Origin of the sequence: Microbispora sp. NBC_01389 (assembly GCF_045040095.1) — a bacterium.
GTDB lineage: Bacteria > Actinomycetota > Actinomycetes > Streptosporangiales > Streptosporangiaceae > Microbispora.
Genome location: NZ_CP109552.1, coordinates 4,263,676 through 4,321,346, shown reverse-complemented (window position 1 = coordinate 4,321,346; position 57,671 = coordinate 4,263,676). Strand labels below are relative to the sequence as shown.

Genomic DNA, 57,671 nt, shown 5'->3' with positions numbered 1-57,671 from the left:
GATCGGCTCGGGCGGCCCGCGGACGAGCAGCACGGCCGCGACCGGCTCGCCTGGCCGCGCCGGAGTCAGCCTCCCGCGTACCCGGACCCGCTGACTCGGCAGCAGTGAGCGCCACCCGGCGGCGGGGCCGAGCAGCACGACGGGGACGTCCACGACGTACCGCTCCCGAGGGGCCGACACGAGCAGGATCCTCGCCCGCACCACGGCCGTGTCGCGGCGGGTCACGCCACCCGGGTGCGGCCGGATGCGCGGGTCGTCGGTGATCTCCGCCTCCACGGAGACCGCCGCCTCACGCCGGGCCAGGTCCGGCACCGGCCCTGCCTTCACCTCGTGCACCCTCAACGCCACCACGGTCGCGGTCACCGCCACGGACGCGAGCACGGCGAGACCGGCCCGCGCGGCGGTGCCCGGCCCTCCCCCTCGCCGCCGTCGCCGGGACGCCGCCGTCCGGAGGGCGGCGGCCGCGACTGCGGAGGTCAGCGCCACGGCCACTCCGGCGACGACGGGGCAGGTCAGCAGCACGAGCGCCGCGAGCCAGGAGGCCAGCGCCGGAGCCACCAGAGCCGCCGGACCCACCAGAGCCGCCGGACCCGCGCCGGGACGGCGGAAAGGCTGGGCCGGCATCAGACCGTGACCTTGTCGCGCAGTTCGGCGAACTTCCTCTCCCCGATGCCGGGGACGTCCTTCAACTGCTCGACGCTCTGGAAGCCGCCGCGAGCGTCGCGGTAGTCGACGATGCGTTGCGCGATCACACCCCCGACGCCGGGCAGCGCGTCGAGTTGCGCGGCGGTGGCGGTGTTGAGGTTGACGACCGCGCCTCCCGGCGTCCCCATCCCTCCCGGCGGCGCGTCCGGACCGGCCGCCTCGCCAGACTGGGCGGGGCTCCCCACGGTGATCTGCTCGCCGTCCACCACATGCCGGGCGAGGTTGACGCCGCCCGGGCTCGCTCCCCTGCGGACGCCCCCCGCCGCCTGGATCGCGTCCGCCGCCCGCGCGCCCGTGGGAAGGACGAACACCCCTGGCCTGCGGACCTTGCCGGTCACGTAGACCACGAGCCGGGCCGCCGGACCGGACGACGGACCGCCCGTTTCACCGGCCCCCGGCGTGTAGGCCGTCGCGCCCTGCCCGTCGGCCTTCTCCCCGTCCGGACCCCGAGCCGGACCCGGGACAGAGCCCGGGCCCGTTCCCGGGTTCGGAGTCGCCGCGGGACCCGCGCCCGGGACGGGTTCCAGGCCGGCGGCGGCCGGGAGCGGCGGGGCGACGGGTTCGGCCACCGCCCGCGACCGCCACACGACCACCCCGGTGACGACGGCGGCGAGCAGACCGACGGCCACCAGCACCCGCAGGCCCGGCACCCCCGGATCCATCCGCGCGAGAGCCCGGCCGGGCATCGTGCGGGGCCACGCTTCGGGAGCGGACGCCGGCAGTGGTGGAGGGTTCTCGTACGGCGTGGATCGCGCGAACGACTCACCGTCCCCCTCTTCCGGCGGCAGGACCGTCCCCCGATGATCGTGGTCATCACGCTCGCGGGCCTCCTCCGTCCGATGAGGGGCGCCGAACGACGGCGGCGGGCCCGGCGGAGAGGGCGGGGACGGAGGGGACGGCACCGATCGCAGGCGGGCGGACGGCGGGACCGGGTCCGCCGGCCGCAGCAGCACACGCAGACGGGACTCACCGACGGCGACGTCGCGTGCGGTTCCGCGAGACTCCTTGCTCAGCACGCCATGGACGGTAGACACGCGGCGCACGCCCGGCGGCTCCCGAACGCGGTTCTGTGGACAACCATCGGACCCGCCGATCGGTCACCCGCGCGTACGGCGTGGATCAGTCCGCGGCGCCGGGGGCGATGGTGACGCCGAGCACTCCGGGCCCGGTGTGGGCGCCGAGGACCGGGCCGATTTCGAGCACCCACATCCGTACGAGCCGGGGCAGCCGAGCCGTGAGGCCCTTCATGAGCGTCTCGGCCCGCTCGGGCGCCATCAGGTGCTGCACCGCGATGTCGACCGGCCGTTCGCCGGCCTCCTCCACCACCAGATCCTCCAGGCGGGCGAGAGCGCGGCTCGCGGTGCGGACCTTCTCCAGCACGGTGATCTCACCGTCGGCCAGGCGCAGCAGCGGCTTGATCGACAACGCCGAGCCCAGGAGGTTGGCCACGCGGCCGATGCGCCCGCCGCGACGGAGATATTCGAGCGTGTCGACGTAGAAGACCGTGTCGGAGGCGGCGGCCGTGCGGCTCGCCATCGCGGCCACCTCGGCGGCCGGGGCTCCGGCTCCGGCCGCCCGCGCGGCGGCGAGAACCGCGAACCCCAGTCCCATCGCGATCGACCGGCTGTCGACCACCTGGACCGGTACGGGCGCCCCACGGGCGGCGAGGCGGGCGGAGTCGACGGTGCCGGACAGCGCACCGGACAGGTGGACGGAGACGATCTCGGTGGCGCCGCCGGCGGCCGCCCGTTCGTACGCCTCGGCGAACCGCTCGGGAGACGGGCGGGAGGTGACGACCGGCGAGCGGCCCTCCAGGGCGTGGGCGAGGAGCCCGGCGTCGAACGGGGTCACGTCGTCGATCTCGTGACCCGCGAGGATCACCTTGACCGGTACGACGGTCACGTTCCATCTGCCGGTCGCCTCGGCGCCGAGATACGCCGTGGAGTCGGTGACGACCGCGACGGATGGTGACATATCGCGAGATTACCCGGCGGTGATCGCCCGGGAACCCCCGCGTGAACCACGCGGCACGGGCCTCACTGCGCGGCGCCTCACCGTACGGGCCTCACTGTACGGGGACGCCGCCCCGCCAGACGCGCCGCGGCTTCAGGCCGAACGACCAGGCGAAGGCGCCCTCGTGGTCGGCGTCCCACTGCACGATGTCGGCGAGGCGGCCGGGGGCGAGGATGCCGCGGTCCGGTGCGCCGAGGACCTGGGCGCCGCCCAGTGTGGCCGCCCGCAGGGCGTCGCCGACGCTCATCCCGAACGCCGCCACGGCCAGGCTGATCACCAGGGACATGGAGGTGATGCCGCAGTGGCCGGGGTTGTGGTCACTGCCGAGCGCCACGGACACGCCCTGGGCCATCATCCGGCGCACCGGCGGGAGATGCCCCACCTGGAGCGCCGCGCCCGGGCACACGACCGCGGGCACGCCGTACCTCGCCATGAGGGCGATGTCCTCGTCGGAGGCATGGTGGAGCAGGTCGGCGGAGGCGCAGCCCATCTCGGCGGCGAGCTGGACGGCGCCGCGGCGGTTGTACGCGCCCGCGTGGACGCGCGGCAGGAGCCCGACGTTGCGGCCGGAGGCCAGCACCCAGCGGGCCTCCTCGGCGGTGAAGTGGCCGTCGTCGCAGTAGACGTCGACGCTGTCGGCCCCGGCTCCGGCGGCGTCCGCGCACCAGGAGGCGACCGCCTCGACGTAGTCGCGCTGGCGGCCGAAGTATTCCGGCGGCACCACGTGGGCGGCCAGGAACGTGACGTGGACCCGCGGCATCATCGGCTCTTTCTCGAGCTCGCGCAGGAGCCGTACGTCGGCGAGCTCGCCGTCGCGGGTCAGGTGGTAGCCGGTCTTGGCCTCGACGGTCGTGGTGCCGCTGAGCAGCCACTCGCGCAGCCGCTCCCGCACGCCGTTGCACAGGGTCCAGGGGTCGGTTCCGCGGGTCACGGTGACGGTCGAGCCGATGCCGCCGCCCGCCGCCGCGATGGCCGAGGAGCTGGAGCCGCCGGAGCGCATCGCCATCTCGGCGTACCGGTTGCCGGCGTACACGGGGTGGGTGTGCGCGTCGATGAGGCCGGGCGTGACGAGCGCTCCGCCGAGGTTCTCCACGTGGTCGACGTCGACGATGTCGTCGACGACCCCCGGGACGCTCTGCGGGAGGTCCGCGGCGCGGCCCACCCAGGCGATGCGGTCGTTGTGCACCAGGATCGCGGCGTTGCTGCACACATCGTGCCCGGTCCACAGCCGGCCGATGTTGGTGAGAAGGCGAACGGTCATCCGACCACCCGCCGGTCACCCCTGGACGTCGAGCGGCCCCAGCCGGTGGGCTCCGGGCCCGCCGTGTCCGCTTCGTATTCGGACGTCATTGGGGGTCTCCTGCCTCATCGCGCACGGGGTTGTTGTGCGATGACACTACCGCCGGGGTGTCGAACCAGGGCGATTCAGTTCAGTTACGTTATTTCACAGGTGGGTTCGATGTACAGGGTTAACGAGAAGAACCCACGTCAGCCTCGCGGGCACCGCGACATAGCAGAAGTTTCACGCGCCGCGGTGAGGTTCGGATGCCCGGCTCCGACCTGTTGTCCACGAGCGCCTGGGGAAGGGTGACCACGCTGCCTGGAAACATATTCCACCCGCACCATAAGGTCCCATTGGGCTTTCCTTATCATAGCAAGGGGATGCCTTGACGGGCCACCGACACGCCGGAGGCGGCCCGTCAGGAAGGGGCGCGGATCAGGCGGCCCGGATCTAGGCGATCCGGGCCGGATCAGACGGTTTCGACGGGCTTCGCCGCTCTGTCGAGCTCCGCGTACAGGTCGGCGAGGACCCGCGCGTGCAGGACCGTGCCGTCGCCGGTGTGCTCCAGCGACAGCACCTCGCCCTCGCTGTGCGCCCGCGCGATGAGATCGCCCCTGTCGTACGGAACCAGCATCCTGACCTCGTGGTCGAGGCGGGGAAGCTCGCGCTCGATCATCTCCATCAGCTCGCCGATCCCGGCCCCCGTGCGGGCGGAGACGACGATGCTGTGCCGTTCCTTCACGGTCAGCCGGGTCAGCACGACCGGGTCGGCGGCGTCGGCCTTGTTGACGACGATGATCTCCGGGATGTCCCGGGCGCCCTCGATCTCCGCCAGCACCTCGCGGACGGCCGCGATCTGCGACTCGGGGTCGGGATGCGATCCGTCCACCACGTGCAGGATCAGGTCGGCGTCGGCCACCTCCTCCAGCGTCGAGCGGAACGCCTCGACGAGCTGGTGGGGCAGGTGCCGCACGAACCCGACGGTGTCGGCCAGCGTGAACAGCCGGCCCTCGGGCGTGTGCGCCTTCCGCACGGTGGGGTCGAGGGTCGCGAACAGGGCGTCCTCGACCAGCACGCCCGCGCCGGTCAGCCGGTTGAGCAGCGACGACTTGCCGGCGTTGGTGTATCCGGCGATCGCCACACCGGGCACCTCGCGGGCCTGCCTGCGGTGCCGCATGGTCTGCCGCGCGGTGGACATCTCCTTGATCTGCCGCCGCAGCTTGGCCGTGCGCTCGCGGATGCGCCGCCGGTCCAGCTCGATCTTGGTCTCGCCGGGGCCGCGGCCGCCGATGCCGACGCCGCCGGCGGCCCGGCCGCCGACCTGACGAGACAGGTTGCCGCCCCAGCCGCGCAGGCGCGGCAGCAGGTACTGCAGCTGCGCCAGCTCGACCTGGGCCTTGCCCTCGCGGCTCTTGGCGTGCTGCGCGAAGATGTCGAGGATGAGCGCGGTCCGGTCGATGACCTTGACCTTGACGACCTCTTCGAGCTGGCGCAGCTGACCGGGGGTCAGCTCGCCGTCGCAGATCACGGTGTCGGCCCCGCTGGCGGCCACGATGTCACGCAGCTCGATCGCCTTGCCGGAACCGATGTAAGTGGCGGGGTCGGGCCGGTCGCGGCGCTGGATCAGACCCTCCAGCACCTGGGATCCGGCGGTCTCGGCGAGAAGCTTCAGCTCCTGCAGCGAGTTCTCCGCGTCCGCGGCGGTGCCGCCCGCCCAGACGCCCACCAGCACGACGCGCTCCAGACGGAGCTGGCGGTATTCGACTTCGGTGATGTCTTCGAGCTCTGTCGACAGACCCACAACGCGGCGGAGTGCCTGGCGCTCTTCCAGGTCGTAGTCGCCCACGGCGAGGTCTTCGGGCTCGTATCGCATATATGTCATCTCTACTAGACAGAACAGTCGGACGCCCCGATGCCTTCCCGCACGGGCGTCTTATGTCGATGGTGACACGAGGCCGGGGAGTGACGCACTCCCTTATGCCCGGAGCCGGTCCAGGAGTCGCGCGCTCTGCCCGGCCCAGTAGTCCAGTCCCAGGCGGAGGTGGGTCTCGTGGGCCCGGCGGGCGTGGTCCAGGGCCCGTGCCCGGTCGCCCGTCGCCACCGACAGCATCGCCAGGGCCTGGTGGATGGAGCCCCAGCCGGCCGTGCCGTGTCCGTGCATGGCCAGCCGGTCCGCGTACGGCGCCAGCCTGTCGTACAGGCCCGAGGGATCGGGAACGCCGAGCTGAGCCGCCACGTACGACCAGATGACGGCGGCGAACTCCCCCGACCAGTCGTCGGGGATCGTCGTGCCCCATCGGGCGATCAGGCTCCTGGCCAGCTCGCGATCGCCGACGTCGAGCGCCGCGAGCACGGCTATGGGACGTAGCGGGTCGTTCTGCGGCTGCGACGCCGCCGTGATGACCTCGTCGAGGATTTCGGCGACCCTGCCCTGTCCCCGCCGGCAGGTGTAGAGCATGGTCGGCCGCACGACGCCGAGGCCCCACATGCTGCTGTCGCCGAAGACCTCGCCGAGCTCGCCGACGAGGTCTTCGACCTCGTCCCAGCGGCCCTCCAGGGTCAGCCGCGCGGCCTCGGCGATGCGGACCATGGCCGTCAGCTCAGAGCTTCTGACCTCCTGCAGCAGATGCCCGGCGCGGGCCAGATCCCGGTCCCACTCGGCCAGCTCCCCCGCTCTGAACAGGCACGACATCCGGCGTACCCGGGCCACGACCTCGGCCGCGGCGGGCAGGCCGGGCACCGCGAGCATCTCCTCGGCGGCGCGGCGGCGCTCGTCCTCCCGCTCCGGCACCCAGGACGCGATCATGTAGTTGTTGAGCACCTGGAGGAGCAGGGCGGGGTCGCCTATCCTCCGGGCGATCTCCAGGGCCTCCACCACCATCGCCTCGCCCTCCGCCCGGCGCGGCCCGTAGTTGAGCTCGATGCCGAGGGTGCCGAGCAGTGCCGCCCGGTGGGCGTCGTCCAGCGGACCCGCCAGCAGTTTTTCGAGCAGGGCGACCGTGTGGTCGTCGACCACGCCGTACGATCGCCAGTTCCAGACGCTGAGGGTGCCGAACACCGCCACGGCCTCCACCAGAGCTTCCCGGTCGCCGGTGTCCTCCGCCAGCGCGATGGCCTCCTCGAGTGCCGCCTGTGCCCGCAGGGCGTCCCCGACGACGCGCAGCGACCGGCCCAGCTCGACCAGCAGGCGGCACCGCCGGGCCGGGTCGCGCCTGCCGAGGGCGAGCAGCGCCTTCTCCCACAGCCCCACCGCCTCGTCGTACGCGCGCTGCGCGGTGGCCTGCCTGGCCGCCCGGGCGGCGTAGCCGACGGCCTTGTCCGCGCCGCCGACCCGCGCGGCCATGGCGAAGTGGTGGGCGAGGACGGGCAGGCGGGCCGTCCCGTCGCCCGCGGGCAGCGTCGGCGGCAGGGACTCCAGGGCCTCCGCCACGTGCAGGTGGAGCCGGGCCTTGTCGAGGCGGCCGAGCCCGGCGTAGAGCGCGTCGCGCACCAGCGCGTGCGAGAAGCGGTAGTCGAAGCCGTCCGGCGCCTCGGCCAGGATGCCGACGGCGACGGCGGGCTCCAGCAGCGACATCACCTCCTCGGCGGGGGTCCGCGTGAGCGCCTCCAGCACGTCGAGGCTGACGTCGCGGCCCAGGACGGCGGCGCGGCGCAGCAGTTCCGTGGTGGGCCCGGGCAGCCGCGCGACGCGCCGCCCGATGACCTCCATGACGCCTTCGGGCACGCCAAGCGAGGCGGCGTCGAGCCGGTGCTCGCTGCCGAGCAGCCGCAGCAGCTCGCCGAGATAGAAGGGATTGCCGCCGGTGCGCCGGTAGAGCAGGCCGGCGAGCGCGGGGTCGGTCACGTCGTGCCGCCGCAGGAACGTCACGACGTCCTCCGGGGTGAACGGCCTGAGGGTGAGGCGTTCGGCGCCGGGCTCACGGGTGAGGGCGGCGAGTGCGTCACGCAACCGCTCGGGCTCCCTGCCCGGCTCGGGCCGTACGGTGGCCAGCACCAGCACGGGCCTGCGGTGCAGCTCGGCGGCGAGGAAGCCGAGCAGCCGAAGCGACGCCGCGTCGGCCGCGTGGAGGTCGTCCAGCACCACCAGCGTCGGCGTGCCGGACCGCGCGAGTGCGGCCAGCACGCCCTCGTACAGCTCGAAGAGCGCGGCCTCGGGGTCGGCGGGGGCGTCGGCGCTCTCGCCCGCGAGGAGCCGCGCCGCGGCCCGGCCCCGCTCCCCCAGCTCGCGCAGCGCCTGCAGCCACGGCCAGAACGGCGGGGCGGCCTCGGCCTCCACGCAACGGCCCCAGACGACCGCGACGCCGCGCGCCTCGGCCTCCTCGGCGGCGAGCTGGGCGAGCCTGGTCTTGCCGATCCCCGCCTCACCGGTCACCAGCAGCACGCCGCCGCGGCCCCGCCGTACGGCGCCGAGCCGCTCGCCGAGACGGGCGAGCTCCTGCTCGCGGGCGATGAACGCCCCGTACGGCGACGCCGCGGGCGGCCGCTCCGGCTGGGAGGACACGTGCCCCGGCGGCGCCTGCGGGAAAGACCCCTGCGCGGACGATCCCTGCGCGGAGGACTGCGAGGACGACGCCTGCTGGAATGGCGCCTGCGGGGACGGGCCGGCGGCGACCGGCCGTGTCACGGCGGGCGCCTCCGGGGGCGCGGGCGCGTCCAGGGCCGCCGACTGCTCCAGCACGGCCTGCTCAAGCCGCCGCAGCTCCGGGCCGGGCTGGAGGCCCATCTCCTCGTCGAGCAGCGCGCGCACCCGGCGCAGCGCGCCGAGCGCGTCGGTCTGCCGGCCCGACCGGTAGAGGGCGAGGACCAGCAGGCTCCACAGCCGCTCGCGGTACGGGTACGCCTCGACCAGCCGCTCCAGGTCGGCCACGCAGGACGCGCCGTCGCCCATGGCGAGCCTGGCGTCGAACCGGTCCTCGACCGCCGCCGCCCGCAGTTCGCCCAGGCGCGCGATGACGGGCTGGGCGAACTCGTAGGCCGCGAACTCGGCGAGCGGCTCGCCCCGCCAGGTCTCCAGCGCCCGGTCGAGCAGCCCGAGCGCGGCGGCGTGCTCGCGCCGGCCGAGCGCCCTGCGGCCGTCCTCCACCCAGGAGACGAAGCGCGCCAGGTCGACCTGGATCGGCGCGACCGACAGCAGGTAGCCGGGCTCGCGGGTGAGCAGCACGGCCGGGGGCGTGCGCGGCCTGCGTCCCGGCTCCAGCGCCTTGCGCAGGTTCGAGACGTACGACTGGAGCGTCGCGGTGGCGCTGGAGGGCGGCTCACCGGCCCACAGCTCGTCGATCAGCCGGTCGAGGGAGACGATCCTGCCGGGGTCCAGGGCGAGGACGGCGAGCACCGCCCGCTGCTTGCGCGGGCCGAGGTCGAGGACCCGGCCGTCACCATCGATCACCTCGAAGGGGCCCAGCAGCCGGAAGGACAGCGAGTTCATGACAACGTGCTCCGATCGCTCTCCTGTGATCGCTGCGGGTAAGCGTAGAGCCGGGACGAGCCCCACCGGAACGGTCCATCCGCGACATCGTCGGGCGCGGCGCTTGGGGGCGACTTGGACGGTCTTCAAGCGGCGCTCATACCCGCCCCAATCCCCGTGTTCGACGGTGGTTCCGCACGGTGGTTCCGCACGGGGACCCATGATGTGGAGGGGTAGACATGAACCAGATCGAGGCGCTCGGCGCCGATCTCCGCCGGGTGGTGCGCGGCCGGGTGCTGACGCGCGGCGACGAGGGCTTCGACAGCGCCCGCCGCCCCTGGGACCTGGCCGTCGACCAGCGGGTGGCGGCGGTCGTCGAGGCGCGGGACGCCCAGGACGTCGCGGCGGTGGTCGGCTATGCGGGGCTCGCCGGGCTGCGCGTCGCCACCCAGCCGAACGGGCACGCCCCCGCCGCCTTCGACGACGCGATCCTGCTGCGTACGGGGAACCTGCGGGGGCTTTCCGTACGGCCCGGGGAGCGGGTGGCGCGGGTGGAGGCCGGTGTCTCGTGGGGCGAGGTGCTGACGGCGGCCGGAGCACACGGGCTGACGCCGCTGGCGGGCAGCACGGGGGTCGTCAGCGCCACCGGCTTCACCCTGGGCGGCGGCCTGAGCTGGTTCGGGCGCAGGTACGGCTTCGCCGCCGACAGCGTGCGGGCGTTCGAGGTCGTGGACGCCTCCGGCGAGCAGGCGACCGTCACGGCCGGCAGCGACCCGGAGCTGTTCTGGGCCCTGCGCGGCGGCGGCGGCGACTTCGCCGTGGTGACCGCGATGGAGCTCGACCTGCACCCGGCGCCCGTGCTGTACGGCGGGCGGATCCTGTGGCCGGCGAGGCGGGCCGCGGAGGTGCTGGCCGCCTTCCGCGCCGTCACGGCGGAGGCGCCCGAGGAACTGACCGTCTGGTTCCACCTGCTGCAGTTCCCGCCGCTGCCCGAGCTGCCCGAGCCGCTGCGCGGCCTGTCCGCGGTGACGGTCGACGTCACCTACCTCGGCGACCCGGACGAGGCGCGGGCCCTGCTGCACCGCTTCGACCGGATTCCCGACCCGATCTTCGACACGCGCGGCCGGATGCCGGTGGCGAACCTCGCGGACATCTGCGCGGAACCGACCGATCCGACGCCCGCCCTGCTGCGCTCCGAACTGCTCCACGGGCTCGACGACGCCGTCGCGGCGGCGATGCTGGCCGCCGCCGGGCCGGGCACGATCGCACCGCTCGCCTACGTGCAGATCCGCCACCTCGGCGGGGCGCTCGCCCGGGTGGACGAGAAGGGCGGGGCCTGCGGCCACATCGCGGAGCCGTACCTGCTGACCGCACTCGGCGTGCCGGCGGCGCCCGGCATGGAGGAGGGGATCCGGGAGCGGCAGTCGGCCGTCGCGGCGGCGGTGGCGGGGGTCGCGAGCGGCCGCAAGCCCTTCACCTTCCTCGGTCACGGGGAGCCGGCCGCGTCCGCGTTCCCCGCCGAGATCCTGGCCCGGCTGCGCGAGGTCAAGCGCCGCCGCGACCCGGACGGCGTGCTCGCCGGCAACCACCCGGTCCTCGGGTGACGGGGGCTCGGGCGACGCGGGCTCGGGTGACGGGGGCTCAGCCGTCCAGCTCGGCGAGGAGACGCGCGCTCCGCCCCGCCCAGTGGTCCAGGCCCAGGCGCAGGTGCGCCTCGTGCGCCCGCAGCGCGTGACGCAGGGCGAGGTCGCGGCCGCCCGCGGCGTCCGCGAGCTCGGCCAGGACCAGGTGAGTGGACCCCCAGCCGGCGCCGCCCATGCCGCTCACCACGAGCCGTTCCCCGTACGGCGCGAGCCTGCGGTAGAGGGCGGCGGGATCGGGCACACCGAGCCGGGCGGCGAGGTGGCCCCACACGACGGCAAGGAACTCGGTGGTCCAGTCGTCGCGGATCTCGCCGCCCCAGCGCTCCGCCAGCCTCCGGGCGAGGGCGGTGTCGCCCGCGTCGAGGGCGGCCAGCGCGGCGACCGGGCGCAGCGGCCCCATGTGCCCGGGACACGAGCCGGTCGGCCACCTCTCCCACCCGGCCCTGCTCGCGGCGGCAGGTAAAGAGGGTGATCATGCCGGGGTAGTCGAGGCCCCACATGCTGAAACCCGCGATCAGCGAGGTGAAGTCCTCCCCTGTGCGCAGGTGCAGCCGTGCCGCGCGCACCCGGCCGAGCCCCGCGTAGAGGGAGTCGCGCACGAGGGCGTGCGAGAACCGGTAGTCGAAGCCGCCGGGCACCTCGACGAGCAGGCCCGTCGCCACCGCCGGTTCGAGGCGCAGCATCACCTCCTCCGCGCCCAGGCGGCAGGCGGCCTCCAGCGCGTCGACGCTCACCTCCCGGCCGAGCACGGCGGCCGCCTCCAGCAGCGCGCGGGTCTCACCGGGCGCGCCCCTCGCCAGCATCCGCCGGCCGTCCTCGGCCAGCGCGGTGAAGCGGACCAGGTCCACCTGGCCCGGCGCGATGGCCAGCAGGTAGCCGGGCTCGCGGGTGAGCAGGACCCGAGGCGGCGTGCGCGGCGCCCTGCCGGGCTCCAGCGCCCGGCGAAGCTGGGAGATGTACGCCTGCAGGGTCCCGGTGGCGCTGGCGGGCGCCTCCCCCGACCACAGTTCGTCGATGAGGCGGTCGAGCGGGACGACGCGTCCGGGTTCCAGGGCGAGCATGGCCAGCACGGCGCGTTGCTTGGGTGTGCCGACACCGACGGCACGGCCGGACGAGTCGACGACCTCCAGCGGGCCGAACAGGCGAAAGTCCATTTTCCCTCATGAGAGCGAAGAGTCCGGTTCGTAGCGTATTGCCGGACTCGCCGCCGCCGACCAGGCACTCGCGGCCCTCGGCACGGACGACTGCAAGGTTCGCGTCGCCGTCCTCGGCGATGTGGCGGCCGGCTACCTTGCGGCAGGGGGCGTGGACCTGGCGATCGACGTGGGACGCAGAGCGCTGCGCGCGACGTTGGAGACTGAGACAGCCATGGGGACCACACGGCTCAAGGCGCTCGCGCTGAAGCCGCCCGAAGAGCACCGCGCGGCCCAGGAGTTACGTAAGGAGATCAAGGCCGCGCCTGGGTGAGAACTCAAGGGCTCTTCGTCTCTGCCGCCACCCACTCCAAGTAGGCCGGGTCGCCGCTCGCGATCGGCACTGTGATGACCTCCGGGGTGTCGTAGGAATGGTGGGCCTTGATGAACTCCGTGACGGCCTCCGCGAGTTCAGCACTTGTTTTGAAGTCGATGCGCCACTCCGTCTCGTTCCGCACGTCCCCATCCCACCAGTACACCGACTGGATCGGATACACCTGGGCGCAGGCGGCCAGTCGTTCGCGTACGACCGCATCAGCCAGCACACGGGCTTTCTCCTCGGCGTCCTGGGTCGTGGTCACCACGAGAAACGCACGGTTCGTCATGAACGCCAGCCTAGTTATGCCGTTCGGAAAACGCATGACGGCCGCAGGCCGCGGCGCTCCCCCGGAGGGTCCGGTTCGTAGCGTATTGCCGGACCCATCACCGTACGAACAGCGCGCGACTAGTCGTTTCCTAATCGCCCGCAAGCCTTCTCTCCGAAGATGTTCTCCGACTCCCCGGAACATCGAGCGGAAGGACGAGCGTGTCTACTTTGGAGACCGATCTGCGGCGCGTGGTGCGCGGGCGGGTCCACGTGCCCGGCGACGAGACCTTCGAGACCGCCCGGCTGCCCTGGAACCGCGCGGTCGACCAGCGGGTCCGGGCGGTCGTGGAGATCGAGGACGCGGCCGACGCCGCCGCCGTCGTCCGGCACGCGGCGCTGGCGGGCCTGGCCGTGGCGGCGCAGCCGGGCGGGCACGGCGCCACGACCGGCCTGGACGGGACGATCCTGGTGCGCACCGGCAGGCTGCGCGGCGTCGAGGTCGATCCGGAGCGCCGCGTCGCCAGAGTCGAGGCCGGCGCGCAGTGGGGCGAGCTGCTCACGGCCACGGGCAAGCACGGGCTGACCGGTCTACCCGGAAGCTCCCCCGTGGTGAGCGTCGTGGGCTACACCCTCGGCGGCGGGCTGAGCTGGTTCGCCCGCAGGTACGGCTGGGCCGCCGACGGCGTGCGCGCCTTCGAGACGGTCGGCGCCGACGGCGTACCCGCCCGCGTCACAGCGCACTCCGACGCCGACCTGTTCTGGGCGCTGCGCGGCGGCGGCGGCGACTTCGCGCTGGTGACCGCGGTCGAGCTGGACCTGCACTCCGCCCCCCGGCTGTACGGAGGACGGATGCTGTGGCCCGCCGACCGGGCGCCCGAGCTGCTCGCCGCGTTCCGGGAGGTGACGGCCGGCGCCCCCGCGGAGCTGACCGTCTGGTTCACGATGGTGAGGTTCCCCCCGGTGCCCCAGATCCCCGAGCCGCTGCGCGGTCTGGCCGCGGTCGCGGTGGACACGACGTTCCTCGGCGGTGAGGAGGAGGGACGCGCCCTGCTCCGGCGGTTCGAAGACGTTCCCGGCGTGCTGCTCGACAGCCGCACCGCCATGCCGCTGGACGCACTCGGCGGCATCTGCGCCGAGCCGACGCAGCCGGTGCCCGGCGCGGGCCGCGGCGAACTGCTGACCGGTCTCGACGACACCGTGGCGGGCGATCTGCTCGCCGCCGCCGGCGACATCGCGCCGCTGGCCACGGTGCAGGTGCGTCACCTGGGCGGAGCGCTGGGCCGGTCGGCCCCCGGCGGCGGCGCCTGCGGGCACATCGCCGAGCCGTACGCCCTGGGCATGATCGGGCCGATCATGTCGCCCGAGGGCGGGCGGGCGGTGCACGCGCGGCTGGCGGAGATCGCCCGCTCCATGGCGCCGCACACGACCGGCCGCAAGCCGTTCACCTACCTCCACGCGGACGAGACCGCGGCCTCCGCGTTCGACCCGGAGACGCTGGCCCGCCTGCGCGAGATCAAGCGCCGCCGGGACCCGCACGGCGTCTTCCGCAGCAACAAGCCGGTGTCCGCCCAGTCGTAGCGCCGGGTCGTACCCGGCGGTCACAGCGGCGGTCACAGCGGCGACCGAAGGGGCGGGCAAAGGGCCGGTCAGAGCTTGCGCACCTCGGCGTCTCCCGAGCCCGTCCTGACGACGATCTTGTGCGGCGCCGAGTCGCTCTCCGCGAAGTCGACCCGGCGCTCGCCGCTTCCCGTCGTCGCGTCGATGGCGTAGGCGCCGTCCGGCAGCCACACCTTGCCGTTGCCCGAGCCCGTCACGGCGTGCACCTCGTCGGGGGCCGCCGTGAAGCGGAGCGTGACGTCACCCGACCCGGTCCGGGCGTTGACCTCCTTCGCGGCGAGACCGCGGGCGTCGACGTCGCCGGAGCCGGTCGACGCCTCGACCTGGCCGGTCAGGTTCCGCAGGGTCAGGCCCCCCGAGCCGCTGTCGACCTTGACGGCCAGCCCGCGCGGCACCTCCACCTTGTAGTCCGCCGAGCACCGGCCGCATCTGTACTTCAGCGTGAGCGTGCCGCCGTCCACGGAGTGCCCGTTCTCGGTCTTCGGCCTGGTTCCCCACCAGTGCAGGGTCTCGGTGACGTGGATCCCGGACCTGTCGCTCTCGCTCACCACGATGTCGCCCGACCCGGTGTGCGCGTCGACCAGGGTCACCGCGTCCTTCACGTCGTAGGACTGCACCGCCTGCTCCCCGCCGAAGCCCAGAGGCCCGCCGCACGCCGTCACGGTCAGGGTCAGGCCCAGGGCGGCCCCCGCGACGGCCAAGGTTGTCTTCTTCATGCCGTCGATCCTCCGGCACGCGTACGCCCGCTCTCATCGGGGAAGGCCCTGGGCCGTCCCTGGTGTGGCCCTCACGTTGACCCCCGGTCGCCACCTGACGTAGCGTCGATTCCACCATTCAGAATTAGTTTTCCGGAGGGTGGAAATGGTGGAAGGCGTCGAGATCACAGGACCTCTGCTGGACCGGTTCGACGAGATCCTCACCCCCGAGGCCCTCGGCTTCGTGGCCACCCTGCAGCGCGAGTTCGACCCCCGGCGGCGGGAGCTGCTCGCCGCCCGCCGGGCACGGCAGGCGGAGCTGTCCGCGGGGGGCACGCTCGACTTCCTGCCCGGGACCGCCCACGTCCGCGCGGCCGAATGGCGGGTCGCCCCGCCCGCCCCCGGGCTGGAGGACCGCCGGGTCGAGATCACCGGGCCGGTCGACCGCAAGATGACGATCAACGCGCTCAACTCGGGCGCCAAGGTCTGGCTCGCCGACTTCGAGGACGCCAACTCCCCGACCTGGGAGAACACGGTCAACGGGCAGCTCAACCTGCGCGACGCCCTCGACCGTACGATCGACTTCGAGTCGGGCGGCAAGACGTACGCGCTGCGGCCGGACGAGGAGCTGGCCACGGTCGTGGTCCGCCCGCGCGGCTGGCACCTGCCCGAGAAGCACATCCTGGTGGACGGCGCCGAGATGTCCGCGTCGCTCGTCGACTTCGGGCTCTACTTCCTCCACTGCGCCGCGCGGCAGATCGGCAAGGGCCGCGGGCCGTACTTCTACCTGCCGAAGATGGAGTCGCACCTGGAGGCGCGGCTCTGGAACGACGTGTTCGTCCGGGCCCAGGAGCTGCTCGGCGTCCCCCGGGGCACGATCAGGGCGACCGTGCTGATCGAGACGTACCCGGCGGCGTTCGAGATGGAGGAGATTCTCTACGAGCTGCGCGAGCACTCGGCGGGCCTCAACGCCGGCCGCTGGGACTACCTGTTCAGCGTCATCAAGAAGTTCCGCACCCGGGGCCGGGAGTTCCTGCTGCCCGAGCGCAACGCGGTGACGATGACCGCTCCGTTCATGCGGGCCTACACCGAACTGCTGGTGCGCACCTGCCACAGGCGCGGCGCGCACGCGATCGGCGGCATGGCGGCCTTCATCCCCTCCCGCCGCGACCCCGAGGTCAACAGGGTCGCGCTGGAGAAGGTGCGGGCCGACAAGACGCGCGAGTCGGGCGACGGCTTCGACGGCTCCTGGGTGGCCCACCCCGACCTCGTCCCGATCTGCCGGGAGGTGTTCGACGGCGTGCTCGGCGACCGGCCCAACCAGCTCGACCGGCTGCGCGAGGACGTCAACGTCACCGCCGAGGACCTGCTGTCGGTGTCGAAGACCCCCGGCGAGATCACCGAGGCGGGGCTGCGCGGCAACGTGGACGTCGGCCTGCGCTACCTCGCGGCCTGGATGGGCGGCAACGGCGCCGCGGCGATCCACAACCTCATGGAGGACGCGGCGACCGCCGAGATCTCCCGATCGCAGGTCTGGCAGTGGATCCACAACGACATCGCGCTGGCCGACACGGGCGAGGTGGTGACACGCGAGCTGGTCGAGCGGATCATCGAGGAGGAGCTCGCCGGCATCGCCGCCGAACCGGGCTACGACGAGGAGCTCTACCGGCAGGCCACGGCGCTGTTCAAGGAGGTCGCCCTTGACGACGACTTCGCGGAGTTCCTCACGCTTCCCGCGTACGCGCGGATGCCGTGAGGGGCGGGACCACGTGAGGGGTGGCGGGAGCCGATGTCCGAGCTCGAACGGCCGACGATGCCCGAACAGCCGACGAGGCTCGAACGGCTGACGGTGCTCGAACGGCTGACGGCGCGGCTGACCGCCGTGCTCCCGCCGGACGCGATGGTGACCGACCCGGTGCGGCTGCGCACCTACGAGTGCGACGGGCTGACCGTCCACCGGGCCACCCCCGGCGTGGTCGTGCTGCCCGAGACCACCGAGCAGGTCGCGGCCGTCGTACGGCTGTGCCGCGAGCACGGCGTGCCGTTCGTCGCGCGGGGATCGGGCACGGGCCTGTCGGGCGGCGCCCTCCCCCGCGCGGACGGCGTGCTGGTCGTCACCTCCCGCATGCGGCGGATCGTCGAGATCGACATCCCCGGCCGCCGGGCCGTGGTGGAGCCGGGGGTGACGAACCTCGCGATCACCGAGGCCGTCCGCGACCAGGGCTACTACTACGCCCCCGACCCCTCCAGCCAGCAGGTCTGCTCGATCGGCGGGAACGTGGCGGAGAACTCGGGCGGCGCCCACTGTCTCAAGTACGGCTTCACGGTGAACCACGTGCTCGCCGCCGAGATCGTCACGCCCGACGGGGACGTCGTGGAGCTGTCCGCCGGCGATCCCGGCTACGACCTGCTCGGCGCGTTCGTCGGCTCGGAGGGCACTCTCGGCATCGCGACCAAGATCACTGTACGGCTGTCGCGGGCGCCGGAGGCGGTGACGACCCTGCTCGCCGCCTTCACCGGCATCGAGGCCGGTGGCCGGGCGGTGTCGGCGATCATCGCGGCGGGCGTGGTCCCGGCGGCGGTCGAGATGATGGACGCGCTGGCGATCGAGGCGGCGGAGGCCGCCGTCCACTGCGGCTACCCGGCCGGAGCGGGAGCGGTGCTGGTGGTCGAGCTGGACGGGCCGCGCGCCGAGGTGGAGCACCAGTTCGCGGCCGTCGACCGCATCTGCCGCGACAGCGGCGCCTTCGAGATCCGGACGGCCGCCTCCGCCGAGGAGCGCGCGGCGATCTGGAAGGGCCGCAAGTCGGCGTTCGCGGCCGTCGGCCGGATCAGCCCGGCGTACATCGTGCAGGACGGGGTGGTGCCGCGGACCGCGCTGCCGCGCGTACTCGCGGGCATCGACCGGCTGCAGGAGGAGTACGGCATCCGGGTGGCGAACGTCTTCCACGCGGGCGACGGCAACCTCCATCCCCTCGTGCTGTTCGACGACGCCGTGCCCGGCGAGCGCGAACGCGCCGAGATCGTCAGCGGGCGCATCCTCGACCTGTGCGTCGAGCACGGCGGCTCCATCACCGGGGAGCACGGCGTGGGGGTGGACAAGTCCCGATACATGCCCCGGATGTTCACCGAGGACGACCTCGGCACGATGCAGCTTCTGCGGTGCGCGTTCGACCCGGAGGGCCTGGCCAACCCCGGCAAGATCTTCCCCACCCCCCGGCTGTGCGGGGAGGCGCCGGGAGTGCGCACGGGCGTGCACCCGCTGGTGGAGGCCGGCCTGGCGGAGCAGTTCTGATGTACGGAGAAGGGACGCCGGACCCCCTGGACCCCTCGGCTGTCACGAGCCACCCCGGCCCGGACGCCGGGGACGCGCCCGGCGCGCGGAGCGCCCTGGAGCCGAGCGGGGCGGGAGACGCGCTGACGGCGACCGGCGTGGCCGTCCGCGAGGCGGGCGACGGGGACGAGGTCGCGGGCGTCCGGCCGCGCTGGGTCGCCCTGCCCGAGTCGGCCGAGGAGATCGCGGCCGTCCTGCGCGCCTGCGCGGCGCACGGCCTGGCGGCCGTCGCCGCAGGCGGCCGGACCAAGCTGCACTGGGCCGCCCCGCCCGAGCGCTGCGACGTGCTCGTGGATCTGCGCCGCATGACCCGGGTGCTGGAGCACACGCCGGGCGACCTGGTCGTACGGGCCCAGGCCGGGGTGACCACGGAGGCGCTGGCGAGCGCCCTGGCGGCGGAGAACCAGGAGCTCGCGCTCGACGTGCCGGTGCCGGGCACCACGGTCGGCGGGCTGCTGGCGACCGGGATCGCCGGGCCGCGCCGGTTCCGGCACGGCACCGCTCGCGACCTGCTCATCGGGATCACGGTCGTGCTGGCCGACGGCACGATCGCCAGGTCCGGCGGGAAGGTCGTCAAGAACGTCGCCGGGTATGACCTCGGCAAGCTGTTCACCGGCGCGTACGGCACCCTCGGGATCATCGCGGACGCGACGTTCCGCCTGCGTCCGCTGCCCGCCGCCCGCGCCTGGGTGACGGCGTCCGTCGGGCGACCGGTGACGGAGACCGCCGAGCCCTATGCGTACGAGGGGAGGACGCTCGACACCACCTCCACCGACGTGGCCGCCGCGCTGCGCGCGATGGTGCCGGCGGTCACCGAGTCGCCGCTGGAGCCGAGCGCCGTGGAGGTCGACTGGCCCGACGTCGACGGCCCCTGCACGGTGGCGGTCCTGGTGGAGGGCTCCGCCGCGGCCGAGCGCGCCACGGCCCTGTCGGCGCTGATGGGCGGCACGGCGGAGGTGAGCGACGAGCCGCCGCCCTGGTGGGGACGCCTGCCCGCGCCGCCCCGGCGAGCCGGGTCCGGGCCGCCCGCCGAGGGGCCGGAGCCTGACGAGCCGACGGTGGGGCCGTCGGCGTCCCCCGGAACCGGCCCTGCCGACGCCTCTGACAGCGGGGAGATCCTGCTGGAGGTGAGAAACGTCCCCTCCCGGCTGGCGGGGAGCTTCGTCGGCCCCTTCCGGGCGGCCCGCGCGGCGGGCGTCCGCCCGGCGGTACGCGGCTCGCTGGCCGCGCAGGTGCTCCACGTCGCCCTGCCGCCGGGCACCGAGCCCGGCCGCGTCGCCGCCTTCACCGGCGAACTGCGCGCGCACCTGGAGGACGAGGGCCGGGTGGTCGTGCTCTGTGCTCCGGTGGAGGCCGCGTGCCGCCTGGACCGGTGGGGGCGCGTCGGCGCGCTGCCGCTGATGCGGCGGGTCAAGGAGCGGTTCGACCCCGGCCGCCGGCTCTCCCCCGGCCGCTTCGTGGGAGGCATCTGATGGACCCCGAGCTGATCAAGGATTGCGTGCACTGCGGGTTCTGCCTGCCCACCTGCCCGACGTACGTGCTGTGGGGCGAGGAGATGGACTCCCCGCGCGGGCGCATCCACCTGATGGGCCAGCACGCCGGGGGCACTCCGCTCACCGGCGCGATGGCCGGGCACTTCGACGCCTGCCTCGGCTGCATGGCGTGCGTCACCGCGTGCCCGTCCGGGGTGCGGTACGACCGGCTGATCGAGCAGACGAGGGCCGTGGTCGAGCGGGAGCACGTGCGCCGCCCGGACGAGCGGGCGGTCCGGGCCCTGGTGTTCGCGTTGTTCCCCTACCGGCGCAGGCTGCGGGCGATGCGGCTGCCGATGCGGCTGGGCAGGAGCCTTCAGCCGTTCCTTGAGCGGGTGAACCCCTCTCTCGGCGCGATGGCCGAACTCGCCCCCGCCGTCGTCCCCCGGCCCGTACGGCTGCCGCCGCTGGTCCGGGCGCGGGGACCGCGCAGGGCCAGGGTCGCCCTGCTCACCGGCTGCGTGCAGGGCGAGTTCTTCCCGCAGGTCAACGCGGCGACGGCGCGGGTGCTCGCGCTGGAGGGCTGCGACGTGGTGATCCCGCCCCGGCAGGGCTGCTGCGGCGCGCTGTCGCTGCACTCCGGCCGCGAGGCCGAGGCGAGGCGGTTCGCCCGCCGCACGGTCGCGGTGTTCGGGCGGGCGGGCGTGGACGCGGTCGTCGTCAACGCCGCGGGCTGCGGGTCGAGCATGAAGACCTACGCCGCGGTGCTCGGGGACGAGCCTTCCTGGGCGGCCCGCGCCGGGGCGCTGCCGGTCCGCGACCTGGCGGAGTTCCTGGCCGAGCTCGGACCGGCCGCCGAGCGGCGCCCGCTGCCGGTCTCGATCGCCTACCACGACGCCTGCCACCTGGCCCACGCCCAGGGCGTGCGCGCGCAGCCGCGCGACCTGCTGCGCGCCGTGCCCGGGCTGGAGGTGCGGGAGGTCGCCGACTCGGCGATCTGCTGCGGGTCGGCGGGCACCTACAACCTCTTCCAGCCGGCGGCGGCCAGGGAGCTGGGCGACCGTAAGGCGGAGCGGGTGCTCGCGACCGGCGCCGGCGTGCTGGTGTCGGCCAACCCGGGATGCTCCATGCAGATCGCGGCGGCGGTCCGCAGAGCGGGCGGCGGCGAGATCCGGGTCGCGCACACGGCCGAGGTGCTCGACGCCTCGCTGCGCGGGCTCGATCCGGGCGTGCTGGGACGGCCCCCGAAGCCCAGGAGGATGATGCGGTGAGCGTGCAGAGCGTCGACCGGGCGCTTGACGTCCTGGAGGCCCTGGCGGAGCAGGGCGGCCAGGCCGGTCTGTCGGAGATCGCGGCGCGGACCGGCCTGCCGTACGGGACGATCCACCGGCTGTTACAGACGCTGCTCGCCCGGGGGTACGTCCGGCAGGAGTCCGACCGGCGGTACGCCCTGGGCGGCGCGCTGGTGCGGATCGGCGGGGTGGCGGAGCGGATGCTGGCGGTCTGGGCCGAGCCGTATCTCGCCCGGCTGGTGGAGCTGTCCGGGGAGACGGCCAACCTCGCCGTGCTGGAGGGGGACTTCGTCGTCTACGTGGCCCAGGTGCCCTCGCCGCGCAGGCTGCGGATGTTCGCCGAGGTCGGCCGCCGGGTGCTGCCGCACAGCACGGCCGTGGGCAAGGCGCTGCTGGCCGGGCGCGCCGACGCGGCGGCGGTGTTCCGGCGCACCGGCCTGCCCCGCCGTACGGACCGGACGATCACGGTCATGGAGGAGATGCTGGCGGAGCTCGGCCGGGTCCGCGCCCGGGGGTACGCGCTGGACCTGGGCGAGGAGGAGAGCGGCGTGCACTGCATGGCCGTGCCGGTCCACGACGGCGGGCGGACCTTCGCGGCGCTGTCGGTGTCGGGCCCGGCCGAGCGCATCGACGCGATCGACCGCGAGGAACTGGCCACGATGCTGCGCAAGGTCGCCGAGGATTTCGGCGCCGCCGTCCTCCGCTCCTGACCCGACGCTCCTGGCTCGCCGTCTCTGACCGGGACGGCGTCGGATGGGCCAGTATGAGCTCATGTGCCGAAGCATCAAGACCCTGCGCCCGCCCTTCACCGACGAGGTGACCGAGGAGGACATCCGGGCGGCGGCCCTGCAGTACGTACGGAAGATCTCCGGCTTCCGCGCGCCCGCCGCGCACAACGCCGAGGCGTTCGACCACGCCGTGGAGGAGATCACACGGGTCAGCGCCGAACTCCTGGCGTCCCTGCGGGTCCGCGGGACGCCCGCCCCCGCCTCGCCCGCGCGGGGGTGAGAAGCGGCGATCGCCCGTCCTGACTGGGACGCTTTGCGGCAGCCGGTAAGCATGTCACGATAAATGATCGCATCGGCGTTTCCGAGGGAGAGGGGGCAGACCGGTGCCACCTGCCATCGTCGGGCATGAAGGTCCCCTTGCCGGTCAGCGTTTCCCGATCGACGACAAGCCGATCACGTTCGGTCGCAGAGGCGACAACAGTGTGGTGATCACGAGCGAGAGAGCCTCGCGCTTCCACGCGGAGGTGCGCCGGGAGGCCGAAGGCTTCGTGCTCCACGACCGGGGCAGCAGCAACGGGACGCTGGTCAACGGCAGGCGTGTCACCACGCATGTGCTCCGGCCCGGCGACACGATCGCCATCGGAGGGGAGACGTTCCGCTTCGAGGCGTTCGACGACTCCGAGACGGTCATGGACACCTCGCTGATGCAGCGGTTCCGCCGGTCGGTCCCGGACGTCGAACCGGAGCAGGTGCTGCACGTCACCGTCTCCGGCGGCGGGCCCGTCGGGCTGGCCTTCGCCCTGCTCCTCGAACACCTCATGGGGCACCGGGTCGCGATCACGATCTACGACGGCCGCTGGACCGAGGACGGGCCACGGATCGTGTGGAAGGACGCCACGCAGGGCAACAACCGGCGGCAGCAGGTCGTGACGGTGCAGAGCCGCCAGTATCTGAACCTGCCGGAGGACGTCCAGTCGCGGCTGTTCACCGAGGGCTCCTACAGCGAGATGTGGCCGGCCGGTCCGGACTCGATCCGCGGCTACGGCCCGCGGAACATCCGCATCGCCTACATCGAGGACACCCTGCTGGAGATGGCGAACGAGAGGTCCGCCCGCATCCGCCTGGTGCCCGAGAGATTCGACCCCGCCGAGCGCCAGGACGCCGTGGCCGGGGACCACGTGCTCGCCATCTGCGAGGGAGGACGCTCGCGGACCCGCGAGCACTTCACCGACAGGTTCGGCCGGGCCGACGACTCGATCTTCTCGCTCGACGGCCGGCACGTGCAGGACGTGGTGCTGGGGCTGCGGGTGAAGTCCGGCCTGCCCGACCCGGCGATCGTGCTGCTGACCGTGGCGCAGAACCGGTTCCTCCTGAACTCCCTGCGCGGCGAGGGCTTCCTGAACATGCGCCTCACCGACGACGAGGCCGCGGAGGTCGTCGGCATCGACCCCGTCCGGCACGTGTTCGAGGAGTGCGTCGCCTCCAGCCCCTGCCTGATGGAGCGCACCGAGGACGGCGACTTCCACTGCTCGACCCACCACACGCTGTTCCTGCCCGCCCTGATCAGGGGCTCGGCGCTGTGGAGGCGGGCGCAGGAGGGCCTCGCGCTCTTCGGTGTCGCCGACGGCGACGTGAGCGCGGTCACCGCCTTCCGGCTGGACATGGTGCAGCGGCCGCGGTTCACCGCCCGGTTGTCCTCCCCCACGGCGACCACCCCCGGGACGTACGGGTTCCTCCTGGGGGACGCGGCCAACTCGATCCACTTCTGGCCGGGGCGGGGCCTCAACAGCGGTCTCGCGTCGGCCATCTCGCTGGCCCGGTCGCTCAACCGCAACTGGCGCGGCAGGCCGCTCCGTGACGCCGACTTCGTACGGCACGAGGCGGCGATGTCGATGCTGCAGTATCGGCACAAGAGCCGCGCGTGGAACGCGATGGTGACCACCGACGAGCAGGGGGTCACCCGGGCGATCAAGGACACGATCGTTCAGGGCATCGAGGAGGGCCGCGCCGGGTCGGACCGGGACGCGGACATCGACGCCCTGATGGAGCGCCTGCGGCAGATCCGCGACCGCCTGTCACCACGCATCCCCGGCATGCCCGACGACGCGACCCTCCTCCGGCACCTGCGCGAACTGCGGACCGAGACGCTGCGGACCCTGCTGGTGAGCGGAGCCTGGGAGACGCTGACGGTCGGCGGCGAGGAGGTCGACATCGACATCTTCGACCAGCCGGTCTCCGCGGCGGCGCCCCCCGTCGCGTCCGCCGTGCCGCCGCCCGCCGAGAGGCCGCTTGTCGCGCGGCAGGCGGACACGCAGGCGAGGCCGCCCGGGAGGGTCGCCGGAGGACCGGGCGACACGCTGCCCTCCGGCTGACGTCGTCTCCGAGATTTACGGAACCGGCCCGGGCCGTCCGGCGGAGTAGGGGTGAAGGGCGCGACGGCGCCCACGGAAGGATTCCCCTCATGAACGGACACAACGGGTGGTGAGGACGGTCTCCGGCGGCACCCGCCTCCCCTCGGCCGCGGCGGCGCACCGTCACGGCGGCGACGAGGCGAACGGCGGCGGGCCGGACGAAGGCGAACCGCAGCACGCCCTGGCGGAGTATCCCGGCGTGAACGGCGACGAGCCTGACGACGAACCGAGCGACGCCCGGCTGATCGAGGCGTCGCTGAGCGCGCCCGAGCGGTTCGCCGGCGTCTTCGACCGGCACGCGGACGAGATCCACGCCTACGCCGGTCGCCGGCTCGGCCCCGAGCACGCCGACGACGTCACCGCCGAGACGTTCTTCGTGGCGTTCCGGAAGCGGCACCGCTACGACACCTCCCGGCCCGACGCCCGGCCCTGGTTGTACGGCATCGCGGGCAACCTCATCTCCGGGCACCGCAGGGCGGAGGTCCGCCGCCTGCGGGCACTGGCCCGCGCCCCGCACGACGCCGGCGAACGCGGCGCCCACGAGGAGGAGCGCGGAGCGGAGCGGGCGAGCGCCGCCGCGCTGCGGCCCGCCCTCGCCGCCGCCCTGGCGCGGCTGTCGTCCGCCGAGCGCGACCTGCTCCTTCTGGTCGCCTGGGCCGACCTCTCCTACGAGGAGACGGCCGAGGCGCTGCGGATCCCCATCGGCACGGTGCGCTCGCGCCTGCACCGCGTGCGCGCGAAGCTGCGCCGCCATCTCAACCTTCCCGAGGAGGACTGATCATGATCGACGAGATCGACCTGGTGGCGCGGGAGCGGCCGCAGGCGCCGCCCTACTCCCTGGCCGCCAAGGCGGCCGTACGGCGGCGGCTGACCGGCCCGGGCAGGCCGCCGGTCCGCTCGCGCCCGTACGCGCTCCTGGCGGGCGGGGCCGCGCTGCTCGCCGGTGCGGGGATCGTCGCCGTCGCCGCCACCGGGCCCGGCGGGCCCGCGCACCCGACGCGAGCCGGCGAGGTGGTCGTGACCCTGCCGAAGGTGTCGGCCATGTCGGCGGAGGAGGTGCTGGGCAGGGCGGCCCGCGCCGTGACCGACCTGTCCCCACGCGACGACCAGTTCGTCAAGGTCGGCTCGCAGACGATGTACGAGGCCTCCGTGGTCGGCGAGAACGAGAAGGAGTCCCGCTACCTCTACCGGACGAAGCGAACGATCTGGCTGTCCGCCGACGGCACCAGGGACGGCGCGCTCAAGATCGAACATCTGGAGCCCCGCGCCTATCCGGGGTGGCCGATCCCTCCGGAGGCGCATCAGGAGAAGGGCACGGAGTGGCTGGGGCTCCCGGCCTGCGGCAAGGTGAGCGACACCGCCTACACGGTGCTGAAGAGGCTGCCCTCGGACGCGGAGAAGATGCGGTCCCACCTGTACGCCCGGCCGCACGGCGACGTCCCGTCCGACGCGGGGGCGTGGACGGCCGTGGGCGACCTGCTGCGGGAGACGTACGTGCCGGCGCCGCAGCGGGCGGCGCTGTTCAAGGCCGCCGCGACGATCCCCGGGGTCACGGTGAACGAGAACGTGGGCGACGCGGCGGGCCGGACCGGCATCGGCGTCGGCCGCGTCTCGAACGGGGTGCGCGAGGAGATCATCTTCGACCCGGACACGTACGAACTGCTCGGCGAGCGCGGCGTCGTGGTGAACGCGCAGGAGGCCAGAGCGCCCGTCGGCAGCCTCGTGGCCTCCACCGCGCAACTGGAGGTCACGGTCGACGACGCGGCGCCCGAGGTGAAGGACCCCCGCGGCGGCTGCCTCTGATCTGCGGCCCATCGAGCCCGCCGTGCGCCCGCCGTGCGTCCGGCGGGCTCCCTGGGCTCCACGGCGCGGGAATTGTCGGTGGTGATCTCTAGCCTCTGGCACATGACAAACGCGACGCAGGCGTACAGTTACGCCGCGCCTTCGATGCTGGTGGACGGACGTCTCGGGCTGTCGACGTCCGGTGGCAGGGCCCTGCGCGGCCCCGCCGTCGCGCCGAAATTCTTCAGCGGTGTGGTGACCCAGGCGGCGCCCGCGGCGGCGGCCCTGCTGGGCGTGGCCGACGTGGCCCTCACCCGCTATCACCAGCCGCGCCCCGGATGGACGCGCGACCCGGTCGTCACCTGCGGCGGCGACCGGCTGCGCTTCGAGTCGTTCTCCGCCTGCGGCGGCGTGTACTCCCGGCTCGACCTGCTGGGCGACGCCCTCGACGGCGAGGTGTTCGACCGGGGGACGACCAACGTCGACGTCAACGGTCCGCTGCGGGAGGCGCTGGCCAGGGTGGGCGCGCGCGACCCGCTCCACCTCGGGGTCGGCGCCGACGAGCTCACCGTGACCACGCTCGACGGCGCGGTGGTGGAGAAGAAGGTGCCGCTGCCCGAGCGGTGGCTACGAGGATTCGCCGAGGTGCAGGTGATCGCGGCGCGCATGGACCTGCGGGCCGAGCTGCACGGGATGGGCGCGGTGCGGTTCCTGCGGTCCCTGCCCAAGCGGGCGGCGGCCGATCTGTGGGTCGCTCCCGCGGGCCGCGACCTGCGGGTCACCGACCGGCCCGGCCCGGGAGCGGTGTGCCTGTCCGGCGTGGGCCGTCTGGCGACGCTGCTGCCCCTGCTCCGCTTCGTCAGGAGCCTCAAGGTCTACGGCCCGGCCGCGCCCGGCGGCCCGGCGTCGAGCGCGTGGGAGCTGGAGCTGCCCGGAATGCGTTACACGCTGGTCCTGTCCCCAGAGCGCTGGCGCGGCTTCTCCGGCGAGGGCGCGGTGCTGGCCGACCTCGCCACCGACGAGGCCGAGGCCGACGCCGACGTGGTGGGCATGCTGCTCAACTTCGAACCCGAGGTGGAGATCGGCCTGCTCGCCGACCGCGCCGGGCTGTCCACCACGCGTGTGCGGGCCGCCCTCACCCAGCTCGGCACGGCCGGGCGGGTCGGCTACGACCTGCACGAGGCGGCGCACTTCCACCGTGAGCTGCCCTACGACAGGGAGCACGTGCAGCACCTCAACCCGCGGCTGACGTCCGCGCGGGCGCTGGCCGGGGCGGGCGCCGTGGAGATCGCGGGCGACACGGCCCGCGTACGGACCGACGGCGGGGTGCGGGAGGTCGGCCTGGCCGACGGATCGTGCACCTGCCCCTGGTGGTGGGACCACCGCGGCTCACGCGGGCCGTGCAAGCACGTGCTCGCGGCCAGGATCGTCGCGAGGGCCACCTCCGCGCCGTCCCCCGCGCCGTCCACCGCACCGTCCCCCGCGCCGCCCACCGTGGAGAGCGGCGTGGAGAGCGGCGTGGAGAGCGGCGTGGAGAGCGGCGTGGAGACGGCCCGATGAGCGTCTGGCAGGAGGTGCGCGACCTCGTCACCCGCGCGAGAGACGAAGGCGCCGGCCGACCGGCCGGGTGATCGCGCTCACCGAGGCCGAGCGAGGCGAGGTGGCGAAGCGGCTGCCGGGGTTCTCAAGGTCGTTCCCGGCCGAGGAAGCACGACAGGAGTCGCCTGAAGTCGTGCGGGTGCTCGAGCGCCGGCACGTGCCCGCATCGGCCGAACACGTGCAGACGGACATCGGCCAGGTGTTCGAGCAGGGGCAGGGCTGCCGTCCCGAGCGGGGTGACTCGGTCCTCGGCGCCGTGGACAAGCAGCACGGGCGCGCGGACCCCTGCCAGCGTCTGCGCCGAGAGGGTGAGATCCTCGGCCCAGCGTGCCCTGGGTGGAGGGAACAACGACGCGAACGCGGCCTCCCCCGCTCGCATCGCAGCCGCACGGGCGGCGACGGCCGACTCGGTCACGAGCGCTTGGTCGAGAACGAGGCGACTCAACATGTCTCGTGCCCCGAGCGGGCCGGCGGGGGCGGCCCAGACCGCGTCGAGCTCGGCCGACAGCGGCGCCCCGGGGGCGCCCATCGTCGAGACCGCCACGACACGGGTGACCTGCTGGGGACGCGCGGCCGCCAACGCCAGCGCCACGGCACCGCCCATGGAGTGGCCCACCACGGCGTAGTGCTCGACACCGAGAGCGTCCATCAGGCCCGCGGCCTGCTCCGTCCACAGCCGGAGCCCACCCCTGGAGCCCGCCGGGATGGGTGTACGGCCGAACCCCGCCTGGTCAGGAGCCACCAGGTGCCAGGACGTGCCCAGCGCCTGTGCCGTCGTCGCCCAGGCTCCGGATCCGGTCGTACCGGGTCCGGAGCCGTGCAGCATCAGCACCGCGGGCCCGGTGCCGCTCTCCAGGACGTGGACGGGGGAGCCGTCGACTGTGACGGTCCGAAGTGCCGTCACCGTGACACGTCCGGTGTGCTCATGCCGATGCGGAGCTGACGGACTTCGAGAAGACCTCCATCATCACCCTGCCGAACTGCGGCATGTCGGGCCACCCGCGGCAGGAGACCAGGTTGCCGTCCACGACGTCGGGAGCGTCGATGACCGTCGCGCCCGCGTTCTCCATGTCACCGGTGATGGGGGGGAAGCACGCCGTCTTCCGACCCTTCAGCAGCCCGTACACAGCCGGCACCTGCGCACCGTGGCACACCAGCGCGATCGGGAGGTTACGCGCGAAGAAGTGCTCGGTGATGCGCCTGACGTCGGCGTCGACCCGGATCCACTCGGGGGCACGTCCCCCAGGGATGATGAGGGCGTCATAGCGCTCGACGTCGACCTCGGCCCAGGGCACGTCGACCGGCAGCTTCCGGCCGTTCTTCTCCACGTAGGCGTCGGAGTTGGGGTCGAACTCGTGGATGACCAGCTGAACGTCACGCATCGTCCGGGACGAGACGTCAACGTCCCAGCCGCCCTCCTGCACGCGGTAGTAGGGATACATGGTGTCGAGCTCCTCGGCGGCGTCGCCGGTAAGGAGCAGCGCTCTGGGCACCTGCTTCTCCTCGCATATGGGGCGGGTGAGATGGATCCGATCCGATCCGATCCAATCCGGTTGAGTCAGCATTCCTCGGCCCAGCCCGCCCGTCAAGCCTTTACCGCCATTCCGTCAGCGCCCTTGACCTCGTCGAACAATCGCCGGAACCGCTCGCCGGACAGCAGGATGTGCCGGCGCATGGCGTAGGCGGCGGCGTCGGGGTCACGCGCGGCGACCGCGGCCAGAACTTCTTCGTGCTCGGCCATGGCCAGGTGCGTGACCTGGGTGTCGTGGAGAAGCCGGAACAGGTGCACGTGCGTGTGCAGGCGAGCGAGCGCATCGCGGATGACCTGGTTCTCCGCGCTCAGGGCGACGAGATCGTGGAAAGCGGCGTCACGCAGCCCGAAGGCGCCATAGGCCATGGGCCCGTTGCCCCCCTGCAGCTCCGCCATCTCCTCCAGCATTCGTCGCAGACCGGCCACCTGCTTCGAGGATGCGCGTTCGGCGGATCTGCGCGCCGCTGCCGGCTCGAGGAGCAGGCGGACCTCAAGCATGTCCTCGAATCGGTTACGGGTGATCTGGGGGGGAATGCGATAGCCGGCATGGGGCACACGCACGACCAGGCCCTCGGCCTCCATGCGGTTCAGAGCGTCTCGGATCGGCGTCTGCGAGACCCCCAGCTCTCGCGCCAGGACGTCGATCGTGACGCGGGAGCCAGGCTCGATCCGTAGCGACATCAGCTGGCCGAGCAGCGTGTCGTACACCTCGTCGGCAAGCCGGCCGCGAGATCTTCCCGGCGGCGTTCCGCCCGTCATGGCCCCACGGCGCCGCGCGATCACCGCTTCGTCGTCCATCGTGACGTGAGGTCCTCTCCTGCGTCTTCGGGGACCTGTTGACATCGGTCGCAACGCTGCGGGATGCTGCCCCCACTCGGATCGTATAGGAAAGGTGATGGATGCTAACCATCCTTCACCTCTCGCGGAACCACCCGCTATCGCTCCGCTTCGATCAGTTGGAGCTCCCATGAGCATGCTCGACGTCCTACTCGGTCCGCACCCGGGCCGCACGAGGACCGAAGGGCTTCTCGACCGCCTGAAGCCCCATCACGTCGCGGCGTACTCGTGACGCCGGTCCGCGGGGTCAGCCCCTGCGACAGCCGGCAGCACGCCTGAACAACCCAGCAACTGCTCGGCGAAGCACGCAGCAGGGCTCTACCCCCCACCCAGAAAGCAGGCAAGAAGATGCGGCATCCCAAACGAATAGGGCGACTGTCCGTTCCCGGTCGAAGAGTGCAGCTGGCGGCGGCGGCCATGTTGGTGGCCACGACGATGGCGGCCTGCGGCGGCGGCGGCGAGGACGACGGCGCGAAGGCGAGCGCCCCCAAGGCGCCGGCGACCATCCCGGAGCTCACCAAGGACCCGCTGACCCTCAGCTTCATCTGGTTCGACTGGCCCCCCGCCCACGCGCTGGAAGACTTCGCGAACGCGGAGTACACCAAGGAGCGGTCGAACGTGACCATCAAGGTCAAGACCGTGCCGAACGCGAACTGGCACGACGCGATGTTCACCCAGTTCGCAGCGCACAAGACCGACTTCGACATCCCGATCCTGGACTCGCAGCACATCGGCGAGGCCGTGACGAACGGCAACATCCTCGACATCACCGACTTCGTCAAGAAGAACATCGACGTCAAGGCCTACAACCCGTACCTCCTCGCGGCCTACGGCCAGTACCCCCAGGCGGAGACCGGGCAGCGCGACGAGAACGCCAGCCTGTACGGACTGCCGCTGCTCGGCGACACCTGGACGATGATCTACCGAAAGGACCTGATCGGCGACAAGCCACCGCAGACCTGGGACGAGATGATCTCAGTCGCCGAGAAGTGCCAGGCGGACAACCCTGGCGTCAGCGGGCTGGCTTTCCATCAGGCCAACGGCTCCGACGCCGCGGCCGTGACCTACAACACGGTCAACGGCGTCTACGGCGGCAACCTCTGGGACGCCAAGACGCGCAAGATCGACGGCATCGTCAACGACGCTGCGGGCCAGGAGGCGATGGACGTCCTGGTCAACAAGATGAAGCCGCTGACCGCCAAGGGCTCCGGCAACTGGTTCATCGACGAGGTGAACGCGGCGGTCGCCCAGGGCAAGGCATGCATCGCGTTCAACTGGATCGCCGCGAGCGGCGGCCTGCTCGACCCGAAGCAGTCGACGCTCGGCACCACGCGGGAGCAGATTCTCGACAAGCTGGGTTTCGCCCCCCTGCCGACCCAGAAGACGAACCTGGTGCCTCTCGGCGGCATGGGGATGCACGTGTCGGCCTACTCGCCCCAGGCGAACCAGGCAGAGGCCCTGAACTTCATGAAGTGGTTCGAGCAGGCTGACATCCAGAAGAAGTGGGCCGCCGCCGGTGGCGTGCCGGCGCGTACGGACGCCCTGGAGTCGCCCGAGTTCCTCAATGCCGGGCCGTTCAACAAGGTGTACGCCGACTCGGTTCCGCGGATGCGGGACATGTGGAACGTGCCCGAGTACGCGCGCCTCATCGACATTGAGAACACCAACGTGAACGCGGCTCTCAACGGCGCGAAGAAGCCGAAGGACGCGCTCGACGACATCGCCAAGGAGCAGCAGGGCGTGCTCGACGCCGGCAGCGGCAAGGGCGGCGGCGGACTGTGAGTGGCCCCGCCCCTCTGACGACCGACCAGCCCGGGCAGGTGGCGTCCGCGACGCCGCCCGCACCGGGCTGGTCCCGCCGCCTGAGCGACCGCGGGCTCGCTGTGACCTTCATCTCGCCCGCGCTGCTGCTGTTGCTCGCCATGTCGGTGTTCCCGTTGCTGTGGGCGCTGTACCTGTCGTTCACCGACTACTCGGCCACCCGCGGGGGGCCGGCCCATTTCGTCGGGTTCGAGAACTACATCGCCATCCTGACGTCGGCGCAGGTCCACCTGAGGGCCTGGACGACGTTGATCTACGTGGTCGGCGCGGTCGCCCTGCAGACCGTGCTCGGTTTCTCCATCGCCTACCTGATCTCACGGCGCACGCACGGGCGAGGAGTGCTGACCACTCTGTTCCTGGTTCCGATGATGCTGTCGCCGGTCGTGGTCGGGCTGTTCTGGCGATTCATGCTCGACGCGCAGTTCGGCGTGATCAACAGCATGCTCAGCTCGCTCGGCCTGGGGCAGGTGGAGTGGCTCACCCGGCAGCGAACGGCACTGATCTCCCTGATCGTGGTCGACACCTGGCAATGGACGCCGTTCATCATGCTCATCGCACTTGCGGGCCTCACCGCGGTTCCCAAGTACCTGTACGAGGCCGCCTCGATCGATCGGGCGTCCGAGTGGTTCCGGTTCCGCACCATCACTCTTCCGCTGGTGTGGCCGCTGCTCCTCATCGCCGTGTTGTTCAGGGCCATCGAGGCCTTCCGGCTGTTCGACCTCGTCTACATCCTCACCAGCGGAGGTCCGGGGGTCTCCACCGAGACGTTGTCGTTCCATGTCTACAAGGTCGCGTTCCTGGGCTTCAACACCGGAACCGCCTCGGCATACGGGATCCTCATGGTGCTCATCGTCATCGTCCTCGCGCAGCTCTACCTGCGCTACTTGAACAAGCTCAAGGAGGACTGATGGCCGTCTCCGTCGACGAGGCCGTGTCCACAGGTCCTGCCCGCGATCACACGCCCCCCGCGCGCCGCCTCGGCGGCCGGGGCCGCTCCGTGCTCGAGGTCGCCCTGCTGACCGTGCTGGCCGTGGTGATGCTCTTTCCGGTGCTGTGGATGATCGAGACGTCCATCAAGGAGAACCGGGACGTCTACGCCATCCCGGCCAAGTTCTTCGACTTCAAGGTCACCCTGGACCATTTCAAGGACGTGTTCGCCTCCTCCGGAGGCGGTCGCTCGGCCTTGTCCGTCTCGTTCCTCAACTCCGTCGTGGTCGCCGGGGTCTCCACGGCGCTGGCCACCGTGCTGGGGGTCCCGGCGGCCTGGGCCTACTCACGCTTCGCCGTGAAGGCCAAGAAGGACCAGCTGTTCTTCATCCTGTCCACCCGCTTCATGCCGCCCGTCGTCGTCGTGATCCCGATCTTCCTCATGTACCGCCAAGTCGGGCTCATCGACTCCAAGCTCGGCCTGATCCTCATCTACGCCGCGTTCAACGTCCCGTTCACGATCTGGATGATGAAGGGGTTCGTCGACGAGGTGCCCGCGGAGTACGAGGATGCCGCCATGCTCGACGGCTACACCCGTCTGCAGGCGTTCTGGAAATTCACTCTTCCCCTGCTCCTGCCCGGCATCGCCGCGACGGCGGTCTTCGCCCTCATCTTCTCGTGGAACGAGTTCGTGTTCGCCATCTTCCTCACCTCCAGCGACAACGTGCGGACGGCCCCGCCCGCCATCGCCGGCCTCATCGGTGGAACCACCGTGGACTGGGGTCTCGTGGCCGCCGCCTCCGTGGTGTTCGCCCTGCCGGTGCTCGTCTTCGCCTACCTGGTGCGCAAGCACCTCATCGCCGGTGTGACGCTCGGGGCGGTGCGACGCTGATGGCGGGTATCGAGGTGACCGCCCTGCACAAGCGCTACCCGGACGGGACGGTCGCAGTCGAGCACGTGGACCTGTCCATCGGCGACGGCGAGTTGTTCGTCATGCTCGGCCCTTCGGGTTGCGGTAAGACGACCACGCTGCGGGCCATAGCAGGCCTGGAGCGACAGACGACGGGCGACATCCGCATCGGCGAAACGCTGGTCAACGACCTGCCGCCCGCCGAGCGAGACATCGCCATGGTGTTCCAGTTCTACGCTCTCTACCCGCATCTGAAGACCCGCGACAACCTGGCGTTCCCCCTGCGGGCCGAGGGCCTGCCCAAGGCGGAGGTGCGCGAGCGGGTCGACGAGGCCGCTCGGCTGATGCGGCTCGCTCCGCTCCTGGACCGGCGACCGAACCGGCTGTCCGGCGGGGAGCAGCAGCGCGTCGCGCTCGCTCGCGCCCTGGTGCGACGACCGCGCGCATTCCTCATGGACGAACCCCTCACCAATCTGGACGCGGAGCTGAGGGCGGACATGCGCACGGAGATCAAGCACCTGCAGGGGGAGCTGGGGACGACGATGGTCTACGTCACCCACGACCAAGTCGAGGCGATGTCGCTCGGGCACAGGATCGCCATCCTCAACAAGGGCCGCGTCGAGCAGATCGGCACGCCGCTGGAGGTCTACGACCGCCCGGCGAGTCTTTTCTGCGCCGCGTTCATCGGCTCCCCGCCGATGAACCTGATCGAGGTGGAGGTGGCCGACGGGAAGCTGCGCAGTAAGAGCGGACTGACCCTCGCGCCACCGCCAGGCCTGCCGCGCGACCGTTCCCTGGTCGCAGGCGTCCGGCCGGAGGCGCTGGAAGTCACAGAACCAGGGGCGGAACGTTCGGTCCCGGCCCGCGTGGTCTCGGCGGAGTGGCTGGGCGACGAAATCATCTACGTGGTCGACCACGACGGCCAGCGCGACGTACGGGTTCGGATGCCATCGACTGTCCGTTTCGCCGCTGACGCGCCGGTCGGGCTGCGGCACACCGGCGGCCCCCCGCCGGTCTACGACGTGAGCACGGAAGAGCTGGTGGCCTGATGGGAACCGTGTCAGCGCACGGGCTGTGCAAGTCCTTCGGCAAGGTCCAGGCCCTGGACGGGGTGACGCTGGACGTGCCGGACGGCTCGTTCTTCGTCGTGCTCGGGCCCTCCGGGGCAGGCAAGACGACGACCCTGCGAGCGATCGCCGGCCTTGAGAAGCTTGACGCCGGGTCGGTGCATCTGGACGGGAGGGACGCGACCGGTGACACTCCGGCCGCACGCGACCTGGCCATGGTCTTCCAGAGCTACGCCCTCTACCCGCGACGCACGGCGTACGAGAACATCGCCTCGCCGCTGCGGGCACGCCGCTGTTCTTCGAGCGAGATCGCCGCCGCCGTCGAGCAGATGTCGAGCCTGCTGCACATCGAACGTCTGCTGCAGCGTCGTCCCGCGCAGATGTCGGGCGGTGAGATGCAGCGTGTCGCCCTGGCCCGGGCGCTGGTCCGCCGCCCGCGCGCGTTTCTCATGGACGAGCCGCTGACGAACCTCGATCTCAAGCTCCGCGTCGAGATGCGCACCGAGCTCACCCGCATCCACCGGAGCCTCGGGGGGACCTTCGTCTACGTGACCAACGACCAGGTCGAGGCCCTGTCCATGGCCGACCATGTCGCGGTCCTCAAGGAGGGGAAGGTGCAACAGGTCGGAACGCCGGCCGAGGTGTACGACCGTCCGGCCAACCAGTGGGTCGCGGGCTTCGTCGGGAGCCCGCCGATCAGCCTGCTCGCCTGCCACGCCGAGGGAGATCGTCTGGTCGGGGCGGACGGCTGGACGCTGCCGCGGCCTCGCTGGACCACGGCTGAGGACGGTCGTCCGCTGCTGCTGGGCCTCCGCGCAGAGGACCTGTCCGTCGAGCAGCGTGGGGACGCGTCGTTGTCGGGTGAGCTCTACGGCCTTGAGCCGCTCGGTGACCGGACGGTGGTCGACGTCCGAGTGGGGACGGAGATCCTCAAGGTCAAGGCACGACCCACCATCACCGGTACGCCGGGCGAGCGGCTGCATGTCACGGTCGACCTGGACCGTGCGCACCTGTTCGATGCGGGCACCGGGCTGGCGCTGTCCGAAGCCGGGAGGTAACCGCCCGGGAGGTAACCGCCCGGGAGGTAACCGCACAGGAGGTAACCGCACAGGGCGGCGACGTCAACATGCGCCCGCACGTGGCAATCGAGCCCCGGCGGACCGTCACCGGTGAGCACGGCCTGACGACGCTGAAGCAGCCAGGGCCAAGGCCACGTTCGGCCCGCTTGGCAACCTCGGCCCCGACGAGGTCGTGTGACCCGTTCGTCAACGCGCCTGGCGCGATCGCTGAGGTCACGCCGGACATCACCAAGAACATCACAGGAGGCGACGCGATGAATGACCCGATGAACGTCCTGGCCCCCGAGCACCGGCGGCTCCGGATTGGCGACGCCTGGCGCGACGCCGCCGGCGGAGCCACCTTTGCCGTCGAGGACCCGGCCACCGGCAAGACCATCGCCGAGGTGGCGGACGCCGGCGTCGTTGACGGGCTCGCCGCTCTGGACGTGGCGAGCAAGGCGATGGCGGAGTGGGCGGCGACCCCGCCGCGAAAACGGTCAGAGTTGTTGACCGCGACGTACCGGGCACTGACCGAGCGATCCGAGGAGGTCGCCCGGCTGATAACGCTCGAGATGGGCAAGCCGCTCGCCGAGGCTCGGGCAGAGGTGGCCTACGGCGCCGAGTTCTTCCGTTGGTTCGCCGAGGAGGCGGTGCGCGTCGAGGGGCGCTACAACACCGCTCCCAATGGTGGATATCGCATCCTCACCGTGCCGAAGCCGGTCGGACCGTGCGTCTTCGTGACGCCCTGGAACTTTCCGTTGGCCATGGGTGCCCGCAAGATCGCTCCTGCGCTGGCGGCGGGCTGCACGACGATCACCAAGCCGGCAAGCCAGACGCCACTCACCATGCTGTTCCTGGCCCGCATCATGGAGGAGGTCGGCGTTCCCCCGGGCGTCGTCAACGTGGTGACAACCAAGCGTTCCGGCGCGGTGGTCGCAGCACTGCTGGCCGACCGCCGGACCCGCAAGCTCTCGTTCACCGGGTCGACCGAGGTCGGGCGCGTGCTGCTACGACAGGCGGCGGACAACGTGCTGCGCACCTCCATGGAACTGGGCGGCAACGCGGCCTTGATCGTGTGTGCCGACGCGGACCTCGACGTCGCGCTCGACGGTGCCATGGTGGCCAAGATGCGCAACATCGGGGAGTCCTGCATCGCGGCCAACCGAATCTATGTCGAGGAGCCGGTGCGGGAGGAGTTCACGGCGCGCTTCGCCGAGCGGATGGGCGCGCTCTCGGTGGGTCATGGTCTCGACGACGGCGTGGACGTCGGGGCGTTGATCGACGAGGCCTCGGTCACCACGATCGACGGGCTCGTCGCCGACGCGGTCGATCGCGGCGCCCGTGTCCTGGTGGGCGGCGAGCGCCCGGATGGGCCGGGCCACTTCTATCCGCCCACGGTCCTCGTCGACGTGCCCGAAGACGCGCGGATACTGGAGGCGGAGATCTTCGGCCCGGTGGCGCCGATCATCTCGTTCACGTCCGACGACGAGGTGCTGGCGAAGGCCAACGACACCGAGCACGGCCTGGTCGGATACGTCTTCACCCGTGACCTCCAGCGGGCGCTCCGGTTCGCCGAGGGGCTGGAGACGGGGATGGTCGGCGTCAACCGTGGTCTGATCTCGGACCCGTCAGCTCCGTTCGGAGGCATGAAGCAGTCCGGGATCGGCAAAGAGGGGTCGCACGAGGGCATCCTCGAGTACCTCGACGTCACCTACGCGGCGATCGACCTCCCGTGACCGGCCTCCACCCGTGGGGCGGGACCGCCCTTGCCGACGCCGTCCCGGTCGCGCAGGTGACCTGGCCGTCCGCCCAGCAGATCACCGCCGACGTTCCAGAGAGGCACTGACATGCTTGAGACCGTCCGCGGACCACGCCAGCTGATAGTGGGCGAAGGGGTCGCGCAGAACATCCCACGAGTGGTGGCCGAGTGTGGCTCGCGAGTCCTCGTCGTGACCGACCGGGTTCTTCTGGGGCAGCCGGGCGTGGCCGAGATCGTGGCCGCCGTACGGGAGAAGGTCGCAGTCGTCGGGGTGTTCGCCGACGCGACTCCGGACGTGCCACTCGCCGATGTCGCCCTGGCCGTCTCGGTCGCCGCAGAGGTGGACGCCGACGTGATCCTCGCCATCGGGGGTGGCACGGTGATCGACCTCGCCAAAATCGTCGGCGTCATCCGGTGCCACGGTGGGACGCCGCGCGACTTCTACGGCGAGTCGAAGGTGCCGGGGCCGACGATTCCTCTCGTCGCGGTCCCGACGACGTCAGGCACCGGCTCCGAGCTCACGCCCGTCTCGGTGTTGACCGACCCGGACCGCGAGCTGAAGGTGGGGGTCTCCAGCGTCCACATCGTGCCCGACTTCGCCATCGTCGACCCCGAGCTCACCTACACCTGCCCTGCGACCGTCACCGCCCACTCCGGCATCGACGCGTTCTGTCACGCGGTGGAGAGCTACACCGCGCGACCCCGGGCCCACGGACCGCGCGACCCGGTGGAGCAGGTCTTCCTCGGCCGCAATCCGATCACCGATCACTACGCGCTCCTGGCCGCGGAGCGGATCGCCCGCAGCTTGCCCCGTGCCGTCAGGGACGGAGGCGACAAGGACGCGCGCGCGGACATGTCCTATGGGTCCATGCTGGCCGGGCTCGCGTTTTCCCACGCGGGCAACGCGGCTCCGCACGCCCTCCAGTACCCCATCGGCGCAGCCACCCACACGCCACACGGCCTGGGCGTCGGGCTGCTGCTGCCCTACGCGCTGGACGCGGCCAGGGACGCCATCGGCGACCGGCTGGCCATCCTCGCCAGGGTGTGCGGACTCGACGTGACCGACGCCTCGGATGCAGAGGCCGCGGATACGTTCCTCACCTGGCTCAACGGGCTCCTCGTCGACATCGGCATCCCTGCCACCTTGGCGGACATCGGCGTGGCACGCGCCGACCTCCCGCGCTTCGCGGAGATGGCCAGTGGCGTCACCCGCTTGATCCAGAACCATCCAGGCCCGACCGACACCGCCAGCCTGACCGCGATCCTCGAAGCGGCCTGGATCGGGGACCGGACCCGACACTCCTGACTCCGGAGCGGAGATGGTGACGGGCCTTTCACACGACGACGAGTTCCCCGCCCCACCCTGGGTATCGGAATCGCCGGCTACGCCTTGATGGGAGCCGCCCATTCCCAGGCCTGACCGCCGCCCGTCCTGGGAGCCCATCCCTTCGTCGCCGAACGCGCCGCGCACGTGCGGTCACAGGCCGCACCCGCCGTCGCCGCCTGGCGCGCCGGGGGCGGCCTGCCCGATCCGGAGGCGGACTGCCTGATCCGGAGGCGGGCTGAGGTGCGGCTACAGCGACGACACGCGCGCGCACCTGTTCGAGGAGCATGGCCAGGGCCACTGGGAGATCCCGCGGACGGTCTGGCTACGGCGCCTGCTGTACCTGGCGGTCGCCGACGCCCTGGTCCTCCGGCCGTGACACCTGGCCGCGGGCGCTGTCGCCTGCCGGTGATCCGGGCGGATCACTTGCACTGCTCCAGCATCGCGTCCTTGTCGGCGGAGGTCACCGGGAGGTCGTACTTGAGAGAGACCTGGGCGAACCGCACGGCGTAGGAGCAGCGGATCTCCCGCCGGGGCGGCAGCCACGTGGCCGGGCCGGAGTCTCCCTTGGATCCGTTGGTTGCGCCGTCCACGGGCATGAGGTTGAGCGGGTCGTTCGCGATCTGCTTGCGCTTGCTCTCGCTCCACCGCGACGCGCCCATCTGCCAGTCGTACGACAGGGGCATGACGTGGTCGATCTGGACCTTCGCGGCGGCCGACTTGCTCCAGTCGATCTTCTTGCCGGTGTACGGGTCGTACAGCTTCATGGTGACGATGACGCAGTTCGACCCGCCGCGGTACTCGACGTTCTCGCCGTCCCGCTTGAGCATGTCGTTGCGGGTGTCGCAGCCGTTGCGCCCCCAGGGGACGCCGTCCACGTTGTCGGCCCAGGCGTAGCCGAACTTGTCCCGGTCGTAGCCGGTCTTCGCGCCGCGGCCCTTCGTCGCCACCTTGCCGATGAGGTCGCGGGCCTTCGCCTTGTCCTTGCCGGAGCTGAGGGCCATCAGTCCGGGGCCGGTGCCGTCGGGGTTGTCGAGCGGGTTGACGCCGCGATCCTCGCCCGAGCCGCCGCTCCCGCCGTCCTGGCCGCCGCCGTCCTGGCCGCCGCCGCTCTGGCCCGCGGGCTCCGCCGCGAGATCGCCTATCCGCCCGCATCCCGTCAGCAACGCCAGCGCCGCCGCGGTAGCGGCGATCAATCGGGTACCTCGCCCGCTCAAAGCTACCCCTAAGTAAAGAAATATCTGAAATATCCCACCTAGGTATAGCAAAGCGTAAAAACTTGGCAAAGTAGGCGCGCCCTGGAGATCTACTACACGGGCGGCCGGGGCCGTGCGGCGGCGCGGAACGCCGAGGAGAACGCCGAGGGGCGCGGCATCGCGCCGCGCCCCTCGGTCAGATGGTCGTGAGAATCAGGCCGGGATCCAGTCCTGCCAGACGATCCTGTTGGCCTCGACCCACTTCCGGGCGGCGTTCTCGGCGCTCATCTTGTTCTCCGCCATGTCGAAGGCGACGGCGTTCTGGTCGTCGTTGGTCCAGACGAAGTTCTTGATCAGCTCGTACGCCTTGCCGCCGCTCTTGGCGAACTTCACGCTGACGATCTTGTCGAGCAGGTACGGCGGGTAGTCGCACTTGACCAGCTCGGGCTTGGCGTCGCACCCGATCGCGTACGGCGGAAGGTTGATCTTGACGAGCTTGAGCTGGTTGAACAGCCACTGGGGCTCGTAGAAGTACATGAGCAGCGGGGTCTCGTTCTCGGTGGCCTTGCGGGCCGCCGCGATCAACGCGTCCTCGCTGCCGGAGTAGACCACCTTGTACGGCAGGTGCAGGTTGTTGATCAGCGCCTCGTCGCTGGTCACGAAGGACTTGTCACCGGCCAGGTACTGCCCCAGGCCGCCGCTCTTGTCGGTCTTGAACAGGTCCTTGTACTTGACCAGGTTGTGCCAGTCGGTGATGTCCGGATACTTCTTGACCATCCACTCGGGGACATACCACCCGATGACGCCCTTGTTGCCGTTCTCACCCGCGGTGACGGCGACCTTCTTCTCCTCGATGTACTTCTTCTTCAGCTCCGGATGGGCCCAGTTCTCGAGGACCACGTCAACCGTGCCCTTCTCGAAGCCGTTCCAGGAGTCCGCCTCGCCGCTCTCGATCTTCTCCACCTTGTAGCCGAGCTCGTTCTCCAGGAGGTAGTCGACCACCGCCGCGCTGGCCTCGTAGCCGATCCAGGGATTGATCGCCATCCGCACCGTCTTCGAGCCGCCCGCGGCTCCCGCTCCGGCGGCGTCCGAACTCCCACTCGGGCTGCCGCCGCTGCAGGCGGTCATGACCAGCGCGAGCGACAGCACGCCGGTAAGGAGACGGATCCTCATATCTGACCTCATCTGATGTCGTACGGGCGGCGACCGCGGGCGGTGGGGCCGCGGCGACACCGGGAGAGTATTCCACAACGGGCCGGATGGGCCGCGATCTCCGCGGATCACGGCCGGGAGGAACCTCCCGCGCCCCCTCCGGGCGGGGCGCGGGAGACGACCCTCAGGTCCTTCGGGTCACTTGGCGATCCAGGCCTGCCACTTGGCCGTGTTGGCCTCGACCCACTTCTTGGCCGCGTCCTCGGCGGACATGCCGTTGTTGGTCATGTCGTCGGCGACCGCGTTCTGGTCGTCGTTCGTCCACTGGAAGTTCTTGACGAGGTCGTACGCCTTGCCGCCGGTGTCGGCGAACTTCTTGCTCACGATCTTGTCCAGGTCGTATGGCGGGTAGTCGCAGGCGACCTTCTTGGGGTCGCTGTCGCAGCCCTCCTCCCAGGCGGGGAGGTTGATCTTGACCAGCTTGACCTGGTTGAACAGCCACTGCGGCTCGTAGAAGTACATAAGCAGCGGCTTCTTCTGGTCGGTCGCCTGCTTGGCGGCCTTGATCAGCGCGGCCTCGCTGCCGGCGTACACGACCTTGTAGTCGAGCTTGAGGTTCTTGACCAGCGCCTCGTCGTTGGTGACGTAGGAGGGGTCGCCGTCGAGCAGCTGGCCCTTGCCGCCCGACTCCGAGGTCTTGAACAGGTCGGCGTACTTGTTCAGATTCTTGTAGTCGGTGATGTCGGGGTACTTCTGCGCCATCCACTCGGGCACGTACCAGCCGATGACACCCTTGTTGCCGGTGCTGCCCGCCTCGACGGCGACCTTCTTCTCCTCGATGTACTTCTTCTTGAGGTCCTCGTGACCCCAGTTCTCGATGACGACGTCGACGTCACCCGACTCCATGCCCTGCCAGGACGGCTCCTCGGCGAGCGTCACCTTCTCGACCTTGTTGCCGAGCTCGTGCTCCATCAGGTATGCCAGCACGGCGGCGTCGGCCTCGTAACCCACCCAGGGGTTGACCGCGATCTTGACGGTGCCGGCCGCGGACGCGGCCGCCGAGCCCGCCGCGCTCGGGGCGGCGTTCGAGTCGTCCTCTACCTTGGCGCCTCCGCAGGCGGTCACGGCGAGGCCGAGAGCGAGGCCCCCTGCGATCAGGCGTAGCTTCTTCATGCGTTCCTCTTCTTGTGGGGAGAGCGGCGCCCATTGGCGCCTTGCGTGATCCGGTCGAGCATCACGCCGAGGAGGACCAGGGCGACGCCGGCGGCGAAGCCTTTGCCGTAGTCCTCCTGCTGGGCGATTCCGGCCACGACGTCGTATCCGAGGGCGCCCGCGCCGACGAGCGCACCGATCACCACCATCGCCAGCGTCATGACGATGCCCTGGTTCGCCGCGAGCAGCAGCGAGTTGCGCGCCATCGGCAACTGGACCTTCCACAGCACCTGCCGGTCGGTGGAGCCCGCCGACCTGGCCGCCTCGATCACGGTGGCGGGCACCGCCCGCAGGCCGTCCTCGACGAGGCGGGCGACCACCGGCACCGCGTAGATGAGCGAGGCCACGATCGCGGTGAAGCGGCCGTTGCCGAACAGCGCCACGGCCGGCAGCAGGTAGGAGAACGACGGCATCGTCTGCGCGGCGTCGAGGACGGGCCGCAGCCCGGCGGCGAACCACCGGGATCTCCCCGCCGCGACGCCGAGCGCGAGCCCCACCGCGATCGTGATCAGCGACGCGACCAGCACGATCGTCAGCGTCTCCATGCCGTGCTCCCACAGGTGCAGCGCGGCGACGCCCGCCAGGCAGGCGGCGGCGACCAGACCGGCCGCGGGACCGCTCACCCGCCAGGCGAACCCCAGCACCGCCGCCGTGACCAGCCACCAGGGAGCGCTGGTCAGCACGTCCTGCAGCGGGTTGAGCAGTCCGTACGCCACCGTGTCGTTGAGGAAGCCGGTGAAGACGTACCAGTGCGCCTCGATCCAGTCGACCACGTCGTTGATGGGCCGTACGACCTGCACCTGCCACCGCTCGGGGAACTCCGGCGCGAGCGCCTGTGTCAGGGTGATCCCCAGGGCGGTCAGGACGGCGAGACCACCCCAGCGGACGGCCCTCGCCCGGCTCCCGCCCTCGCGCCGCCGCGCCGCCGACCTGGTGACCCGGTCGAGCACGATGGCGATCAGCACGATCGCGACGCCGGGCACCAGCGCGGCGCCCACGTTCACCCGCGCGAGCGCCCGGATCAGGTCGACGCCCAGCCCGGGCGCGGCGATCAGCGCGACGAGCGGCACCATCGACAGCGCGGCGGCGATCGTCTGGTTGACGCCCAGCATGATCGTGTTCAGCGCCAGCGGCAGGCGCACCTTCAGCAGCGTCTGCCGGCCGGTGGCGCCGAGCGACTCCGACGCCTCCACCGTCACTCCGGGCACCCGCTGGACGGCCAGCGCGGTGATCCTGATCGCCGGCGGCATCGCGTAGATCATCGTGGCGATCGTCGCGGACGCCGGCCCGATCAGGAACAGCAGCAGGATCGGCGACAGGTACGAGAAGGTCGGCATGATCTGCATCACGTCGAGCACCGGGGTGACGATCCGGCGGACGCGCGCCGAGCGGCCGGCCCAGATCCCCAGCGGGATGCCGATCAGCAGCGACAGCGCCACCGCCGACAGCGTCAGCGCGAGCGTGTCGACGCTCGCCTCCCAGAAGCCGAGCATGCCGACGCCGGCGAGGCCCGCCGCCGCGACGAGCGCGATCCGCCACCCGCCGGCCAGCCAGCCGAGACCGGCGGCGAGACCGATGAGCCCGGGCCAGCCCAGCGCGACCAGCCCGCCCTGGACCAGCGTGTAGAGCTCCGCCACGCCCAGCCGGATGTAGTTGACGACGTACAGGAAGATCGGGCTGCTGTTGCGGTTGGCGTCCACCCAGTCGCGGGCGTCGTTGAGCCAGTGGAAGAGGACGGCGTCGTCGTCGTGCGGCAGCACGGCCGTGCCGTGGAAGACCGCGTAAAGCGCCACCACGGCGACCACTCCCGCGGCGAGCGCGGCCCATCGCACGAGGCGCCGGGCCCGCGCCGGGCCGGGCACGGGCGGCGCAGGGGGCGACGGGGGCGGCGGGGGCGGCGCCGTCCGCACGGGTGCGCTCACCACTACGCCTCCCCGCCCACGCCCGTGGAGACCGGCGGGATTGGCGGCACCGGCGGGATTGGCGGGGCCTCGGTCCCGGGCCGCACCGCGCCGAGGATGTCGACCCGGCTCACCACGCCGACCAGTTGGCCGCCGTCGACGACGCGGATCGGCCGGTCCGATCCCATCGCGGCCGGAACCGCGTCGTGGATGACGGTGCCGGCGGGCAGCTCGGGGCCGTCGAGCGGCTCGCCCGGCTCGGGGTCCCGGCAGATCCAGCGCAGCGACAGCACCTGGGCCCGGGGGACGTCCCGCACGAAGTCGGCCACGTAGTCGTCCGCGGGCGCCCCCACCAGCTCCTCGGGGGTCCCGATCTGCACGATCGCGCCGGCCCGCATGATCGCGATGCGCTCGCCCAGCTTCAGCGCCTCGGACAGGTCGTGGGTGATGAAGACCATGGTCTTGCCGACCTCGCGGTGCAGCCGGATGACCTCGGCCTGCATGTCGCGCCGGATCAGCGGGTCGAGCGCGCTGAACGGCTCGTCGAACAGCAGCACCTCCGGGTCGACGGCGAGCGCGCGGGCCAGGCCGACCCGCTGCTGCATGCCGCCGGACAGCTGCTCGGGATAGGAGTCCTCGTGGCCCTCCAGCCCGACCAGCGAGAGGATCCGCCCGGCCTTCTCGTGCCGCTCGGCCTTCCCCATGCCCTGGATCTCCAGGCCGTACGCGACGTTGTCCACGACCCTGCGGTGCGGCAGGAGCCCGAAGTGCTGGAAGACCATGCTCACCCGGTGGCGGCGGAGATCCCGCAACTGCCTGGCCGACATGGCGCACACGTCCTGGCCGTCGATCAGCAGTTCGCCCGCCGTCGGCTCGATCAGCCGGGTGAGACAGCGCACCAGCGTCGACTTGCCGCTGCCCGACAGGCCCATGACGACGAAGACCTCGCCCGGCCGTACCTGGAAGCCGACGTCCCTGACGGCGGCGGTGCAGCCCGTCTTCGCCCGCAGCTGCGCGGGCTCAAGATCGGCGTCGGGGCTGCCGATGATCCTGCCGGCCTTGGGACCGAAGATCTTCCAGAGCCCGCGAACCTCGATCGCGGCTGTGCCCACTGTGATTTCCCCTCATTTCGCGGTCGCCCGCGAGGCGGCGTGGACGCCCGGAAACGCCACAGCACGGCGCGGAGGCTGCCGCTCGCACGCCGTGGATGAAGAGCGGGGGGCCAACGACTCCTCAGGGCACACGCACAGGCGTTGCTCAATTCGCAACACGGATCCTGTTTGACAACAGAACTGAGGCTAGGCCCCAAACGCCCCACTTATAGGGAAAAACGCCTTCTGCTCGCCATATCGTGACCGTCCGGTGATCTTTACAATCATCGGACATTCCAGGCGGTGAAGACATGGCAGCGGGCCGTGAAAGCACGCCGGGCGAGGTGAGAGCGCGGCGATGCGCCGCGAGTGCTGCCGCCCCGGCGGGACGGCGCACCGCGGCGCACCAGTGGCGCCCGGCCTCCCGTCAGAGGCCGTACTCCTTGGAGATCCGCTCGTGCCGCTCGGCCTCGATGCCGACCTCGCGGGCGAGGTCGAGCCAGGCCAGCGGATGGGACCACTGCTCGGTGATGTCGTCCAGGACGGCGTCCAGATCCGCGGGCCGTACGGCGGGCGGAATCGCGATCCAGCCGAACACGCCGGGAAGCTGCTCGCCGCTGGCGGGGTGGGTGACGCGGTAGTTCTCGTCGCTGTAGACCCACATCGGCCAGCCGCGCTCGGCCAGGACCTCGTTGAACTCGGTCCACTCGTCCTCCGACGGCGCGGCGCCGTCGAAGAACCAGCTCGTGTAGCCGCCGGGACGCAGCATCGTCACCCCGGCGAAGGGGATCACGAAGCTCTCCCGCTCCTCCTCGCCCTCCGGGATCGGCTCCAGCGGCCGGGGGTCGATCACGACCACATCGCCCGCGTTGTACTCCATGCCGCGCGGCTGCGGGATCGCGAGGCGGGCGGTGGCCGGGCCGGTCCGTACGGCGAGGACCTCGCGCTGGCTGCCGTCGGGGGCGGGGAGGATCACCCGGACGAGGTGCCACTCCTCCTCGATCGGGCCCTCACCCTGCTCGATCGGCATGCCGAGCCCGGTCGCGGCGGCCCGTACGGTCGCCCAGTCCTCCACGGCGGTGGACATGACGATGACCCGCCAGACGTCCTCCTCCTCGGCCTCGCCCGTCTCCAGCAGCGGCTTGAGGATCTCGGCCGCCTTGGCGTTGTCGCCGAGCTGCTGGACGGCGCCCGACCACAGGCGGCGCCCCTCCAGCCCGCCGCCGTTGGCGACCGCCAGCTCCGCCTCGGCCGCCGTCTGCTCCCACCGCTCACGGGCGCGGTGCAGCCGGGCGAGCGCGAGGTGGGAGGCGGTCTCCGGCAGGCGGGCCGCGAGGCTCTCCACCCGCTCGTCCTGACGGGCCTCGATCAGCAGGCCGGTGAGATAGGCGAGGTCCTCCTCGCCCGCGGCGGCCGGGTCGGCGTCCTCGGCGAGCGCCTTCCAGTAGATGTCAGCGCCCACCCCGGGGTAGCCGAGGAACCCGAGGGTGGTGGTGTGCCGGCGGGTGGCCTCCAGATCGGCGCCCGAGAGCGGCCACAGCCAGCCGACCCAGCGCTCGGGGTCGGCCGTGCTGCCGTCGGCGGCGTCGAAGTAGGCCACCAGCTCGTCGCGCGGGCCGGGCTGCGGCGCCTCCTTGGCGGCGCCGGCCGCTGCGCGCAGCTCGGCCACCCGGTCCGTCAGGCCCTCGGTCGCGCGGAGGCCGGCGAGGGCCGCCTCCGCCTCGTCCGCGAGCAGGCGGGCCTGCCACAGGCCCTGCCGGGCGACGGCCAGGTGCCCGGCGGTGAGGGCGAGCTCGAAGCGGGCGCGGTGGCCGCCCATCGTCTCGAAGTACGTCATCCACTGGCGCAGGATGCGGCCGAGCTGCCAGCTGTTGGCGATCGAGCCGCCGCTCTCGACCAGCACGCGGACGGTGCGCGCCCACTCGGCCCACTCACGCGGGTGGTCCCCCACCACGTCGAGGTCGGGCAGTGCCTCCACGGCCTCCTGCGTACGGTCGAGCGTGGCCAGCACCAGCGACCGGAGCAGGGCCTCACGGCGGCCCTTCGCGACCGGGTCGTCGGGCTTGAAGCCGGTCGAGGCGTCCAGCGCGGTCAGCGCGTCGCCGGGACGCCCGGCGGCGAGCAGCGCGCGCGCCGAGGCGGCGCCCAGCTCCCAGCTCGCCTCGCGCCCGGCCCCGCGCAGCCGCTCGACGGCCGCCTCCGCGTACGCGACGCCCTCGGCCGCCTGACCGGCGTCGACGAGCGCCAGAACGTACTGCGTGGCCAGTCCGGCGAAGGCGAGGGAGTCGGGACCCACGCCGTCGAGCGCGGCGCCGAGCGAGCTCAGCCGGGCGGCCGCGTAGCCGGGACCGTCGGTGTTGGCCTGGGTGACGGCCAGGATCTCCACGCCGCCGGGGGCGGCGGGGCACTCGGCGACGTCGCCCCGCTCCGCGAACTCCGCCAGCGAGGCGGCGTCGTCGAGCGCGACCCCGCCCATGGCGCGGTCGCCCACCCGCCCCAGCAGGTGCCAGTAGCGCGCGAAGAGCTCCAGCCACGGCTTCTCAAGAGACTCGGCGTGCTGCGTGATGGCCGGCGCCACGACGTCCAACTGGGCGAAACGGCCCTCGAGCGCCTGCGCGGGCACGTCGCCCAGCGCCATGGCGAGCCCCGTGTTGCCCGCCTCGTGCAGTTCACGCTGGGTGCCGCCGACCCAGGCCCAGATGTCCACGTCCATGGGCAGCCAGTGTGCCAGGTCGCCGACCATGACCCAAACAGCGCGCCGAACCGAACAACGCGCCGTACGACGTGGAGCAGTTGGGCCGTCAGGGCCGGCCCACCGTCCGGCGGGGCATGCTCCTGAGCCTGGATTCGGACTCACAGTGGGGGATCAGAACAAGGTTCCGCAAGCGCCGTGGACCGTCAGAGGGCGGCGGGCCACTCGCCCGAGGCGACGAGTACGGCGGGACCGGCCAGGTGACTCGTGTCCTCGGTGAGCGTGACGGTCACCGTGCCGCCGAGCACCCGGACCTCCCAGGTGCCGGTCGTCTCGCCGGCCGCGCGGGCGGCCGCGACGGCCGTCGCGACGGCGCCGGTGCCGCACGAGCGCGTCTCCCCCGACCCCCGCTCGTGCACGCGCATCGACACCGTACGGCCGCCCACGGCGTTGAAGATCTCGACGTTGACGCCCTCCGGGTAGTCTCCCCGGTCGAACTCGGGCTCCCGGCCGAGGTCGAACCCGGCCACCGGCTCCTCGACCAGGCACGCCAGGTGGGGGTTGCCCATGTTCACGTTGACGCCGCGACACTCGCGCCCGTCCACGACCGCGCGGCTCTCCCCCAGCACCCGCGGCCTGCCCATGTCGATCGATACGTCGCCCGACGCGCCGAGCCGTACGCGCTTGACTCCCCCGCGCGTCGCGACGGCGAACTCGCCGGGCGCCGCGAGCCCCGCGTCCACCAGATAGCGGGCGAAGACCCGGAGGCCGTTGCCGCACATCTCGGCGATGCTGCCGTCGGCGTTGCGGTAGTCCATGAACCACTCGGCCTCGCCGGACCGCTCGGCCGCCTCCGGGCACAGCTTGGCGCGGACGACGCGCAGCACGCCGTCGGCCCCGATGCCGGTGCGCCGGTGACACAGCGCCGCGATCTGTGTGGAGGACAGGTCGAGCCGGGCGTCCGGGTCCGGCAGGATGACGAAGTCGTTCTCGGTGCCGTGCCCCTTCACAAACCGCATGGCAGCAGTCTAGGAGGCGCCGGTGATCACGCCGATCGCGCGGTCGGCCAGATCGGGCGCGTCGAACGGCAGCCAGACCACCCGCGGGTCGCGGCGGAACCACGACTCCTGCCGCCGGGCGAACCTGCGGGTGGCGCGCACCGTCTCCACCCGCGCCTGCTCCTCGGTCCACTCCCCGGCGAGGAACCGCAGCACCTGCGCGTATCCGAGGGCCCGCCCGGCCGTCCTGCCCTCGGCGAGGCCGCGCCCGGCGAGCGCGCGCACCTCGTCCACCAGCCCGGCGTCCCACATGCGGGCGACCCGGAGCTCGATCCGCTCGTCCAGGACCGGCCGCGGCACCTCGACGCCGATCTGCACGCTGTCGTAGACCGCGTCGTACGACGGCATGGTCGCGGAGAACGGCCGCCCGGACAGCTCGATGACCTCCAGCGCGCGGACGATCCTGCGGCCGTTGCTCGGCAGGATGTTCTCGGCGGCCACCGGGTCGAGGCTCTTCAGCCGGTCGTAGAGAGGCGCCGGGCCGGTCTCGGCGAGTTCCTTCTCCAGGCGGTCCCGCGCGTCCGGGTCCGTGCCGGGGAACTCCAGGTCGTCGAGGACGGCCCGCACGTAGAGCCCCGACCCGCCGGCCAGGACGGGCGCCCTGCCGCGCGAGCGCAGGTCGTCGACCAGTGGCCGGGCGAGCCGCTGGTATTCGGCCACGCTGGCCGTCCGGGTCACCGGCCAGATGTCCAGCAGGTGGTGCGGCACCCCACGCCGCTCCTGGAGCGACAGCTTCGCGGTGCCGATGTCCATGCCCTGGTAGAGCTGCATGGAGTCGGTATTGATCACTTCGCCGCCCAGGCGGAGCGCGAGCTCGACGGCCAGGTCGGATTTGCCCGCCGCGGTCGCGCCCACGACGGCGATCACAGGTAGCTGCCCCACACCGTCCAGTGTCCCAGGGACGGGGAGGTCACAGGTCCCAGTCGAGGGTGGGCGGCAGATGGCCTTCGAGGGTCAGCAGCCACCGCTTGGACTCGACGCCGTCGCCGCCGCTGAACCCGCCCAGGCCGTTGCTCGCCACCACCCGGTGGCACGGCACGATGATCGGGATCGCGTTGCCGCCCATGATCGAGCCGATGGCCCGGGCCGGGACGCCCGCGCCGCTGCGCGCCGCCAGTTCGCCGTACGTCACCACCTCGCCGTACGAGACGGTGGCGTGCAGCGTGCCGAGGACCTGCCGCTGGAGGGGCGACATGAGCCGCCAGTCGACCGGGGCGCGGAACTCCTTCAGCTCGCCCCGGAAGTACGCGGCCAGTTCCTCCCGGACGGCGGCCGTACGGACCGGGTCGTCGGCGGCGGGCATGCCGAGGCGAGCTGTGATGCGCGCCCTGACCCTGCGGTCGTCGCGGAAGTCCGTCGCGGCGACCCCGTCCGCGGTGACGGCGGCGAGCACGTCGCCCAGCCGGGTCGGGACGGTCGCGAACGCCACCGTGCTGCTGTCCATCCGTCCATTCTGCCCATACGTCCAATCTGTGGGGGTGAGCGGCCGGGTAGGGTGATCGGGTGCTGGTCGCCGCGGCCGTCTGCCCGCATCCTCCGCTGCTCGTCCCGCAGGTCGCCGGGGCCGCCGCCGCCGAGCTCGATCCTTTGCGCGCGGCCTGCGCCGAGGCGGTGCGGTCGCTCGCCGGCGCCGGTCCCGACGTGCTCGTGGTGACCGGCGGCGACGGCTCCCCCGCGTCCTTTCCCGGCGACGCCGCCGGATCGTTGCGCCCCTGGGGGCCCGGCGTCAGGGTCGGCCCGGCGGGCGGAGAGCCGGTGCTGCCGCTGTCGCTCACGATCGGCCGCTGGCTGCTGGAACACTCCGCCGAGGCCCCCGAGGGGCGGTTCTCGCTGCGGTTCGAGGCGGTCGCCGCCGACGCGCCGGCGGCCGGGTGCGCCGCGCTGGGCCGCCGCCTGGCCGGCTCGGCGGATCGGGTGGCGCTGCTGGTCATGGGGGACGGCTCGGCCCGGCGCACGGAGAAGTCCCCCGGCTACGTGCATCCGGACGCGGTGCCGTACGACTACATGATCGCCGCGGCGCTCGCGTCCGGTGACTCCCGCGCGCTCCTGGCGCTGGACCCGGCCCGGGCCGCGGAGTTGCAGGTGGCAGGCCGGGCCGCCTTCCAGGTCCTGGGCGGGGCGGCGGAGGGCGCGCCACCGCGCGCCGCCGAACTGCTGCGCGACGAGGCGCCGTACGGCGTGGGGTACTTCGTGGCGCGCTGGCTCTGGTGAGCGGTCAGCCGCCCGCCTCGGCGCTCCGCTTCGGCACGGGCACGCGCATCAGGTCGCGGGCCGTCACCACCTCGCCCGAGTAGGCCTTGCGCACCTCGTCCACGAACCTGGGCTCGTCGGCTGTCGTGTACCGCTCGGAGAAGTGGGTGAGCACCAGGCGCCGCACCCCGCCCGCCGCCGCGACGCGCCCGGCCTGTGCCGCCGTCAGGTGTCCGTACTGCGCGGCCATCGCGCTCTCACCGGACAGGAACGTCGACTCGATCACCAGCAGATCGACGCCCTCGGCCAGGGCGAACGCGCCGTCGCAGAGGCGGGTGTCCATCACGAAGGCGGCGCTCTGGCCCGGCCGGGGCGCGCTGCAGTCCTCCAGCGTGACCACCGACCCGTCGGGGAGGGTCAGCGAGCCGCGCCGCCGGAGCTCTCCGATCATCGGCCCGCGTACGCCCCGCCTGTCCAGCTCGCCGGGCAGCATGCGGCGCCCGCCGGGCTCGTCCACGCGGTAGCCGTACGACTGGACGGGATGCGACAGCGGGCGCGCGGTCAGCGTCACCGGCCCCGCCGGCCACCGCGCCAGCTCGCCGGAGACCGGCCGGGGAGAGATCACGTCCGTATCCGCGAAGGCCGACGCGTTGCGCAGCCTGCGCCAGTACGTCTCGCCGCTCGCGGGATAGGCCGCCCGCACCTCGTGGGTCACCTTGTCTCTGGCGATCCGCTGGACGACGCCGGGGACCCCCAGGCAGTGGTCTCCGTGGAAGTGGGTGACGCAGATCCAGGTGACGTCGTGGGCGCTCACCCCGGCGTGCAGCATCTGCCGCTGCGTGCCCTCCCCCGGGTCGAACAGGAACCCCTGGCCGTCCCAGCGCAGCAGATAGCCGTTGTGGTTGCGATGACGCGTGGGCACGGCGCTGGAGGTGCCGAGGACGACGAGTTCACGTACGGACACACCGCCGATGCTAGATCGTGCCGCCAAGGCCGCGCCCGCGGCCTTCGACAACCACCCGTCGCCCTATCAATACGACCTCGACGAAGTGAACCGCATCTACTGAAGGGGGACTTCGGCGGTCCCGGGTGGAGCATGCCGTGGCCATACGGCTGCACATCACGGGCATTCGTACGAATTGCCGTCGAATCACTCGTCTGGAGTTCCGGGAATTCACAGAAAGGCCGCTGAATTCCAATGCGCGGTGGGCAGACTGAGGAATCGAGACCGACACACCGCCACATGGAAGAAAACGACCTTGCCGGAAAACTCCCCCATCCCACGGCATCGGCGCGGCACCAGCACCGTCTTCGCGCTGACGGGCGCGATCGGTGTGACCGCGATCGCCGGACTCGGCGTCGTCCTGGCCGTCATGCCCGGTCAGGACCTGGCGGCGTCCTCCGTCGCCCACTCACCCACCGCAGGCCCGCGCTTCGGACGAGAAGGGTCCTTCGACGCCGCCGCACCGGGCATCCCCGGCGCCGGGCCATTCTTCTCACAGTCCGGAAATCCACAATCATCCGCGTCTACGGATATTTCGGAAGATGCAACGCTGGAGCGCCCGGAAACGGCTCCGGACATCGCGTCGCAACTATCCGGCGATTCGGCCGAGGAAGCGGGAGACGAGGCGACCGGAGACGGCTCGGCTGAGCAAGAGCGGTCGGCGGCCGAGCGAGGGGCACTGCCCCCGGGTCACGAGACCGGCGGGCCGGGGTCTCCCGGGCGTGCGGTCCGGGCGACCGGCCCCTCCCGTCCGCCCGCGTGGTCCGCACGTCTCGCCGGGAGCGGTGCCACCGGCACGGCGAGCCGTTCCGGGACGAGGGACGCCGACCGGCGGCGAACCGCGCGGACCGCTTCCCCCGAAGGCGCGAAGCCGGTCACGCACAAGCCGGACGCTCAGGGCTCCACCGGCCCGGACAGCGCCGCCCGAGGGTTTGGCGCTCGTGGGTCCGGCGCGGGGACCTCGGCCGCGTCCCGCGCCGAGGCGGCCGGTGTGGCGCGCGCCCGGATGCGGGATGCCTGCCTGCGGTTCCACGACCTGCGCCGCGCCTACTGCTACCAGGTCCTGCGCGGCCTCGGTCGATGACGACCCGCGAGGGCGGCCCGCACCTGCGCGGTCCCGCCCTCGCGGACCAGGTCAACCGCCTGATCAGGCGTGGTCCTGATCAGGCTTGTGATCAGGCGCGGTTCAGCCGGCCGAGCAGGCGGACGGTTGCGCGGGCAGCGGAGCCGGACGGCCGACGGTGGGCATGCCCAGGCTGACCGCGGCGCTCTGTCGCGGAGCCGCCTGCCGGGCCTCCCAGGCGTCGCCCGCGCGGGTCCGCCGTACGGACAGCACCTTGTCGGCCACCAGGTGGTGCGGCGCTGCGTAGGTGACCTCGACGGTGACCATGTCGCCGGGCCGGGCACCGGCGGCGGCATCGGTGGCCGCGAGGTGGACGAGACGGTTGTCGGCGGCGCGGCCGGACAGGCGGTGCGTGGCGTCGTCCTTGCGGCCCTCGCCCTCGGCGACCAGCACCTCAAGGGTGCGCCCGACCTGCGTCCTGTTCTCCGCCCAGGAGATCTCCTCCTGGAGCGCCACCAGGCGTTCGTACCTTTCCTGCACGACGGCCTTGGGCACCTGGTCCTCCATCGTCGCGGCGGGGGTGCCGGGGCGGATGGAGTACTGGAACGTGAACGCGTTGGCGAAGCGCGACTGCCGTACGACGTCGAGGGTCTGCTGGAAGTCCTCCTCGGTCTCGCCGGGGAAGCCCACGATGATGTCGGTCGAGATCGCGGCGTCCGGCATCGCGGCGCGCACCCGCTCGATGATCCCGAGGTAGCGCTCGGACCGGTACGACCGGCGCATGGCCTTGAGGACCCGGTCGGAGCCGGACTGCAGCGGCATGTGCAGCTGGTGCATCACGTTCGGCGTCTCGGCCATCGCGGCGATCACGTCGTCGGTGAAGGCGGCCGGGTGGGGTGAGGTGAAGCGGACCCGCTCAAGGCCCTCGACGTCGCCGCAGGCCCGCAGCAGCTTGCCGAACGCCAGCCGGTCGCCGAACTCCACGCCGTAGGTGTTGACGTTCTGCCCCAGCAGGGTGATCTCCAGGACGCCCTGGTCGACGAGGGTCCGCACCTCGTTCAGGACGTCGCCGGGACGGCGGTCCCTCTCCTTGCCGCGCAACGACGGCACGATGCAGAACGTGCAGGTGTTGTTGCACCCGACCGAGATCGCCACCCAGGCCGCGTACGCCGACTCACGGCGGCTCGGCAGCGTGGAGGGGAACGTCTCCAGCGACTCCCTGATCTCGACCTGGGCCTCGTCGGCGATCCGGGCGCGCTCCAGCAGCACCGGCAGCGAGCCGATGTTGTGGGTGCCGAAGACGACGTCCACCCAGGGGGCGCGGCGGACGATCTCGCCCTGATCCTTCTGCGCCAGGCACCCGCCGACCGCGATCTGCATGCCCTCGCGGGCCATCTTGATCGGCCGGAGGTGCCCCAGATTGCCGTAGAGCCGGTTGTCGGCGTTCTCGCGTACGGCGCAGGTGTTGAACACCACGACGTCCGGCGTCTGCCCCTCGGCGGCCCGGACGTATCCGGCGTCCTCCAGCAGCCCGGAGAGCCGCTCGGAGTCGTGCACGTTCATCTGGCAGCCGTAGGTGCGCACCTCGTAGGTCCGGGTCGCGCCCTCGGCGTCCTGTGTGGTCACAGTCTGTGTGGTCGCAGTCATCGCACTACAAGGGTAGGCGCTTCCCCACCCCCACCCGTACGAGAACCCTCCGCACTCGACCACACACGGAAAGTGACGATGGGGTGCGACGGCGAACGCATGCGACACTGAGAACGGACCAGTCGGTGAGAGGTGGAGCCTCGATGGCTATGCCCGCACGATCCACGGAGGCGCCGATGCAGGCCCGCGAGGCGCGGGCGGCCAGGAGCCCCTGGCGTGTCCCGGGTGAGCTTGAGGTCGAGGAGTGGTTCGAGCTCAACACGCAGGCGGACGACGGCAGCCGCTACGAGCTCATCGACGGGAGTCTCATCGTGTCCCCCGCACCACTCCCGATGCACCAGTGGATCGGCGACAACCTCCGCGCGGCCCTTCAGGAGGCCGCGCCCGAGGACCTGGTGGCGATCACCGCGACCGGCCTGCTTCTGGACGGCAGGCCTGGGGTGATTCCGGACATCATGGTCGTCGACCGGCAGCCGATACGCGCCGGCGCGTCGGTCATCCGGCCCGAGTGGGTGCGTCTGGTCGTGGAGATCGTCTCGCGGTCCACCACCCTGACCGACCGGGTGGTGAAGCCCGCGAAGTACGCCGAGGCCGGGATTCCCGGTTTCTGGCGGATCGAGACCCATCCGTTCCGCGGTCAGGCGGACGAGCGGCTTCCCGTGGTGTTCACGTACCGGCTGGACGAGGACGGCCAGTACCAGCTGATCCACCGGGTGGGGGCGGGCGAGGTGGTGGCCGTGGGCGAGCCGTTCAAGGTGGCGATAGATCCCGAGGCGTTCGCGCGGGTGTGACGGGTGAGCGGCCCCGCCGCGACGCCCGGACGTCCTGGGACATTGTCCGCTGTGGGTCCCCGCGAACCTGTCGGTCGCCGCCGTGCCGGCGTTCTTCCCGTCCGGACGGCCCTCGTCGCCCCGATGGCGGGCCGCCCTGTGGACGCTCGCCGCGGTCTCCGCCGTGATGACGGCGGTGAGCGCCCTCCTGCCCGGCCCCAGCCACCAGGTCGGCTGGGGCACGCCGCTGCCCAACCCCCTCGCGGTGCCCGCGCTCGCCGCCGTCGCCCCGTTCGTCGAGCCGCTGACGACCGCGCTCATGGGCGCGCTGGTCGCGACCGAGCGCGTCACCAGGGACCATCCGCACGTGCGGGTCCTCGTGCTCAGCATGGCGGACGACGACGACGCGGTCTTCGCGGCGGTGCGCGCGGGCGCGCGGGGATACGTGCTCAAGGGCGCGCGGCGGGCCGAGCTCGTCCGGGCGGTCCGGGCCGTGGCCGAGGGCGAGGCGATCTTCGGCCCCGCCCTCGCCGGGCGGCTGATGGGTTACTTCTCCGACCTCGGCAGGGCGCCCCGGCCCAGCTTCCCCGAGCTCACCCCGCGTGAGCGGGAGATCCTGGGCCTGGTCGCCGCCCACCTGACGAACGGCCAGATCGCGGCCCGGCTCGGGCTGAGCCAGAAGACCGTGCGTAACGCCCACGTGGGTGAGGAAGCCCGGCAGCAGGATGCCGTACACGAAGCCGCCGAGGGCGCCCGCCACCTCGGTCACCCGGGCGGCCTGGGCGTCGGGGAGGCTGAGCCCCAGCGCCAGGTCGTAGAAGTCGGTCATGAACAGGCAGGCGGCGGTGACCGCGCCGGTCAGGCCGACCGCCGCGCCGATGTTGCCGGTGCGCGGCGCGCGGCCGCGCAGCAGATGGGCGAGACCGAGGATCACCGGGACCAGGCAGGCGGTCGCCCACTGGAACAGCAGCGCGCTGGCCTGCACCTGTACGGGGCTGGCGCGGAACACGGCGGGAGCGTGCTCGGTGCCCGGCGGCGAGGTGACGAAGGCCAGGCCGAGCAGGACGGGCCACACCAGCATGGCCGCCGCCGCGACGGTCTTCCTGAACAAATCCGGATTTTTCAGCATCTTGACTCCTACGCGATCAGAGGGTCGGCAGGAGCCAACCGGGACCGCGTCCCGGGCCGCATGGGGCGGGCCGTCCGGACAAACCGGGAGAGATGTCCTGAGCAGCCGGGATGTGATCTATTCGGTACCGGCCCGTTAGTGACGGCGCGACATTGACGCCCCTACGTTGTTGACCATGACGGAGATCAGTGGTCCCGATCCGCTTGTCAGGCTGGAGGGAGTCAACAAGCACTTCGGTCCCCTGCACGTGCTCCAGGACATCGACCTGAGCGTGGCCCGGGGCGAGGTGGTCGTCGTCATCGGCCCGTCCGGCAGCGGCAAGTCCACGCTGTGCCGGGTGCTCAACCGGCTGGAGACCATCGACTCCGGGAGCATCGTCTTCGACGGGCGGGAACTGCCCGCGGAGGGCAGGGCGCTGGCCCGGCTGCGCTCCGAGGTCGGGATGGTGTTCCAGTCCTTCAACCTCTTCGCGCACAAGACGATCCTGGAGAACGTCACGCTCGGCCCGACCAGGGTGCGGAAGATCCCTCGGCAGCAGGCCGAGCAGCGGGGCATGGAGTTGCTCGAACGGGTCGGC

General features: G+C 72.1%; 47 protein-coding genes and 1 pseudogene (2 of these 48 only partly in view). 23 read left to right on the top strand and 25 right to left on the bottom strand.

The window, feature by feature from the left end; all coding sequences use genetic code 11:
- The 6 genes from OG344_RS19450 to OG344_RS19425 form a co-directional block, all read right to left on the bottom strand.
- A protein-coding gene (locus OG344_RS19450; RefSeq protein ID WP_405084293.1) for a ComEC/Rec2 family competence protein crosses the window boundary here: on the bottom strand, window positions 1–624 show its 5' end (the start). Its footprint begins 1,887 nt before the window's first position; the window shows 624 of its 2,511 coding nt (coding positions 1–624); it begins with the start codon at window positions 622–624; its stop codon lies beyond the left edge, outside the window.
- Window positions 624–1,721 carry a ComEA family DNA-binding protein gene (locus tag OG344_RS19445; RefSeq protein ID WP_405084292.1) on the bottom strand — a complete coding sequence of 366 codons (1,098 nt, stop codon included), beginning with the start codon at window positions 1,719–1,721 and terminating at the stop codon, window positions 624–626. The genes OG344_RS19450 and OG344_RS19445 overlap by 1 nt, the downstream gene beginning before the upstream one ends.
- 103 nt (window positions 1,722–1,824) lie before the next feature.
- Complete coding sequence (locus OG344_RS19440; protein WP_405084291.1) at window positions 1,825–2,679, bottom strand: DegV family protein; 855 nt, start codon at window positions 2,677–2,679, stop codon at window positions 1,825–1,827.
- Between the two features lie 91 nt (window positions 2,680–2,770).
- A complete protein-coding gene (hutI, locus tag OG344_RS19435; protein ID WP_405084290.1) occupies window positions 2,771–3,979 on the bottom strand; it encodes an imidazolonepropionase in 1,209 nt (402 codons plus the stop codon).
- 490 nt (window positions 3,980–4,469) lie between these two features.
- Entirely contained in the window at window positions 4,470–5,873 is a 1,404-nt protein-coding gene (hflX, locus tag OG344_RS19430; RefSeq protein WP_405084289.1) for a GTPase HflX, read from the bottom strand.
- A 102-nt stretch (window positions 5,874–5,975) separates the two neighbouring features.
- Window positions 5,976–9,425 carry a BTAD domain-containing putative transcriptional regulator gene (locus OG344_RS19425; protein ID WP_405084288.1) on the bottom strand — a complete coding sequence of 1,150 codons (3,450 nt, stop codon included), beginning with the start codon at window positions 9,423–9,425 and terminating at the stop codon, window positions 5,976–5,978.
- A gap of 218 nt (window positions 9,426–9,643) precedes the next feature.
- On the opposite strand from OG344_RS19425, the gene OG344_RS19420 reads away from it, so the two are divergent.
- The gene (locus OG344_RS19420; RefSeq protein WP_405084287.1) at window positions 9,644–11,008 is read left to right on the top strand and encodes an FAD-binding oxidoreductase; all 1,365 of its coding nucleotides are present in this window, start codon (window positions 9,644–9,646) and stop codon (window positions 11,006–11,008) included.
- A 37-nt stretch (window positions 11,009–11,045) separates the two neighbouring features.
- Here OG344_RS19420 and OG344_RS19415 read toward each other — a convergent pair whose 3' ends face one another.
- From OG344_RS19415 to cutA, 3 genes and pseudogenes are all read right to left on the bottom strand, one after another.
- Window positions 11,046–11,447 (bottom strand): hypothetical protein, encoded by a 402-nt coding sequence (locus tag OG344_RS19415; RefSeq protein ID WP_405089224.1) that lies wholly within the window; start codon window positions 11,445–11,447, stop codon window positions 11,046–11,048.
- A 526-nt stretch (window positions 11,448–11,973) separates the two neighbouring features.
- Window positions 11,974–12,108: pseudogene (locus OG344_RS19410) on the bottom strand (winged helix-turn-helix domain-containing protein); the annotation flags it as partial.
- Between the two features lie 410 nt (window positions 12,109–12,518).
- Window positions 12,519–12,845 (bottom strand): divalent-cation tolerance protein CutA, encoded by a 327-nt coding sequence (gene cutA / locus OG344_RS19405; protein WP_327044710.1) that lies wholly within the window; start codon window positions 12,843–12,845, stop codon window positions 12,519–12,521.
- Between the two features lie 200 nt (window positions 12,846–13,045).
- On the opposite strand from cutA, the gene OG344_RS19400 reads away from it, so the two are divergent.
- Window positions 13,046–14,404, top strand: coding sequence for an FAD-binding oxidoreductase (locus tag OG344_RS19400; RefSeq protein WP_405084286.1), 1,359 nt, complete (start codon window positions 13,046–13,048; stop codon window positions 14,402–14,404).
- Window positions 14,405–14,472: 68 nt separating this feature from the next.
- On the opposite strand, the gene OG344_RS19395 is transcribed toward OG344_RS19400, so the two are convergent.
- Entirely contained in the window at window positions 14,473–15,159 is a 687-nt protein-coding gene (locus OG344_RS19395; protein ID WP_405084285.1) for a DUF4097 family beta strand repeat-containing protein, read from the bottom strand.
- A gap of 145 nt (window positions 15,160–15,304) precedes the next feature.
- On the opposite strand from OG344_RS19395, the gene aceB reads away from it, so the two are divergent.
- From aceB to OG344_RS19345, 10 genes are all read left to right on the top strand, one after another.
- Window positions 15,305–16,894: a malate synthase A gene (gene aceB / locus OG344_RS19390; RefSeq protein ID WP_405084284.1), complete on the top strand. Its 1,590-nt coding sequence runs from the start codon at window positions 15,305–15,307 to the stop codon at window positions 16,892–16,894.
- Window positions 16,895–17,038: 144 nt separating this feature from the next.
- Window positions 17,039–18,433 (top strand): FAD-linked oxidase C-terminal domain-containing protein, encoded by a 1,395-nt coding sequence (locus OG344_RS19385; RefSeq protein ID WP_405089122.1) that lies wholly within the window; start codon window positions 17,039–17,041, stop codon window positions 18,431–18,433.
- A complete protein-coding gene (locus OG344_RS19380; protein ID WP_405084283.1) occupies window positions 18,433–19,944 on the top strand; it encodes an FAD-binding oxidoreductase in 1,512 nt (503 codons plus the stop codon). Before OG344_RS19385 ends, OG344_RS19380 begins: the two co-directional genes overlap by 1 nt.
- Window positions 19,944–21,215, top strand: coding sequence for a (Fe-S)-binding protein (locus OG344_RS19375; protein WP_405084282.1), 1,272 nt, complete (start codon window positions 19,944–19,946; stop codon window positions 21,213–21,215). Before OG344_RS19380 ends, OG344_RS19375 begins: the two co-directional genes overlap by 1 nt.
- Window positions 21,216–21,217: 2 nt before the next feature.
- Complete coding sequence (locus OG344_RS19370) at window positions 21,218–21,946, top strand: IclR family transcriptional regulator (RefSeq protein ID WP_405089121.1); 729 nt, start codon at window positions 21,218–21,220, stop codon at window positions 21,944–21,946.
- 61 nt (window positions 21,947–22,007) lie between these two features.
- A complete protein-coding gene (locus tag OG344_RS19365) occupies window positions 22,008–22,244 on the top strand; it encodes a DUF2277 domain-containing protein (protein ID WP_327044705.1) in 237 nt (78 codons plus the stop codon).
- Between the two features lie 103 nt (window positions 22,245–22,347).
- On the top strand, window positions 22,348–24,336 hold the full coding sequence (locus OG344_RS19360; RefSeq protein ID WP_405084281.1) for an FHA domain-containing protein: 1,989 nt from the start codon (window positions 22,348–22,350) through the stop codon (window positions 24,334–24,336).
- Window positions 24,337–24,445: 109 nt separating this feature from the next.
- Window positions 24,446–25,153, top strand: a complete 708-nt coding sequence (locus tag OG344_RS19355; RefSeq protein WP_405084280.1) for an RNA polymerase sigma factor — start codon at window positions 24,446–24,448, stop codon at window positions 25,151–25,153.
- A gap of 2 nt (window positions 25,154–25,155) precedes the next feature.
- Entirely contained in the window at window positions 25,156–26,178 is a 1,023-nt protein-coding gene (locus OG344_RS19350) for a CU044_5270 family protein (protein WP_327044702.1), read from the top strand.
- A 102-nt stretch (window positions 26,179–26,280) separates the two neighbouring features.
- Window positions 26,281–27,717: an SWIM zinc finger family protein gene (locus OG344_RS19345; protein ID WP_405084279.1), complete on the top strand. Its 1,437-nt coding sequence runs from the start codon at window positions 26,281–26,283 to the stop codon at window positions 27,715–27,717.
- Window positions 27,718–27,841: 124 nt separating this feature from the next.
- Here OG344_RS19345 and OG344_RS19340 read toward each other — a convergent pair whose 3' ends face one another.
- The 3 genes from OG344_RS19340 to OG344_RS19330 all read right to left on the bottom strand — a co-directional run bounded on the left by OG344_RS19340 (window position 27,842) and on the right by OG344_RS19330 (window position 30,085).
- Window positions 27,842–28,660, bottom strand: a complete 819-nt coding sequence (locus tag OG344_RS19340) for an alpha/beta hydrolase (RefSeq protein ID WP_327044700.1) — start codon at window positions 28,658–28,660, stop codon at window positions 27,842–27,844.
- A gap of 19 nt (window positions 28,661–28,679) precedes the next feature.
- Complete coding sequence (locus OG344_RS19335; RefSeq protein WP_327044699.1) at window positions 28,680–29,249, bottom strand: DJ-1/PfpI family protein; 570 nt, start codon at window positions 29,247–29,249, stop codon at window positions 28,680–28,682.
- 92 nt (window positions 29,250–29,341) lie between these two features.
- Window positions 29,342–30,085, bottom strand: a complete 744-nt coding sequence (locus tag OG344_RS19330; protein ID WP_327044698.1) for a GntR family transcriptional regulator — start codon at window positions 30,083–30,085, stop codon at window positions 29,342–29,344.
- 456 nt (window positions 30,086–30,541) lie between these two features.
- On the opposite strand from OG344_RS19330, the gene OG344_RS19325 reads away from it, so the two are divergent.
- The 6 genes from OG344_RS19325 to OG344_RS19300 all read left to right on the top strand — a co-directional run bounded on the left by OG344_RS19325 (window position 30,542) and on the right by OG344_RS19300 (window position 37,643).
- Window positions 30,542–31,906 (top strand): extracellular solute-binding protein, encoded by a 1,365-nt coding sequence (locus OG344_RS19325; RefSeq protein ID WP_327044697.1) that lies wholly within the window; start codon window positions 30,542–30,544, stop codon window positions 31,904–31,906.
- On the top strand, window positions 31,903–32,853 hold the full coding sequence (locus tag OG344_RS19320; protein WP_405084278.1) for a carbohydrate ABC transporter permease: 951 nt from the start codon (window positions 31,903–31,905) through the stop codon (window positions 32,851–32,853). Before OG344_RS19325 ends, OG344_RS19320 begins: the two co-directional genes overlap by 4 nt.
- A complete protein-coding gene (locus OG344_RS19315; protein ID WP_405084277.1) occupies window positions 32,853–33,764 on the top strand; it encodes a carbohydrate ABC transporter permease in 912 nt (303 codons plus the stop codon). Before OG344_RS19320 ends, OG344_RS19315 begins: the two co-directional genes overlap by 1 nt.
- A complete protein-coding gene (locus tag OG344_RS19310) occupies window positions 33,764–34,831 on the top strand; it encodes an ABC transporter ATP-binding protein (protein WP_405084276.1) in 1,068 nt (355 codons plus the stop codon). The genes OG344_RS19315 and OG344_RS19310 overlap by 1 nt, the downstream gene beginning before the upstream one ends.
- Window positions 34,831–35,907 carry an ABC transporter ATP-binding protein gene (locus OG344_RS19305; RefSeq protein ID WP_405084275.1) on the top strand — a complete coding sequence of 359 codons (1,077 nt, stop codon included), beginning with the start codon at window positions 34,831–34,833 and terminating at the stop codon, window positions 35,905–35,907. Before OG344_RS19310 ends, OG344_RS19305 begins: the two co-directional genes overlap by 1 nt.
- 275 nt (window positions 35,908–36,182) lie before the next feature.
- On the top strand, window positions 36,183–37,643 hold the full coding sequence (locus OG344_RS19300; protein WP_405089120.1) for an NAD-dependent succinate-semialdehyde dehydrogenase: 1,461 nt from the start codon (window positions 36,183–36,185) through the stop codon (window positions 37,641–37,643).
- Here OG344_RS19300 and OG344_RS19295 read toward each other — a convergent pair.
- A complete protein-coding gene (locus OG344_RS19295; RefSeq protein ID WP_405084274.1) occupies window positions 37,619–37,756 on the bottom strand; it encodes a hypothetical protein in 138 nt (45 codons plus the stop codon). The two genes, OG344_RS19300 and OG344_RS19295, sit on opposite strands and share 25 nt — an antisense overlap.
- Here OG344_RS19295 and OG344_RS19290 point away from each other — a divergent pair.
- Complete coding sequence (locus OG344_RS19290) at window positions 37,755–38,972, top strand: iron-containing alcohol dehydrogenase (protein ID WP_405084273.1); 1,218 nt, start codon at window positions 37,755–37,757, stop codon at window positions 38,970–38,972. The genes OG344_RS19295 and OG344_RS19290 overlap by 2 nt on opposite strands.
- 440 nt (window positions 38,973–39,412) lie before the next feature.
- Here the strand turns inward: OG344_RS19290 and OG344_RS19285 are convergent, their stop codons facing one another.
- The 9 genes from OG344_RS19285 to OG344_RS19245 all read right to left on the bottom strand — a co-directional run bounded on the left by OG344_RS19285 (window position 39,413) and on the right by OG344_RS19245 (window position 50,736).
- Window positions 39,413–40,186 carry an HNH endonuclease family protein gene (locus tag OG344_RS19285; protein ID WP_405084272.1) on the bottom strand — a complete coding sequence of 258 codons (774 nt, stop codon included), beginning with the start codon at window positions 40,184–40,186 and terminating at the stop codon, window positions 39,413–39,415.
- A 213-nt stretch (window positions 40,187–40,399) separates the two neighbouring features.
- Window positions 40,400–41,359, bottom strand: a complete 960-nt coding sequence (locus OG344_RS19280) for an ABC transporter substrate-binding protein (protein WP_405084271.1) — start codon at window positions 41,357–41,359, stop codon at window positions 40,400–40,402.
- A 177-nt stretch (window positions 41,360–41,536) separates the two neighbouring features.
- Complete coding sequence (locus tag OG344_RS19275; RefSeq protein ID WP_405084270.1) at window positions 41,537–42,511, bottom strand: ABC transporter substrate-binding protein; 975 nt, start codon at window positions 42,509–42,511, stop codon at window positions 41,537–41,539.
- Complete coding sequence (locus OG344_RS19270; RefSeq protein WP_405084269.1) at window positions 42,508–44,472, bottom strand: ABC transporter permease; 1,965 nt, start codon at window positions 44,470–44,472, stop codon at window positions 42,508–42,510. The genes OG344_RS19275 and OG344_RS19270 overlap by 4 nt, the downstream gene beginning before the upstream one ends.
- A gap of 2 nt (window positions 44,473–44,474) precedes the next feature.
- Window positions 44,475–45,563, bottom strand: a complete 1,089-nt coding sequence (locus OG344_RS19265) for a glycine betaine/L-proline ABC transporter ATP-binding protein (RefSeq protein WP_405084268.1) — start codon at window positions 45,561–45,563, stop codon at window positions 44,475–44,477.
- Window positions 45,564–45,969: 406 nt separating this feature from the next.
- Window positions 45,970–48,285 (bottom strand): tetratricopeptide repeat protein, encoded by a 2,316-nt coding sequence (locus tag OG344_RS19260; protein WP_405084267.1) that lies wholly within the window; start codon window positions 48,283–48,285, stop codon window positions 45,970–45,972.
- A 155-nt stretch (window positions 48,286–48,440) separates the two neighbouring features.
- Window positions 48,441–49,253 (bottom strand): diaminopimelate epimerase, encoded by an 813-nt coding sequence (gene dapF, locus OG344_RS19255; protein WP_405084266.1) that lies wholly within the window; start codon window positions 49,251–49,253, stop codon window positions 48,441–48,443.
- A gap of 9 nt (window positions 49,254–49,262) precedes the next feature.
- On the bottom strand, window positions 49,263–50,174 hold the full coding sequence (gene miaA / locus OG344_RS19250) for a tRNA (adenosine(37)-N6)-dimethylallyltransferase MiaA (protein ID WP_405084265.1): 912 nt from the start codon (window positions 50,172–50,174) through the stop codon (window positions 49,263–49,265).
- Window positions 50,175–50,202: 28 nt separating this feature from the next.
- Window positions 50,203–50,736, bottom strand: coding sequence for a methylated-DNA--[protein]-cysteine S-methyltransferase (locus OG344_RS19245; protein ID WP_405084264.1), 534 nt, complete (start codon window positions 50,734–50,736; stop codon window positions 50,203–50,205).
- A 59-nt stretch (window positions 50,737–50,795) separates the two neighbouring features.
- Here OG344_RS19245 and OG344_RS19240 point away from each other — a divergent pair, with 59 nt between their 5' ends.
- Complete coding sequence (locus OG344_RS19240; RefSeq protein ID WP_405084263.1) at window positions 50,796–51,503, top strand: class III extradiol dioxygenase subunit B-like domain-containing protein; 708 nt, start codon at window positions 50,796–50,798, stop codon at window positions 51,501–51,503.
- Window positions 51,504–51,507: 4 nt separating this feature from the next.
- Here the strand turns inward: OG344_RS19240 and OG344_RS19235 are convergent, their stop codons facing one another.
- Window positions 51,508–52,446 carry a ribonuclease Z gene (locus OG344_RS19235; RefSeq protein WP_327044679.1) on the bottom strand — a complete coding sequence of 313 codons (939 nt, stop codon included), beginning with the start codon at window positions 52,444–52,446 and terminating at the stop codon, window positions 51,508–51,510.
- Between the two features lie 1,225 nt (window positions 52,447–53,671).
- Window positions 53,672–55,132, bottom strand: coding sequence for a tRNA (N6-isopentenyl adenosine(37)-C2)-methylthiotransferase MiaB (gene miaB / locus OG344_RS19230; RefSeq protein ID WP_405089119.1), 1,461 nt, complete (start codon window positions 55,130–55,132; stop codon window positions 53,672–53,674).
- A gap of 206 nt (window positions 55,133–55,338) precedes the next feature.
- On the opposite strand from miaB, the gene OG344_RS19225 reads away from it, so the two are divergent.
- The 3 genes from OG344_RS19225 to OG344_RS19215 form a co-directional block, all read left to right on the top strand.
- Window positions 55,339–55,986 carry a Uma2 family endonuclease gene (locus OG344_RS19225; RefSeq protein ID WP_405084262.1) on the top strand — a complete coding sequence of 216 codons (648 nt, stop codon included), beginning with the start codon at window positions 55,339–55,341 and terminating at the stop codon, window positions 55,984–55,986.
- A gap of 82 nt (window positions 55,987–56,068) precedes the next feature.
- Window positions 56,069–57,250, top strand: coding sequence for a LuxR C-terminal-related transcriptional regulator (locus OG344_RS19220; RefSeq protein WP_405084261.1), 1,182 nt, complete (start codon window positions 56,069–56,071; stop codon window positions 57,248–57,250).
- A gap of 19 nt (window positions 57,251–57,269) precedes the next feature.
- Window positions 57,270–57,671: the 5' portion of an amino acid ABC transporter ATP-binding protein gene (locus OG344_RS19215; protein ID WP_405084260.1), read on the top strand. 354 nt of this gene lie beyond the right edge of the window; the window shows 402 of its 756 coding nt (coding positions 1–402); the start codon lies at window positions 57,270–57,272; the stop codon falls past the right edge of the window.

Coding starts and splice junctions, on each gene's coding strand:
- OG344_RS19260 (WP_405084267.1), bottom strand. CDS start 48,285: ATGGTCGGCGACCTGGCACACTGGCTGCCCATGGACGTGGACATCTGG.
- OG344_RS19325 (WP_327044697.1), top strand. CDS start 30,542: ATGTTGGTGGCCACGACGATGGCGGCCTGCGGCGGCGGCGGCGAGGAC.
- OG344_RS19395 (WP_405084285.1), bottom strand. CDS start 15,159: ATGAAGAAGACAACCTTGGCCGTCGCGGGGGCCGCCCTGGGCCTGACC.
- OG344_RS19375 (WP_405084282.1), top strand. CDS start 19,944: ATGGACCCCGAGCTGATCAAGGATTGCGTGCACTGCGGGTTCTGCCTG.
- OG344_RS19385 (WP_405089122.1), top strand. CDS start 17,039: ATGGTGACCGACCCGGTGCGGCTGCGCACCTACGAGTGCGACGGGCTG.
- hflX (WP_405084289.1), bottom strand. CDS start 5,873: ATGCGATACGAGCCCGAAGACCTCGCCGTGGGCGACTACGACCTGGAA.
- OG344_RS19315 (WP_405084277.1), top strand. CDS start 32,853: ATGGCCGTCTCCGTCGACGAGGCCGTGTCCACAGGTCCTGCCCGCGAT.
- OG344_RS19300 (WP_405089120.1), top strand. CDS start 36,183: ATGAATGACCCGATGAACGTCCTGGCCCCCGAGCACCGGCGGCTCCGG.
- OG344_RS19305 (WP_405084275.1), top strand. CDS start 34,831: ATGGGAACCGTGTCAGCGCACGGGCTGTGCAAGTCCTTCGGCAAGGTC.
- OG344_RS19330 (WP_327044698.1), bottom strand. CDS start 30,085: ATGGACGACGAAGCGGTGATCGCGCGGCGCCGTGGGGCCATGACGGGC.
- aceB (WP_405084284.1), top strand. CDS start 15,305: ATGGTGGAAGGCGTCGAGATCACAGGACCTCTGCTGGACCGGTTCGAC.
- OG344_RS19350 (WP_327044702.1), top strand. CDS start 25,156: ATGATCGACGAGATCGACCTGGTGGCGCGGGAGCGGCCGCAGGCGCCG.
- OG344_RS19225 (WP_405084262.1), top strand. CDS start 55,339: ATGGCTATGCCCGCACGATCCACGGAGGCGCCGATGCAGGCCCGCGAG.
- OG344_RS19440 (WP_405084291.1), bottom strand. CDS start 2,679: ATGTCACCATCCGTCGCGGTCGTCACCGACTCCACGGCGTATCTCGGC.
- OG344_RS19365 (WP_327044705.1), top strand. CDS start 22,008: ATGTGCCGAAGCATCAAGACCCTGCGCCCGCCCTTCACCGACGAGGTG.
- OG344_RS19420 (WP_405084287.1), top strand. CDS start 9,644: ATGAACCAGATCGAGGCGCTCGGCGCCGATCTCCGCCGGGTGGTGCGC.
- OG344_RS19415 (WP_405089224.1), bottom strand. CDS start 11,447: ATGGGGCCGCTGCGCCCGGTCGCCGCGCTGGCCGCCCTCGACGCGGGC.
- OG344_RS19245 (WP_405084264.1), bottom strand. CDS start 50,736: ATGGACAGCAGCACGGTGGCGTTCGCGACCGTCCCGACCCGGCTGGGC.
- hutI (WP_405084290.1), bottom strand. CDS start 3,979: ATGACCGTTCGCCTTCTCACCAACATCGGCCGGCTGTGGACCGGGCAC.
- OG344_RS19425 (WP_405084288.1), bottom strand. CDS start 9,425: ATGAACTCGCTGTCCTTCCGGCTGCTGGGCCCCTTCGAGGTGATCGAT.
- cutA (WP_327044710.1), bottom strand. CDS start 12,845: ATGACGAACCGTGCGTTTCTCGTGGTGACCACGACCCAGGACGCCGAG.
- OG344_RS19280 (WP_405084271.1), bottom strand. CDS start 41,359: ATGAGGATCCGTCTCCTTACCGGCGTGCTGTCGCTCGCGCTGGTCATG.
- dapF (WP_405084266.1), bottom strand. CDS start 49,253: ATGCGGTTTGTGAAGGGGCACGGCACCGAGAACGACTTCGTCATCCTG.
- OG344_RS19345 (WP_405084279.1), top strand. CDS start 26,281: ATGACAAACGCGACGCAGGCGTACAGTTACGCCGCGCCTTCGATGCTG.
- OG344_RS19310 (WP_405084276.1), top strand. CDS start 33,764: ATGGCGGGTATCGAGGTGACCGCCCTGCACAAGCGCTACCCGGACGGG.
- OG344_RS19380 (WP_405084283.1), top strand. CDS start 18,433: ATGTACGGAGAAGGGACGCCGGACCCCCTGGACCCCTCGGCTGTCACG.
- OG344_RS19275 (WP_405084270.1), bottom strand. CDS start 42,511: ATGAAGAAGCTACGCCTGATCGCAGGGGGCCTCGCTCTCGGCCTCGCC.
- OG344_RS19290 (WP_405084273.1), top strand. CDS start 37,755: ATGCTTGAGACCGTCCGCGGACCACGCCAGCTGATAGTGGGCGAAGGG.
- OG344_RS19295 (WP_405084274.1), bottom strand. CDS start 37,756: ATGTCAGTGCCTCTCTGGAACGTCGGCGGTGATCTGCTGGGCGGACGG.